This window comes from Curvibacter sp. CHRR-16 (assembly GCF_018474005.1).
Lineage (GTDB): Bacteria > Pseudomonadota > Gammaproteobacteria > Burkholderiales > Burkholderiaceae_C > Allorhodoferax.
In genome coordinates this window covers 627011-684681 of sequence record NZ_JAHCSH010000001.1, presented here as the reverse complement: position 1 = coordinate 684681, position 57671 = coordinate 627011, and the positions used below count along the sequence as shown (strand labels likewise).

The following is a 57671-nucleotide window of genomic DNA, read 5'->3' as shown; positions in this document are numbered from 1 at the left end:
TTGAGCGGCCTGTTTATGGGACACGCTGCAGGCATGGGCTTGCTGTGGCTAGCAGTCCTTGCTTTCATCCCGAAAGATGAGGCAACCACACAAGCCAGCCCCCAATTGGCTGATGTGTTCATGCTGCATATCCGGCTATACCGCCAGTGGGCTACAGCGCTGCCTAGTCTATGCTTTTTTTGCTACACCGTCACCGCTATTGCGTTGATGACTTTTGTGCCGCAACACGTAGGAACCCATCGAAACTGGGTGGCTTTTGTAATGCCACTGATGTCTATGCTCGGAACCTTCTCTGCTGGTTGGTTAGCTCAATCGCTGATTGCACCGACACGCTTAGTGCAATTGGCTTTTAGTGGTCTGGCTGTAGCCAGCTTGGGCTTAGGAATATGCTTAGCGCAAGGCACACTCGTTGCCCCGCTGGCCGTACTGCTGATGTATGTGGTGGGGTTGGCTGGCGGCTCATCGTTCGCATTAATTCCCTACCTGTGCAAACAGTCCGATATGCAAGCACGAGCCGCTGGCGCAGTGGCACAAATGGGGAATTTGGGTTCCACCATGGGGTCACCGCTGTTTGCCCTGACCATCTCAAGCCTAGGGGCTAGCTTCCTGGTTCTGCCTGCATTCTGTTTTGCACTTCTGGGCATTGCTCTGGTACGCATAGGCACACAAGCCAACAACTGATGCACTACGCCAGACTTACGCCTTGCTCAGCAACCGCTCCTTCACCATGCGCAAATAGTTGATGCGCAATTGGCGCAAGGCGTAGTCGCGGTGGTCGTTCTTGGCCAAGTCTTCCCACGCTTTCTTGCGCTTGGCCTCGCTGCTGAGCTTGGCCTGCGCCACCATCGCATCGGTAATATCCACTTTGCCTGTGGTCATGCGCTCGTAGCCATACTGCTGCATGGCATCAGCAGCCACGGTTTCGATGATGGCGATCTCTTCCATGCTCAAGGACTTTTTGAACTTGTCCACATTGGCCGGAATAGGCGCATGCGCGTTAGAGACCCACAGCGCCGACATAGTGGCTATTTGCTGCGCCTCTTGGTTGCGGGACACATCGAGCATGTCCACCGAAAACTCCATCTGGAAGAATTCGCAAATCTTGCGCAGCACTGCTTCTTGGTTGCTGATGAAGTCTTCATAGCGCACGGTTAGCACACGCTCCGGGTACAAGGTTGCCAATGCACTGCCTTGGGCATAGCTCTTGGCCCATGTCAGGGCGTTAAGCAGCGAGTCAAAGTCGTGGATGATGGCTTTGTTCATGCTGTTGATCTGCGCGCGCGGATCGCGCACCACATTCAAGAACAGCATGTCATCAAACAACTTGATCAACTCGGTGGCGTAGTGCACGTTGTCCAAAGACTTGTCCATCACCACCTTGGCTCCGTGCTGCATACCGCACTGAAACAACAGCTCCCATACGATGCGGTGCACGCTGCGCGGTTCATCTTTGATGGCATCAAAAATCACCACCGGGTCAAACACCACTCTCGGCCACTTGACCATGCTGACAGCCTGCAAGCCGACGATATCAACCACCATCTGGAAGTACGCCACATCGTCACTCAAGTCTCCGTACAACTCCACCAAGGGCATGAAATCGACAATGTGCAAGGGATACGGCGCATAAAAGTCAGGATTGGCATTGAGGCGCAAGCGCAGCGCATGGCTACCGCAGCGGCGCAATGGGATCATCAACACGGGACGTGGCCGCGCTGGACGGGCATCGGATTGCAGAGTTGGATTGGTCATAACACTCCCTGATGGTTAGGCATGTAAAAACTGTTCTTCAAAACACGTCACAAATGCATCCAGTTGCGCCACAGGCAATTGGTTAATGCCTGCCGCGCCCGTGCGACCACCACCGCTAGGGAAGCGCAGACACAAAACATCAGCACCATGGGGGCGACTGATAGGCGCACGCACACTCACGGTGTAGCATCCGCTGGAGTTGGGGGTTAGCACTGCATGGGCTCTTGCGGGCCGGGCTGTGGCCAAACGGTTGGCATACACACCACTGACGCGGCGACTCCACGCCGCATCGGGCAGCACAAAAACAGCGCCTGCATCGCTGGCATGCCAGGGCTTGGTGGTGTCAGTCAGTGCAATGTCATTGGCAAACCCTGTGGCCAAGCGCGCAAAAGCCTTGGACTCGTGGGCAAACACCAGTGGATTGGCATAGGGTTTGAGCTCCGTATACAGCGCTGCTGGATGAAAGTGCAAATCCTCCAAACTGTCGCCATAGCCGTTGTAGTTCAGGCATTCCCCCACATGCGCCAAGGTGGCAATCTGCGTTGCACTCAGCTTGGCACGGTCTGCCAAGGCACGTGCGCCGTCCTGCAAGTTGTCACCAAACGCCGCCGCAATGGCCCACAAGTGGTATGCACCGCCAAGGTATTGATCCACCAGCAAACTGGTACATACCGCAGCATCGGTATTGATATGGGCATGCAGCCCTGGGTGCTGCGGTATTTCACCAGCATGGTGGTGGTCAAAATACTCCAGCACAGCGCCTGCTTGCAGCAAGCGCAGCACATCAGCACGGTTGCTGTGCAGCGAAATATCGAGCACCGTGATGCGATCTCCTGCCGCTGCCAACACCCGGTCGAGCAACAGCACATCGCGCTTAACCCCCGTTACAAGCTCGGCTGCTTGTGGCTGGGCCAGACGCAACTGATGCAGTGCACAAATGCCGTCTGCATCGCCATTGAACACGTCGAACTGGCGCATCAAGGCAGCCTAGTGCTGGACAAAATACGGCTCTGTCACTTGCCACAAATAAGCCACACTCTCATCAATAGAGAGACGGTGCGTATCGAGTACCAAGTCGGGTTGCAAGGGTTCTTCAAACGGCGCCGAAACGCCTGTGAAGTTGGGAATTTCGCCAGCACGCGCCTTTTTGTACAAGCCTTTGGGGTCTCGCTCTTCGCACACATGGAGCGAGGTGGACACATAGACCTCAATGAACTGATCGGCCCCCACAATCTCGCGGGCCATCGCCCGGTCTGCTCTGTAAGGCGCCACGAAGGATGCGATGACCAGCATGCCCGCCTCGTTGAGTAGCTTGCACACCTCGGCAGCACGCCGGATGTTCTCTGAGCGATCACCGGGGGAAAACCCGAGGTTTTTGCACAAACCTTGGCGCAGGTTATCGCCATCAATCACAAACACCGCATGGCCTGCATGGATGAGCTGTCGCTCAAACTCCCTGGCTATGGTGGACTTGCCTGCCCCACTAAGACCAGTTAGCCATAAAGTTGCCGGTTTTTGGCTGAAAAACTCATTTCTTTCTTGCGAACTCACACTGGAGGCACACCAAGTGAGGTTCGTCGCGCAGTCACTCCCATTCATTGTTCACACCTTTCTTGTTGTTTGACACTGCGATATCAACGTCGGCAGAACCTAAGTACGAAAAAATCATAAACTTAGTAAGAAACGTTATAACAGGCAAATACGGCTTTGCCAAGAACATTTGTGCCAAATGCAAAAGCACCGCAATAGGCCGCATACTTTTGCCTATGCAGTACTGGCTCATGAAATCCGAACCCAGCGATGTGTCGATAGACGACGCGCTGGCAGCCCCCAACGTGACCGTCGCCTGGACGGGTGTGCGCAACTACCAAGCCCGCAACTTCATGCGCGATGCCATGCAGGTGGGCGATGGCGTTTTGTTCTACCACTCCAGCTGCGCGCAGCCCGGCATAGCGGGGCTGGCACGGGTGGTGTCGGGCGTTCGACCCGACCCCACGCAGTTCGACCCCGCTTCGCCCTACTACGACCCCAAAAGCCCACCCGACAAGCCACGCTGGCTGCTGCTGGACGTGCAAGTTGAACGCAAGACGCGCCTGCTAGCGCTGCCCGAACTGCGCGCCGACCCTGCGCTGGCTGACTTGCTGGTGCTGCAGCGCGGTAACCGCCTGTCCATCACGCCCGTAGAGCCACGGCACTGGCAGCACGTCTTGGCACTCTTGGCCTAAATGGTCAAATCGCTTGGCTATAGTGCTGGGCATGAGCACCTTCACCCTGGCGGCAGCGCAAAGCTGCTCCGTACCACTGGACATCGCCGCCAATGTGCAGCACCACCTGCAACTGATTCACGCCGCCGCCCAGCATGGGGTGCAGTGGTTGGTGTTTCCCGAGCTATCGCTCACTGGCTACGAGCTGCCCCACTTAGCCGCCTTGGCCAAGCCACCCCATGAATGGTTGGACGAGGACTTGTTGCCGCTGCAACAAGCGGCGCAGCAACTGGGCATGTCCATTACCGTGGGGCTGCCAGTGCAACTGGCGGGCCTTAACAAACCCTGCATTGCCGCCCTCACCCTGCACCCGCACGCTGCTCCATCGCTCTACTGCAAGCAATACCTGCATGGCAGCGAACGGGAGTTCGCCGCCTCCCCCACCCTAGATGGCACAGCACCCGCTGCACACGTGCAAAGACTGCTGGCATCTTCACAGAGCAGCAACCCAGCCACGGTGTCGCTGCCCATCGCCTCGGCCATCTGCTTTGACAGCAACCAAGCCGCCCATGCCCAGGCCGCCGCCCACGCGGGAGCGCAGGTCTACGCGGCGGGTGTGTTGGTGTCCCCCCAAAGCTACGCAGCCGACGCTGCGCTGTGGCAGCAGGCCGCCCAAGCCAACCGCCTGTGTGTGCTCATTGCCAACCATGGCGCGCCATCTGGCCCTTATGCCAGCGCCGGACGCAGTGCCTGCTGGGCCCCAGATGGCACACTCTTGGGTGAAGTAGCCGGGCTAGGCACTGCGCTGTTGGTGGTTCAAATAACACCCCCATTAGAGAACAAATCAGCCTCTATAGCGCATGGATACTGCTACACCAGCTATCAAATTGATAGCAAATTTAACCAACCCACCTTTTACAAGGACACACCATGAGCACCATCAATATCGAAGCCGACCTGCAACAACTGGCCGTACAAGACAAACTGCTGCAACTGAGCGCGTTTGACCAAACCACCGCCTGGAAGTTGGGCAACCGCATCAAAGAACTGGCCGAAGCCGACGGCGTAGCCTTGGCTATTTGCGTGCGTTTGGGCAAAGACACCGTGTTTTATTACGCCATGCCCGGCACCGGCCCGCTCAACGCCGACTGGATCCGCCGCAAGCACAACACGGCTGAATTGTTCCAAAGCAGCTCCTACGCTGTGGGCCTGCGCTTCCAGCGCGAAGGCACTACGCTGGAAGCCAAGCAAGGTCTGCCTGTGCGCGACTACACCCAAAACGGCGGCTGCGTGCCTATTCGCGTCAAGGGCGTGGGCATGGTGGGATCGGCCACGGTGTCGGGCATCTTCCACCGCGACGACCACGGCATGGTGGTGCGCGCCTTGGCCGAACTGGCAGGCCTGCCACTGGAACAAGTGGCACTGGCTCCGCTGTAAACAAGCCACATAGGGTCACATGGGGCCGCACCGGCCCCAGACACCTCACCCCCTCGCGTCCACCTCAGGCGCTGCGGTGCGGGTGCAGCACTTGGGTGTAGAGCGATGCGCCCTGCATGTCTTTGAGGGTGACCGTCATGGCATGCGTTTTGGCGTCAATGTCCACTTGCCCGAAGAACTGCATACCTTGCGCTGGCGAGGTGTTGGGCGCATCGGGCACTTTTTGGTACTTGACCTGAATGCCAAAGGTTTTGTCCAGCAAGTTGGGGCCGAAGGTTCCCGCATTGAGCGGCCCCGACACGAACTCCCAAAACGGCAAAAAGTCCTGAAACTGCGCTTGGTTGGGATCGTAGTAATGGGCGGCGGTGTAGTGCACATCGGCGGTCAACCACACCACGTTGCGGATATTGGCACGCTTGATCTCACGCAGCAGGCGTGCCATTTCTATCTCGCGGCCCAGTGGTTTGCCGTTGTCGCCATTGGCAATCGCCTCCCATTTGTCATTGCCCATGGCGTCTTTGCCATCGGGCACTTGCAGGCCTATGGGCATGTCCGCCGCAATCACCTTCCACACGGCTTTGGACTTTTTCAAACCTTCGATCAGCCACTGCACCTGTGGGTGACCCAAAAATGCGGAATCCTCGCTCTCTTCGTCTTGCAAGTTGGTACTGTTGGCACCGCGGTAGCTGCGCATATCGAGCACGAACAAATCCATCAACGGGCCTTGGGGCAGGTGGCGGTAGACACGCTCGGACTCGGCCACACCGTAGGTGCGCATGGGGGCGTATTCGTGAAATGCCTTGGTCGCCCGTGCCACCAAGAGCGGCACATTTTTTTCGGTGTAACGCTTGTCGGCGGACAGGTCTTTGGAGTCCGACCAGTTGTTGGTCACCTCGTGGTCATCCCACTGCCAGATTTGCGGAATCTCTGCGGCCATGCGGCGGATGTTGGCATCCATCAAGTTGTAGCGGTAGCGGCCCCGAAATTCGTTCAGCGACTCGGCCACCTTGCTGACCTCCTCCGTCACCACATTGCGCCACATGCTGCCATCGGGTAGCTTCACTTGCTCACTCATGGGGCCATCGGCATAGATGTTGTCCCCGCTGTGCAAGAAAAAGTCGCACCCCGTTTGGCGAATTTGCTCGTAAATGCGCATGCCGCCCAAGGACTCGTTGATACCCCAGCCTTGGCCTGCGGTATCGCCGCTCCAAGTAAAGCGCACATTGCGCACGGCCTTGGTATGGCTGGCTTGCGGCAGGCGCAAATGCCCGCTCATGCTTTCAGAAAACACGCGCTCGTTGTGCAAGTCTTGCAGCATGACACGGTAAAAAATCTCTTGCCCGGCGGGCAATCCGGTCAAATCCAGCTTGCCCGTGAAGTCCGTCATGTCCAGCAAATAGGGGCCGCGCACGCGCTGCATATTGCGCATGCTAGGCGTGGTGGACCACTCCACCCACATACGGGCTGGGCGGTCGCTGCGCGCCCACAGCATGGCGGACTGGGCTTGGGCATCGCCACTTTGAATGCCCGATGGAAACTGCGGGCGCATGGCCTCACGGGTAATGACAGCAGGCGCTTGCTGCGCCAGCGCCCAGTGGGATTGGCCTATAACCGGCCCCAGCAATGAGGCACCCAAGAAATGACGGCGTTGCATACAGGTTTCTCCTATTGGTCAAAACCATTTCATTGAAACAACGCAAAATGTCAGCTACATGACCAATACATCCCCCCCTGCCGCTTCGGCAAAAACCCCACGCGCACTCAGTGGCTTGTTGCCGTTTTTGCGGCCTTATCGCGGGCGCATCGCATGGGCGCTGATTGCGTTGGTGCTGGCCGCCATTGCCACCCTGTGCTTTCCGATGGCCATGCGCCAATTGATAGACCAAGGCCTAGCCCCAGCAGGCGCTGCCCCTGACCCGGTAGCCACGGGCGCCAAATTGGTGGCTCTGCGCGACTACTTTGGCTTGCTCTTTGTCGTGGCTGCTGCCTTGGGTATTTTTTCAGCCGTGCGCTTTTACCTCATGAGCTGGTTGGGCGAACGCGTCACAGCCGATGTGCGCAACGCCGTTTACAGCCATGTACTCGAGCAAAGCCCCGCTTTCTTTGAAACCACCCAAACCGGTGAAGTGCTCTCGCGCCTGACCACCGACACGACGCTGGTGCAAACCGTGGTGGGTTCGTCCTTTTCCATGGGGCTGCGCAGCGCCGTGATGGGCTTGGGTGCCTTGGCCATGTTGGTATGGACCAACCCACTCATCATGGCCCAAGTGTTGGGCGTGCTGGTGCTGGTGGTGCTACCCAGCGTGTGGTTTGGCCGCCGTGTGCAGCGCTTGTCACGCGCCAGCCAAGACCGCGTGGCCGACTCCAGCGCCATCGCTGCGGAGGTGCTCAACGCCATTCCCGTGGTGCAGGGTTACACCGCAGAGCAGCGCGAATCGCAGCGCTTCATCCAATCTACCAACAATGCTTTTGCCACCGCCCGCCGCCGTGTGGCAGCCCGCTCGGGCTTGATGGCGTTCATCATCATCGCCACTTCCGCTGCACTTTTGTGGGGCCTGTACGAAGGCACGCAAGCCGTGCTGGCCGGGCAAATCAGCGCCGGGCATATGGGCGAAACAGTGGTGTACGTCATCATGCTGGCCAGCTCCTTCGCTGTGCTCAGCGAGGTGTATGGCGACTTGCTGCGTGCTGCTGGTGCCAGCGAACGCCTGATGGAGCTGCTGCACACGCGCTCCTCTATCGAATCGCCCGCGCAGGCCCAACCGCTGCCTGCCAGCAACAGCGCCAGCCGGGTGGTGTTTGAGGGCATTACTTTTCACTACCCATCCCGCCCCAGCCAAGCATCGCTGAGCGATTTTTCTCTCACGCTGGAACCCGGCCAAACCGTGGCGCTGGTAGGCCCCAGCGGCGCGGGCAAAAGCACGGTGCTGCAACTGCTGCTGCGCTTTTACGATCCGCAGCAGGGCCAAGTGCTGCTGGACGGTGTGCCGCTGCCCCGTGCCAACCTGCACGCCCTGCGCGAACGCATGGCACTGGTGCCACAAGAGGCGGTCATCTTCTCCAGCAGCGCGCTGGAAAACATCCGCTACGGCCGCCCCAGCGCCAGCGATGAGGAGGTGTATAGCGCCGCCCGCGCCGCCTTTGCCGATGACTTCATCCGTGCACTGCCAGAGGGCTATGGCACCTTCTTGGGCGAACGTGGCGTGCGCCTGTCTGGCGGCCAGCGCCAGCGCATCGCCATTGCGCGGGCCATGCTCAAAAACGCGCCCCTGCTGCTGCTGGACGAAGCCACCAGCGCGCTGGACGCCGAAAGCGAACGCATGGTGCAAGCCGCGCTAGAAAGCGCCATGCGCGACCGCACCACGCTCGTCATCGCCCACCGCTTGGCCACCGTGCAAAAAGCCGACCGCATCGTCGTCATGGACGCTGGCCGCATCGTCGAAACCGGCACCCACGCCGAGTTGGTGGCTGCTGGCGGGCTGTATGCACGGCTGGCGGCGCTGCAGTTCAAACAGTGAGAGATCATCGCGCAGTCATTTATTTGAATTAACATCTACATTAATGTAGAGTTAGCTTCATGAATGAATGGCTAACCATCATCACCACCCTGCCGACTGAAAATGCCACCTTGCGCCAACGCGCTTGGCGTGCGCTCAAGGCCTCTGGTGCGGCTGTGCTGCGTGATGGGGTGTACCTCATGCCTGAGCGTCCCGATTGCCGCACCACGCTGGAGAATTTGGCGGCCGATGTGCGTGAAGGCGGTGGAGCAGCGCATGTCCTTCGGGTAGAAAGCCCCGACGCAACAAGCTTTGTTAGCCTGTTTGATCGCAGCCATGAGTTTGCCACGCTGCTTAACGAGACAGCCCTCATCCAGCAAACACTATCGGCTGACACCGCGCAAGACGCCTTGCGAAAAGCCAGGAAGCTGCGCAAGTCATTCAGTGCGCTGGCGGAGATTGACTTTTTTCCCGGTGAAGCGCAAAGACAGACCCACAGTGCGCTCAGTGCGTTGGAATTGGCCTGTGCACGCACTTTGTCGCCCGACGAGCCTGAAGTCACGCAGGGAACGCTGGTTCGCTATCGTCCCTCGGACTTTCAAGGGCGCATGTGGGCCACACGCCAGCGCCCTTGGGTGGATAGGCTCGCCAGTGCATGGCTGATCCGCCGCTTCATCGACCCGCAAGCACGCTTGCTCTGGCTGGCAAAGCCTGCGGACTGTCCATCCGAAGCACTCAGCTTTGACTTTGATGGCGCAAGGTTCACGCACGTTGGCAGCCGCGTCACCTTCGAGGTGTTGATGGCAAGTTTCGGCTTAGAACAAGCTGGGCTCAACCGCCTCGGTTTGTTGGTGCACTACCTCGATGTAGGGGGTGTCCAGCCCCCCGAAGCAGCGGGCATCGAAAGCGTGCTGGCCGGAATGCGCGAAAGCATCACCGATGACGACCAGTTGCTGGCGGCCGCTTCCAGCATCTTTGACGGCTTGTTAGCCAGCTTCGATAAAGGAACACAAACCCCATGACCCCATCCGTTGGTTTTTGGCAGGCATTCAGATTCTGGCTAAAGCTAGGCTTTATCAGCTTTGGCGGGCCAGCTGGGCAAATTTCAATCATGCATCAGGAGCTGGTTGAAAATCGGCGCTGGATCTCCGAAAAGCGTTTCCTGCATGCACTCAATTACTGCATGGTGCTTCCGGGCCCCGAGGCCCAGCAATTGGCTACCTACATTGGCTGGCTGATGCATAGAACTTGGGGGGGTATCGTGGCCGGCGCTCTATTCGTACTGCCATCGTTGCTGATTCTGATGGCCCTCTCTTGGGTCTACATTGCTTTTGGCGAGATGCCCCTGGTGGCTGGCCTGTTCTACGGCATCAAGCCTGCTGTAACCGCCATCGTGGTGCAAGCGGCCCATCGCATTGGCTCGCGCGCCCTCAAAAACAATTGGCTTTGGGGGATCGCTGCGGCTTCGTTCATGGCCATTTTTGCGGCCAACCTTCCCTTTCCCGTGATCGTCGCAGCCGCTGCGCTGATCGGCTATATCGGTGGGCGGATCGCGCCCCACAAGTTCAAGACGGGCGGTGGGCATGGACAAAGCGACAAGCACTACGGCCCGGCACTGATTGATGACGATACGCCAACACCTGCACACGCCCGGTTCCATGGGGGTCGTCTGCTTCAAGTGGCGGTGATTGGATCTTTGCTGTGGTTTGTGCCGATGGGCATGCTGACTCTCGTGTACGGGTGGAACCACACACTGACGCAGATGGGATGGTTCTTCACCAAGGCCGCGTTGCTGACTTTTGGTGGAGCCTATGCTGTGCTGCCCTATGTGTACCAAGGTGCAGTAGGCCAGTATGGCTGGTTGACAGCAACGCAAATGATTGATGGCTTGGCACTGGGTGAAACAACACCTGGGCCTTTGATCATGGTGGTGGCTTTCGTTGGCTTTGTCGGAGGCTACGTCAAAGCCTTTTTTGGCCCGGATGCATTGTTCCTTGCAGGTGCAATCGCGGCCAGCATCGTGACATGGTTCACCTTCCTGCCATCGTTTTTGTTCATTTTGGCGGGAGGCCCCTTGGTGGAAAGCACCCACAACGATCTCAAATTTACCGCTCCGTTAACGGCCATTACTGCCGCCGTCGTAGGCGTGATTCTGAATTTAGCCTTATTTTTTGCTTACCACGTTCTCTGGCCAACAGGGTTTGGTGGCCGGTTTGATGGTGTATCTGCCTTGATTGCACTGGGTGCGGCGATTGCGCTGTTGAAGTTCAAACGCAACGTGATTCACGTCATTGCCGTGTGTGCGGCAGTTGGACTACTGGTCAAATTTTTCAGCCAATAAGGAGGGGACGTTGAACACAATCACTGCTATCGACTTAAGCAAGCTATTGCTGTCAGCAAATCCACCCCGGTTACTGGATGTGCGGCGAAAAGTAGCGCGTAGCAACAGTGGTCTCGAAATTACGTCACCTTTGGGCACGATGTGGTGCGATCCAGAACACTGGCTGGATTGGAAAGACACGATTGAGCGCACTGACTCTTGGGTGCTTTACTGCGCTCATGGGCATGAGATAAGCCAAGCGCTCACAGCCGCTTTGTGCGCAATGGGGGTCAAGGCTGTCTATTTGGAGGGGGGCATAGCACAGTGGCAGCGCGATCAGCTGCCCACGCATGTCCTCACAGCTTCATCGCTGTGGATTACACGCGAACACCCGAAGATTGACCGTATTGCGTGTCCGTGGTTGGTAGCGCGTTTTATCGACCCCAAAGCGGAATTTCTCTATGTGCCACCGAGTGATGTAGTACGCATTGCAGAGGAGACAGGAGCGATTCCGTATGACATTGGCGGCGTAGAGCTATCACACGTCGGCGAGTTGTGCAGCTTCGATGCCTTCCTGAGCAAATACCAACTGGATGACCCCGCACTGCAACAAATGGCCGTGATCGTGCGCGGGGCAGACACTGCTCGCCTCGACCTCGCTCCCCAATCTGCAGGGCTTTATGCGCTGTCGCTGGGACTGTCACAAAATTTCGCTGACGATCATGAAATGCTGCGACATGGCATGGTCATGTACGACGCGCTCTATGCGTGGTGCCAACACTGCCAACAGGAAACACACAACTGGCCACCCATTTCGCCCCAGTGAAGCGGATGGACAAACGCAGGTCAGCGGTGTTCTGCGCAAAGAGCCCGGTTCAACCCCACAGCCAGCACCGCCGCCACGCCGAACTGGTAGCTGCTGGCGGGCTGTATGCACGGCTGGCAGCGCTGCAGTTCAAGCAGTAGCTTATGAGTAACGGCTATAGGAACGATTCACTTTTTTTTCATCAGATAAATCGCCAACCCTATGAGTCCAACAGCCAGCAAAGCCTCTGCTGCATTGCCTTTGTTCTCCACAGGCGAAACCGGAAAATAGCGCCCATGGGTTCGTTTTAAGTCTTCGATGGAGTTGGCTTCAAAAACCACCACCTCCATTTCAGGGCGCTGGGCATGAAAGTGCTCCTGCTCTTTTTGCAGGCAGGCATGCTGTGCCTCAACATAGTCATGAAACTCGGTACAGCTAGTTTTTTTGCTGGTGCGATCGTGTTCAATTAGAAAGTACATCGTTAATCGCTTTCTGTATTTGCTGCTGATACCCTTCAAAAGATACTTCATGAGCGTGCAGGTCAATTGCAGCAAAGCGCTCCGCCAAACTTTGCAATTGACTCATCTGTTCTTGCTCTTGATCGCTGCCACCATACTTAAGCGTATTTTTCTCATCGGACAAACCTTCAACCGTGTTGGCCCACACGTCCTGTGCATAAGTCCGTAGCTGTATCTCGTAAAACTTTTGGCCTGTTTTGGCGATGATGTGGGTAGCCCGATAACCATGGGCATGCCTCTCTTTGCGCTCAATCTTCCATTGATGCGGTTCAAATGCGCTAGTGAGCAAACCGCCGATACTATCTGCCATCTGACTGCCGCCCTCAATCACAATCCGACAGCCCGCAATATCCTGCATTTGCGGCAGACGTAACTGAGGCAGGCGGCAGAGCTTATCAACTATAGACTGCTGGGTTTTGCGCTTGCGTTTGGTGCTCGTCCAACCCATGGTGGATGCAAGCGTGCTTTGAATTAGCTGATAGGCCAGTTCATCAATTTCACTATAGGTTTGGCGAAACACGTCAAGCATAGCCAAGTCATCTTCGCTGAAATCACCGCTGCGAAGTCTATCGCCCAGTTGTGTAATCTGGCTATTGCTCAGTGTCATGCGATTGTCCCGCGCATCTAAACCAATGGTGTGATTATCACCCCACCCTTAGCACACACCACTTATTTGCTAGCTAGCTGAACACTAGCCAGCCTTGTGATGCCCCAGTAAGCGGTTCAACCCCACTGCCAGCACCGCCCCTACACACTGCGCCAGCACAAAACCGGGCACGCTGGCCGGGGCTATGCCGGCAAAGCTGTCGCTGAACATGCGCCCCCACGCCGCAGCGGGGTTGGCAAACGAGGTGGACGCTGTGAACCAATACGCAGCGCCAATATAGGCTGCCACCAAAGACGACGCCCTGCCTGCGGGCGCGCGCAAAATGACCAGCAACAGCCCGGCGGTGGCCACCACCTCGGCCAGCCATTGCGCTGGGCCGCTGCGCAGCTTGGCAGAGAGCTGCAGCAGGGGCAGATCAAACATGGCATGCGCCAGCCACGCCCCCAGTAGCGCGCCCACTAGCTGGGCAGCCACATATGCCAGTGCATCGCGCCAAGACAGTTCGGCACGCCAGGCCATGACGGCACTCACCACAGGGTTGAAGTGCGCGCCGCTGATGGGGCCCAGCACCTCGATGAGCACGTACAGCCCGCCCACCGTCGCGGCGGTGTTGGCCAGCAGCGCAATGGCTACGTTACCGCCCGCCAAATGCTCGGCCATGATGCCCGAGCCAATCACCACCGCCAGCAGCACGGCGGTGCCCAGCAGCTCGGCCAGCCAGCGTTGGGACAAGGTGGGATGCGCCGAGGTTCGCGTGGATGTCGTCATGGCGGCTTAGCTCCGGGCAATTTGTTGCAGTACCGCTTGCAGCTGTGCTTTGTCCATGCTGTGCAGGGGCAAGGCCAGCAGTTGCAGCATGCGGTAGCCGATGGCTTGGCGCGTCAGTTCAAAGGCGCGGCGCTTGCCTTCGTCCCCACCCTCGGCGTTGGACGGGTCGGGGTAGCCCCAGTGCACTTTCACGGGCTGGCCGTTGCCACCAAAGAACACCGGGCAGGCCTCTGCTGCCGCGCTGTCGCACACGGTGATGACTATGGACAGCGGTGGTGCCTCGGGCGTGGTGAATTCGTCCCAGCTTTTGGAGCGGTAGGCGCTGGTGTCCACTCCGGCGTTGGCAAGGGCTTCGAGTGCAAAGGGATTGAGCCGCCCGCTGGGTGCGCTGCCTGCGCTATGGGCTTTCACGTCCTGGCCCAGTTGCTGAGCTAGGTGGTTGAGCATGCCTTCGGCCAGCACACTGCGCGCGGAGTTGTGGGTGCAGAGAATAAGTACGTGGGTGGTCATAGCAATACATCGAGGCGTCTAGAGCAACTGGATTAGCAGCAGGCAGAATTGGCTGCATTCACCGCGATACCTATGGGTTTGCCACGTGGTGTGCAGCAAGCGGAAGTTGCTTGGGGTTTGGCTTGTGGACTGGCCTCACTGAACATGGGCACTGAGCCCAGCGTGTGGAAATGCTCCCAGGCTACGCCCTGCGGGTCGGTCACCCAGTGCTTTTCGCTGCGGGCGTAGCAGCAGGTGGTTTCGCCTTCGTCGGTCAAGGCCAACTCGGCTTGCTCCGCACGGGCTTTGAGTTCTGCCAGTTCGCTGGCGTCATCTACCTGAATACCCAAGTGATCCAAACCCGGCGCACCACCCCGGGTGGAGATCGCGAAATTGACCGGAGGGTCTTGCAACATCCATTTGGCATAGTCGCCCTCCACGCGGGCAGGCTGTGCAGCAAACAACTTGGAATAAAAGGCGATGCTGGCATCGAGGTTTTCGACGCGCATGTGGATATGGAAACGCTTCATAGTTGCTCCTAGCAGTGACAAGGATTGGGGGCTGCCGCGCCACAGGACTGGCCTTGGCAGCAGTTTTCTGTCAGGTATGCCAGCAATTCATTCATGGCGGTGAATTCAGCGCGGTAGCGCAAATTGCGTCCTTGGCGCTCTTGGGCAATGAGGCCTGCATTCATCAGCTCTTTTAGGTGAAAAGACAAGCCTGTGGCTGGCACGCCCAGAGACTCGGCCATGTCGCCGGGGGTCAAGCCCTGCTCGCCCGCCACGACCAAAGCCCGAAACACGTCCAGCCGAACGTCTTGGGCCAAAGCGGCCAGTGCGCGAATGGTGGTTTTCTTATCCATAATTCAATTATAGTTGAATTATTTGATAATTTTATGGCACAGACCTCCTACGCTGCAGTGGTGAGCATCCTTATGCTTTCCTAACAGGCCCAGTGCTACGCTGTGGGCATGCTTGAAATCAGCCCCTCTAAGCCCCACAGCGCAGACGTTTCCTCTACTGCACAGAACCGTCATTGGCGGCATGCCCTCTGGATTGGAGCCATGTTGGGGGCCGCCACCTTGCTGGGCTGGCTGTTGCACGACCACGTGTCACTCACCAGCCAAGCCATGCTCTATGTACTGGCGGTGGTGGTGCTGGCCTACCGACTGCCACGAGTGCCCTCTCTGTTCGCAGCGGTATTGGCGGTGTGCGCATTCAACTTCTTTTATGTGCCACCACGCTTCACACTGGAGGTGGGTAGCCAAGAGAATGTGTTGGCCCTGCTGGCCATGCTGGTATTGGCCTTGGTCATCAGCCACCTGAGCACACGGCTGCAAGCACGCACAGCACAAGCCCGTCTGCAAACCCGCCGGGCGTTGCAGCTACAAAGCTTGGCTGGCCAGTTGGTTGCGGCCGATTCGACCCAGACCGTACTCCAGCTGGGCCAAAGCGCACTGGCACAAGCGTTTGAGGCCCATGACACATGGCTGCTGGTTCACACGCCCAAAGGCTGGGAAAGCAGCAGCCCGATCACACCATCCCCCCAACACCCCGACTCCACCCTGCACGATGGCCTGCACCACTGCATGCGCGAGCGCGCTACGTTGGGGCCTGGAACCGGGCGCTGGCCGGGCCTAGAAGCTTGGTACATCCCACTGCTCAGCCACCCCAGTGCCCAAGCCCATGGTGCTGCGTGCATTCGCCCTGCCGCAGCCAGCGACGAAGACAGCCGTGAACACGCCCAAGCCCTGTGCGCCCTGCTGGCCCAAGCCCTGCAGCAACTGGCCGCGAGTCACGCGCTGCAAGAAACCCAGTTGCAGCACAGCCGCCAGCAACTGGAGAGTACTTTCTTGGCAGCCATTTCGCACGACATGCGCACACCGCTGACCAGTATTCTGGGCGCTGCCAGCGCACTGCAAGAGCAAGGCGAACGCTTGGGCGCGACCGAACAGCAACGCCTGCTCGATACCATTCACAGCGAAGCGATCTATTTGTCCCAGGTCACAGAAAACACACTGGAGTTGCTGCGCATACGCCGCCAGCCCGACGCGGTGGTCATGGACTGGCAGTCCGTGGAGGAAATAGTGGGCAGCGTGATGGCGCGTTTGCGACGCCAGCACCCCCAGCGTACGCTGCAAGCACGTGTTCCCGCTGGGCTGCCGCTGTTGCGCGCCAATGCGGTGCTGTTGGCACAGGCACTGACCAACCTGCTGGACAACGCTTTGCACTACAGCCAAGACCAAGTGGAGTTGGAGGCAAAACTAGACACACAGACCACGGCACCGTGCATTCACCTGTCTGTAAAAGACCGCGGGGCCACCATTGACCAAGCACTGCGCCCGCAGTTGTTTGAGCCCTACAGCCGTGGCGACATGGCCAAGCAGCAGCAACCGCGGGGCGCAGGTCTGGGACTGGCACTGTGCCAAGCGATTGCCCAACTGCACGGCGGCACTATTGCTTGGTACGCCCGCCCCAATGGAGGCAACCGCTTTACGCTCTCGCTGCCAATGCCCCTTCAGCCACAGGAGCCAGTATGACGATTCGCATGCTAGTGGTGGAAGACGACCGGGAAATTCGCCATCTGCTGCAGTCAGCGCTGCAGGCCGAGGGCTTTGCAGTGCAAACCGCCGTATCGGTACAAGAAGCCAGTGCCATGCTGGCGCACAGCCTGCCCGATGTGCTACTGCTGGACTTGGGCCTGCCCGATGGGGATGGCAGCACTTTGGTGCGCAGCGTGCGCCAGCGCAGCAGCTTGCCCATCCTCGTGATATCAGCCCGCCACCAAGAGGAGCAAAAAATTGCCCTGCTCGATGCGGGTGCCGACGACTATGTGGTCAAACCCTTTGGCGTGCATGAATTGCTGGCACGCATACGGGTCAGCCTGCGGCACAGAGGAACCGCCATCAGCGCAGCCACCTTGGAGCATACGCTGGACGATTTGTACATTGATCTGCACCGCCACCAAGTGCTGCTGGCTGGGCAAGAAGTGCACCTAACACCCACCGAATACCAACTGCTGGCGCGCCTCGCACGCCAAGCAGGCCGTGTGGTGACCCATCGCCAACTGCTGGCCGATGTGTGGGGCCCCGAGCACACAGAACACACGCATTACCTGCGCCTCTACATGGGGCAATTGCGCGCCAAGCTGGAACACAACCCCGCCGAACCGCGCCACATCCTGACCGAAACAGGCATTGGCTATCGCCTTGCCGTGGAGTAACCATGAGTCAACACAAAGCAAGCACCGCCGCCCTGACGCTGGGCGCACTGGGCGTGGTCTATGGCGACATAGGCACCAGCCCGCTCTACACCGTGAAAACGATTTTTGACCCTGCACTGGGTGTCCCCTTGGATGCTCCACACCTGATTGGGGCTATCTCGGTCATCTTCTGGGGGCTGATGCTGGTGGTCACGCTCAAATACGTGTGGCTGATATTGCGCGCCGACAACCGGGGCGAAGGCGGCATCATGGCGCTCACCGCCTTGGCAGCCAAAGCCGTTGGGGATGCGCCTCGTGGGCGCATCGTGCTGCTGCTCATGGGCGTAGCAGGTGCAGCGCTGTTTTATGGTGACAGCGTGATCACCCCGGCCATGTCCATACTCAGTGCCGTCGAAGGGTTGGAAGTGGTGACCCCGGCTTTCAAGCCCTATGTACTGCCCCTGTGCGCGGCGATTTTGGTGGGGCTGTTTGCCATGCAACGCTTTGGCACCGGCATGGTGGGGCAGTTGTTTGGCCCCATTATTGCCCTGTGGTTTGGGGTGCTGGCATTTGCGGGCGTGGCGCACATTGCCCAAGAGCCTAGGATTTTGCATGCCCTCAACCCACTGCATGCATGGGCCTTTTTGCAAGAACAAGGTTGGCAACTGTTTGCCGTGATGGGGGCCGTCGTGCTGGCCTTTACAGGCGCTGAGGCTTTGTACGCCGACATGGGGCACTTTGGCCGCCAACCGATTCGCTTGGCATGGACAGGTTTGGTGCTGCCCGCTTTGGCGCTGCACTACATGGGCCAAGGAGCGCTGCTCATGCACAGCCCCGAAGCACTGGATAACCCCTTCTTTCGCATGTTCCCCGATGGGTGGTTGCTGCCCATGGTCGCCTTGGCTACAGCCGCTACGGTGATTGCCTCCCAAGCGGTGATTTCGGGTGCCTACTCACTCACCAAACAGGCCATGCAGTTGGGCTTATTGCCCCGCATGCAGGTGGTCTACACCTCCGTCAAAGAAGTGGGACAAATCTACATTCCCCAGGTCAACTGGTTGCTGCTGGTAGCTGTGCTGCTGGCGGTGGCAGGTTTTGGCAGTTCATCGGCTATGGCAACGGCCTATGGTATTGCGGTGACCATGACCATGCTCATTACCACCGTGTTGACATTTTTCGTGGTGCGCCATGGCTGGGGTTATCCACTGCCGATAGCCGTGGGGGCGACCGCATTCTTTGTCTTGCTCGATGCAGTGCTGGTGGCGTCCTGCTCTATCAAGGTCATGGAAGGCGGATGGTTCCCGCTGCTGCTGGGGCTGGCGGTGTTTGCCGTGATGGCCACTTGGCGCCGTGGCCGGGAACTGCTGATGCACAGCATCCGCCAGAATGATCCTGAGCTAGAGCCTTTTATCGAAGCCCTGCAGGTCAGTCCTCCGCACATGGTGGCCCGCACTGCGGTGTATGCCGTGGCTAATCCGCACACCGTGCCCCAAGCGCTGCTGCACAACCTCAAGCACAACCAAGTGCTGCATGCGCAAAACATCATCCTGACGGTGGTGTTTGAAGATGTGCCATGGATAGCGTTTGAAGACCGCGTGCAGGTTGAGGCGCTGGCCCCGCATTTCTGGCGTGTACAGGTACGCTACGGCTTTAAGAACGTGCCCGATATTCCCAAAGCACTGGAGTTGTGCAAAGCCCAAGGCCTGCCAGTGAACTTGTTTGAAACCTCTTATTTCCTGAGTCGTGAGATTGTGGTGCCCACAGCTGCCTCCCGCAAGGGCGATGGCATGGCACTCTGGCGCGAAAAGCTGTTTAGCCTGATGGCGCGCAACGCCACCACCGCTGCGCAATTTTTTCAGCTACCCCACAACTGCGTGATCGAACTAGGCACACGGGTGCAGATCTAGGCCACAGGGCTAGACCTTCGCTCAGTCCACCCGCCACAGCGGCAAGCGCCAGTTGGCCCACAAAGCCCACAGGCGCATGCCAGCGGTGACCAGCACACAGCCGACCAGGGCCAACCAAGCAGGCATGGGCATGGTTTGCAGCCCCCAAAACACCCAGCCTCCCAAAAAAGCACACAGCGCATAAGGGCGGTGGTCACTGAAGGCAGAAGGAATTTCGCTGCGCACAATGTCGCGCAGCACCCCGCCAAACACCCCGGTCACCACGCCCAACAACACCGCCACCAAGGCTGGCATCTGGTAATCCAGTGACACATCCACGCCCACCGCAGTAAATAAACCCAAGCCCAAGGCATCGGGTAGCTGCATGGCTTTTTCGGTAGGGGCAAAGTGGCGCTGGCGCATAAACAGCATGGCAGCAGTGGTCAGGGCCATCACACCCCAGAGGTATTCCACATGGGCCACCCAAAAGAAGGGGCGTCTATCCAACAGCAGATCGCGCAAGGTGCCACCACCGAAGGCGGCCAAAAACGCCACGGCATACACCCCTACGGCATCCAAACGGCTGCGCGCAGCAGCCATGACTCCCGAGAGCGTAAAGGCCATGGTGGCGGCCACCTCCAGCACATGGCGCAACCAAAAAGTCCAAGTATTGATCTCAAGCATGGCCCCATTGTGCCGATAAGCCAAGCACGAATGGCTGATTTGAGCGGTCAAACGCACGCTTTTCGGTTATACACTCGCCGAGCCTTTTTCTTACAGTGCTACTCGTTAGCGGAGAACTTTGCATGAAAGCCACCACACTCACCCATTCCCTGCGCCAAGCACTGTTGCTGGGCGCTATGACGACTGCACTGGTATCCACATCGTGGGCATCAAGCACAGCGTCTTCCGCTATTTCCCAATCATGGGACAGCTTTTTATCCAGCACCAACAGCGTTTCCGACTCCATCACCAGCAGCTCCACCACCGGCAAGCAAGTCGCCACTGCACGGGCAGACTACGCCGTGGTAGAAGTGGTTGCTGTGGCAGGTAAGCCCGACTGGGTGCAAGTGCATTTGCAAGCCACCACCGAAGAGCAAAAGCACCTGAACTTTGCGTTGCTGCTGCCCAAGAAAGCCCTGCCCAGCCAAGGCATCAAGCAAGGCGATGTGATCCACGCTGAGCCCTACGACTACGGTGTGGAGTTCTCTACTGCCGCCGATCAAAAAGCCTTCTACTTGGCTGTTTTTGACGACAAAATGGATTCCCTGATCAGCGTACCCGTTACGCTGTAATTGCACCCCAGCCCGAGGTTCGGATATGTCTTGGATCAAAGGGCTGGTTTTTTTATGCCTGTTCGCTGGCCTGCACTGTGCAACACAGGCTGGTGTATTGAACTATTGCGACCAAGGACGAGAGCCCAGCGCTGGTGAAAGAAGCATCACGCTGCAGTTCAGCGAATTGGTGCGCAAACAGCTAGAGCAATCAGGCAGCCCTGTGGCTTTGATCTCGTTTGCGGGGCTGGATTTGCAATTTTTCGACATCCGCTACTCGCACATGGGCATTGCCTTGCGCAACAGCCCCCAGAGCCCATGGAGTGTGCGCCAGCTCTACTTTGACTGCGATGAGAAAAAAGGCCGCTTGTTCGACCAAGGGCTAGCAGGTTTTCTGACTGGCAAGAGCACTGGTGACACACTGTTTGTATCGGTGGTTTTTTTGCCTTCGACGGCAGCTACCGTGCTGGAAAAAGCAGCGTTGGACAATAAACTGGCCTTGTCGCTGCTCAATCCCCACTACAGCGCCAACGCCTATCCCTATTCAACCCTGTACCAAAACTGCAATCAATGGGTTGCCGAAATGTTGGCGGCGGCGTGGTCTGGCATGAGCGCCAGCGATGACGCACGCGCCCAAGCGCAACGCTGGTTGCAAAGCCGTGCCTACAGCCCCAGCATGGTGCCTGTGCACACGGTGCCTTTGATGTGGATATCGGGCCATCTGCCATGGCTGCACCGCAACGACCACCCTGAAGCCGACCAACGTCGTTTGCTCTACCAAATCAGCATGCCCGCTTCCGTGGAAACTTTTGTGCACGCCATGATCCCCAGCAGCGAGCGACTGGAAATTTGCATCAAGGGCAAACAAGTCGTTCTGCACAAGGGCTGGAAGCCCTTGGAAGGCCGCTGCCAAGCTGGCGAAGGCGACCAAACCCTCTCTCTAGCGCCTGCGGGCTGATTTCACACCAGCCAGCTCCCCCACCAGCTTGAGCACGCGCTGCAAACGGCTGGCATTGTTCACTTCCACCGTAAAAGTCATCCAAGCGATGCCTTTGACCGACTGGGTTTGCACACCAATCACGTTCATCTTCTCTTTGGTAAAGACCTCCGAGATATCGCGCAACAACCCTTGCCGGTCTATGGCCTCTACGGCCACATCCACGGGATAGTGGGCCGCCCCCAGCTCGCTGCCCCAGGCCACGTCGATGACCCGATCCGGGCTGCGGGCCACCATATTGCGCAAGTTGGAGCAATCCGCCCGGTGCACGCTCACCCCCTTGCCACGGGTCACAAAGCCACTGATCACATCGGGCGGTGCTGGCTTGCAGCACTTGGCCAACTGGGTCATGAGGGAATCGACCCCCACCACCAACACCCCCCCTTTGGGCGCTGGATTAGAAGACTTGCGCCACACCGGCGTTTCAGTGGCCGCGGTGGGCTCTGGCTCTGGCGGGCGTAACAGGTTTTCAATGGTGCGCAGCGAAAACTCGTCCTTGCCCACCACCTCGAACAAAGCATCGGCAGAGTTAAAGCCCAAGCGCTCAGCCAAGTCGTCCAGCTTGAGGGCGGTTTTGCCTTCGCGCTGCAGCAGTTTTTCCACCGCTTCACGGCCTTTGGCGATGGTTTCATCCAGCGCTTGGGCGTTGAACCACGCCCGTACTTTGGCCTTGGCACGGTGGCTGACCAAGTAGCCCAGCTCAGGATTGAGCCAATCGCGCGAGGGGCCCCCGTCTTTGGCCGTGATGACTTCCACCGTTTGGCCATTGCGCAGCGGGGTGTGCAAGGGCACCATCACGCCATCGACCTTGGCACCACGGCAGCGGTTGCCCACACTGGTGTGCACACTGTAGGCAAAGTCCACCGGGGTAGCGCCCTGAGGCAGTTCCAGCACCGCCGCGTCAGGCGTCAGCACATAAATGCGGTCATCCAGCAAGCCATTGGCACCGTTTTGTGCTGCGCCTGACAGATCACGCTCCCACGCCAAGAGCTGGCGCAACACGGCGATTTTGGCGTCATAGCTGCTGTTGGCGGTGACCTGTCCACCATAGCCTTTGCTACCAGCCTCTTTGTACGCCCAGTGGGCCGCCACGCCGTGCTCGGCGTGCTCGTGCATGGCACGGGTGCGGATTTGCACCTCAATGGCCCGCTCGTTGGAATCGCGCACCACCGTGTGCAAAGACTGATAACCATTGGGTTTGGGGCGGGCAATGTAGTCGTCAAACTCGTCCACCACAGGCTTAAAGAGGTTGTGTACCAAACTCAAAGCCGCATAGCAATCGGAAATGCTGGGCACCACTACCCGCAGTGCCCGTATGTCATACAACTGATCAAAGCCCAGCGACTTGCCACGCATCTTTTTGACGATGCTGTAGATGTGCTTGGGACGCCCATACACCGCGGCCTCTATGCCTTGCTGGCGCAAGTCCCCGGCGAGTTGGTTGCGCAGGGTTTCCATACCCACTTCGCGTTCCACGCGCTTTTCGTCCAGCAAACGGGCAATGTCTTTGTAGGTCTGCGGCTCCAAAAAGCGGAAGGCCAAGTCCTCCATCTCCCACTTGATCTCCCAAATGCCCAAGCGATTGGCCAAAGGGGCAAACACATGCAAAGACTCGGCGGCCAGCGCAGCAGGCACCGTTTGTTTGGTGGCGGCGAAGTAGCGCAGCGTTTGCAGGCGCGAGGCCAAGCGCAGCATGACCACGCGCAAATCGCGCGAGAACGCGAGCAGCATCTTGCGCACGCTCTCGGTTTGGGCGGCAGCGGTCTGGGCTTGCGGCAAATGGCTGGTGTCGTCTTGCTCTCCTTGGCTAATACGGGCCATACGCTGCACACGTACCAGCTTGGTGGTTTCCATGGCCAAGTCGGCATAACCAGGGCCGAACGACTTACTCAACACCTCATGCGGTTTGTGCAAATGGTCACAGGTATAGACCAAATAGACAGCCGCTTGCATGGCGTCAGAGCCACGGATGTGGCGCAAGATGGCCGCCGCACCATCGGCATGGGCCAAGGTGTTTTCTCCAGTACCCAAAGTCTCGCTGCTCAGCAGCGGTTCGGCAAAAGCTCGGGCACGGGCCAGCGCATCCGATTCTTGTGGCATAGCAGGTGCAGATGCGTTGATGACATCCACCACATCGCCGGCATCCGGTACCGCAACGGCATCGGTGTACAAACTCTTCATATTCAAGTCGCTAATAAATGGTCTATGACCACTTGGTATTGATCGGGTACCACCAGCGTAGGCGCATGGCCGACTCCCGCAAACTCGACTAAACGGGCTCGGGGGCCACGCGCTTGCATGGCCTGCGCTGTTGCAGCACTGAGCAAATCGGACTCCTGTCCACGCAACAACAAGGTGTCTGCGCGGATTGCGTCATACGCGGCCCACAAGAAGGCCTCACCCTGCTTTACAGACTCCTCGGACGTACTGGCAAACGGTTGGGCCAAGGCGGGGTCGTAGCGCAGTGTCCAAGTGCCTTGCCCTAAGGGTTTAAGAGCGTGGATACTGAAGTCCAGCCACTGCTGTTCGGTATGCGGGCCAAAACCCAAAGAAACCGCCCGCAAAATAGCCAAGGCTTGGGCTAAATTGGGAAACACGGGTACTTGACCCACATACTGACCAATGCGCTGCATGGCTTGCCACTCCAACACAGGGCCCACGTCATTCAAAACCAACTTAGGGACCTGCACCCCCAACTGCACCAGCGCAGGCACACAAGCCATGCCCAGCAAGCCCCCCATACTGGTGCCCACCCAACTCACAGACTGTAGCTGCAGCGCTTGCACCAGTTGCACCAAGTCTGCGCCATATACAGGCAATTGGTAGTCCTGCGGATTAGCCAGCCAATCACTTTGTCCGCGCCCAGCCACGTCAGGGCAAAGAACGCGCACTGCACCCTGGGTTTGCGCCACCAGCGCACGGGCCAGTACATCAAAGTCCCGCCCTTGGCGGGTCAGACCATGCACGCAAACAATGGCATGCAACGCCTCTGGATTACCCCACTCCCAGTAGGCCATGCGATGGGTATTAGCAGAGTCGCGGCAGACAATCGAATTGAGTCGTGGATCAGCCATAGCACCCCCCTATTGGCATTGGTTACAACTGGGTTTGACAACGCTACCATCGTACTGGAATACTGCCCTGCAACTGAGGCAATACAGCGATTTATAGGAGTCATATGCTGAAAGGAAAAACCGCCATCGTCACAGGCTCCACCAGCGGCATTGGTCTTGGCATCGCCAAGGCCTTGGCCGCGCAAGGAGCCAACATCGTGCTCAACGGGTTTGGTGACTACGAGAGCCCCAAAGGGGCCATCACAGCCTTGGGCGCACGGGTAAGCTACCACCCTGCTGACATGAGCAAACCCGACGACATTGCCGCGCTGGTAGCGCATGCGCAAGAGGCCTTTGGCACAGTGGATATATTGGTAAACAACGCAGGCATTCAGCATGTAAGCCGCATTGAAAACTTTCCTACTGAGCGCTGGGACAGCATCTTGGCCATCAACCTGACCAGCGCATTCCACACCACCCGCTTAGTGTTGCCCGGCATGCTGCAGCGCAATTGGGGGCGGATCATCAACATTGCATCGGTACATGGCTTGGTGGCATCGGCTGAAAAATCGGCCTACGTGGCCGCCAAACACGGTTTGGTGGGTTTGACCAAAGTCACTGCATTGGAAAACGCCACCAGCGGCGTGACCTGCAATGCCATCTGCCCCGGCTGGGTGCTCACGCCCTTGGTACAAAAGCAGGTGGATGCCAAAGCCCAGCAAATGGGGCTGACCAACACCGAAGCCACCAAACTGCTACTGGGTGAAAAAGAACCGTCCCAGCAATTCACCACCCCTGAAGAGCTTGGGGCATTGGCCGTATTTCTGTGCTCCAGCGCCGCTGACAATGTACGCGGAGTGGCGTGGAATATGGATGGAGGCTGGACAGCACAATAAGCCGTCGCTTCAGCTTTGGTGTTGCTGGCAATAGTTCAGCAAATCATCCAACAGCATAGGCTGGGCAAACAAATAGCCTTGGTACTGCAAGCATCCCAACGCTTGCAGCGCATCCCGCTGGGCAGCGATTTCCACCCCTTCAGCCACGACCGAAAAACCCATGCTGCTGGCCAATTGCACAATGGAAGCAACAATGGCTTGGTCGTGCGGGTCTGTCACGATATCGCGCACAAAACTTCGATCGACCTTGACCTGATCCACCGGCATGCGTTTGAGATACGCCAGCGACGAATAACCGGTTCCGAAGTCATCCAAAGCGATGCCCACGCCTACTTCACGCAACGCTGTTAAACGTTCTACAACCAGAGAAAAATCTTCTGCAAAAACGCTCTCGGTAACTTCCAGCTTCAAACGGGCTGGCTCAATAGCGTAGAGCTGCAACAATTCCTTTACTCCACTGACATAGCTTGGTCGCAACAATTCGGTCACACTGACATTGACCGACAAACTCACCCCCCGCATCGTGGGGTTTTGACTCCAGTGTTGCAACTGCTGCGCAGCCTGCTCCATCACCCAGCGCCCTAAAAGCAAGATGGCACCACTTTTTTCTGCAGCTTGGATGAAATAAGCGGGGCCTAACAAGCCCTGCTGGGGGTGCAGCCACCGCACCAAGGCCTCCACGGCCACCACCTTTTGTTGGTGATTGAGTTGTGGCTGGTAATAGAGGACAAACTCATGGTTTTCAATGCCTCTGCGCAGCTCTTGCCCCAAGCGGAAGGCGGCTTGGTTACCCGATAGCAATACAAACATGATGCAGTACGCGGCCAACACAGCAAAAGCTGTATTGACCCATGCCCCCCATATGCGCAAGTCATCGGGTAAGGTAAAACCGCTGGCAATCCCCCAATTGGTCGAGGCAAAGCCGACAAACGTGATCATCGGAACAGCCACCATCACGTTGCGCAACCAAGGCCGCTCTTGGCGCAGGATGAACATGCAGCACATGGACAAAACCAGTAAGTAGTTGTGCGCTACGCGCGGTGCGTGGGCACTGGGTATATCCATGAAGATGGACATAAGCACGATCACGGCATAGCAAACACCTAACAAAATAAAAAAAGCCGCACGCTGCTTAGAGGCCCACGTGAGCAATACGACTCCCACGCCGCACATGAGCATGAGCAAATCGAGCAACACGCCCAAGTAATTGTCTTGTGATGCAAACACCGGTGCCCAGCCAGCCCCACTGATGCACATGATGGCTGCGCCGATGTAGAGAATACGGCGTACGAGACGTTGATCGCTATTCATGGTGTTATAAGCAAGCTTGTACAGTTGCCTACAAAGAAATCAAGCTGAAAACCAGCGCAAGCGCTACAAAATGTAATTAATGCTACGGCCAACAGATTTAAACGATATAAAAACGTTAGAACAAAAACTCTTTATTTGTGCCCACACCAGTCGAGAACATAGTAATCTGTACACTAGTTTCCGTGTCAAGTGCAGCACTGTTGCGTACAACAATAGAAACAGTTTTGTGCTTTGTCACGTACAACAGCACAATCGTTTATCAATAATAGAGAAAACGTGCGATTTCGAATCCAAACTCGCTCACAGTTATGACCATGCAGAATCCAGCTCGCGTAAACAAAATTTTGGTAGTTGATGACGATGCCCGCATTCGTGACTTACTTCGGCGCTATCTGAGCCAAGAAGGATTCGAAGTCTTGCTGGCCGAAGACGGCAAAGCCTTAACCCGGCTGCTGCAGCGTGATTCGGCAGACATCATCATTTTGGATTTGATGATGCCCGGTGAAGACGGATTATCTATCTGTCGCCGCCTGCGTGCTGCCAGTAACCACACCCCCATCATCATGCTCACAGCGCGCAACGAAGATGTTGATCGCATCGTGGGCTTGGAGGTCGGTGCTGACGACTACTTGGGCAAACCCTTCAACCCCCGCGAGTTGTTGGCGCGCATCCATGCTGTGCTGCGCCGCCGCCCTACACAAGAGGCGCCCGGTGCCCCATCGACCGATCAAGAAACCATCCGTTTTGGTCGTTTTGTGTTCGACTTGGGTGCACGCACCCTGAAAAAAGACGGTCAACTCGTGCCCATGACCACAGGCGAATTTGCCATGCTCAAAGCACTGGTTCGCCATCCACGCACACCGTTGACACGTGAAAAGTTGGCCCAACTCTCACGTGGCCGCGAATTTGAACCCTTTGATCGCAGCTTGGACGTTCAAATTTCACGCCTGCGCAAGATGATCGAAGAAGACCCCAGCTCACCGCGCATGATCCAAACCGTGTGGGGATTGGGCTACGTATTCGTTCCTGATGATCCAGTAGAAGCTATCTAGGCATGCGCACCTCGCCAGTGCCATACCCCTTAAGCTTATGAAGCGCTATGACTTGGCCAATGCGCGCAAAATGCCCCAACAACCCAGAGCCCGCCAACTGTGGCGGATTTCTCTGTTTTGGCGCACCTTTTTGCAAATCGTGTTGCTCATGCTCATCAGCTTGGCCGTTTGGTTGGAGACATTCCAAACCCTAGAACTGGAGCCACTGGCTGAGCAAACGGCCCAACACATCAGTGTGCAGGTGGGGCTGAGCCAATCTTCTGTCGTATTTGCCCAAGAACCCACACGCTTGGCACTCATCGAGATGCTGCAAGATTTGCACAACGTGCGCGTGATTGCAGGCAGCCCGCAAGAGCAAGTCGACCTTGGCATACACAGTCTGTTCATGCTGCGCGTGGAAAAAATCCTGCAAACCAAATTTGGATCTGGCACGCATTTGGCACGCGCTGTCAATGGCGAAGAAGGCTTGTGGGTACGCTTTGAGGTGAAAGGCCACACAACCCACTACTGGATGCTGGTCGAACAGTCCGAATTCACAGGGATTTCCTACGAAGCTTTGGCTATTTGGATTGGCTTGACCACCTTGATTTCGGTAGCTGGTGCAACGGTCATCACCCGCTTGGTCAACCGCCCCTTGCGCGACTTTGGCAAAGCCGCCGCTTTGGTGCAAGAAGGCAAGCTCAGCCAAGCCCACTTGCGCGAACGGGTTTCGACCAAAGAAATCAGTGAACTGAACCACAGCTTCAACAGCATGCTGGACAAACTCACCGAGGTAGAGGCCGAGCGTGCTCTGATGCTTGCTGGCATCTCGCACGACTTGCGTACGCCTTTGGCACGACTGCGTTTGGAAATAGAACTGAGTGTGCCCGATGACCACGTGCGCATGATGATGAGTGAAGACATCAGCCAAGTTGACGCCATACTGAACAAATTCATGGACTACGCCCGCTTGGGCAAGCAGAACATTCGATCTTTGGAGCTATCCAAGCTGGTGCAACACTGCTGCGACCCGTTTGCCATGAACAATGACATCGATATCCGTTTGGACATATCCCCCGATATCCGCGTCTTGGCCGATGAGGTGGATCTGGGCCGTGTCATCAACAACCTGATCGAAAACGCCCAGCGCTATGGGCGCAGCAAAGACACGGGCCGCTGCGAAATCGAAATCAGCGCATCGGTTACCACCGACTGGGTCACTCTGCGCCTGCAAGACCACGGCTTGGGTGTGCCCGAAGCGCAGCTAGCGCAATTGGTGCAGCCTTTCTTTCGTGGCGAGGCCGCCCGCACCGAAGCTACGGGAGCGGGCTTGGGCTTATCCATCGTGGACAAAACCGTGCGCCGCATGGGGGGCTCGCTCAAGCTGTTCAATGCCCACCCCAGCGGCTTGATGGCTTACATCCAACTGCCTTTAGCCCAACCAGGCAGCACAATGACAAGCTGAGTCTGCACCGAACGCTGCAGCCTAGGCTTTCACCAACAACACCACTGCACGCGCTTCCATGGCCTCACCCGCTCCCACGGGGCCCAGTTTTTCGTAGGTTTTGGCTTTCACATTCACTTGCGCCACATCAGCGCCCAACAGGGCAGCCACGCTGGCACGGATAGCGTCCATATGCGGCGCCAGCTTGGGCACTTGGGCGATGATGGTGCAGTCCACATTGAGCAAGCGGTAACCCTGAGCCTGCACACGGCGCCACGCTTCGCGCAGCAGCACGCCAGAGTCAGCGCCTTTGAACTGCGCATCGGTATCGGGAAAGTGGCGGCCAATATCGCCCAAGCCCGCAGCGCCCAGCACCGCATCGGTGATGGCATGCAGCAGCACATCGGCATCCGAATGGCCCAACAGCCCTTTGTCAAAAGCAATCTCGACACCGCCCAAAATGAGCTTGCGCCCTTCTACCAAGCGGTGCACATCCCAGCCCTCGCCTATGCGCAGAGCAGGGAGAACATCGGAGGCCGCGGTCGAAGTCGTATCAGAATCAGTCATAAAGGAAACCTGTGAAGCAGCGTGCGCCAAACCGGCTGGTTGCGCAGACATGGGGGATGCCGGGAAAGCTTGGCGCGCGCGCAGCACAGCATCAGCCAAGGCAAAGTCTTGGGGGTAAGTCACTTTGAAATTTTGCGCACTGCCTTCGACCAGCAGCGGCGCGTAACCCGCTATTTCTAAAGCACTGGCCTCGTCGGTGACGGCTGCTGGCTGTTCACGCAGTGCCGTTTGCAGAGCGTCCTGCAAAGCTTGCAAGCGGAACATTTGCGGTGTTTGGGCCAGCCATTTGTCGCTGCGCGCTACGGTGGTCGCTACACGCTTGGCTGAACCCACTTGGCTCGATTGGGATTGCTTGAGAGTGTCCGGCAAAGGCAAGGCCAGCAGACCGCCCACCGCATCGCTCCAGCAGGCATCGAGCAGGGCATTGATTTGCTCGGGCTGCACCAAGCAGCGGGCAGCATCGTGCACCAGCACCCAGTCGTGTGTAGCGGCACCCTGCCCTTGCAACCATGCCAAGCCATTGAGGACACTCTCAGCGCGTGTTGCACCACCGCAGTTTGCTACAAAAAAAGTAGCACCCCCAGCTTGCTGCATAAGCTCTAGAGCCTGATTTTCCACCCAAAAACCGTCGCCAGGTGCCGTCACCACCACCACCCCATGCACCCTGGGCACTGCAGCAAAGGCCTGCAGGGTGTGCAAGACCAAAGGCTGGCCCGCAACGCTTTGGTATTGCTTGGGGCCCGCGGCACCGGCGCGGCTACCACTGCCAGCACAGGGAATCAACACCCAGACACGGGGCGACGCTGCGGGCGTAGGGGGAGACTCAAGGCTGGCACGGTGATCCGAAGGGCTTTGCATAGTGGCGGCGATTGTAGTGATCTGCCCCCACGCCACCGCTGTGCCGCACCTACAATTTAGCCCGTCATGGATCTGCCCAAACTCAGCGCTGGCAAGCGCTTTACCTTGCCCCGTCCTGTCGGCTCGGCCGACGCTGTTTTACTGGCCCGCCTGAGCGAGCGCCAAGTCAGCACGCACAACGCGATTACCGCCATCATCACCGCCAGCGCTGCCGACGCGCAACGCCTGATGGATGAACTGCACTTTTTCGCCCCGCACCTGCGCTGCGCCCTCTTTCCCGACTGGGAAACGCTGCCCTACGACACCTTCTCGCCGCACCAAGACTTGATCAGTGAACGCTTGGCCACACTCTGGCGCATCCACAGCCATGGCGACAAAGACGAAGGCGTGGACGTGGTGCTCATCCCCGCCACCACCGCGCTGTACCGCCTGCCGCCACCGGCCTTTTTGGCGGGTTACACCTTCCGCTTCAAGACCGGGCAGCAGTTGGACGAAACACAGCTCAAGGCGCAGCTCACCTTGGCGGGGTACAACCACGTCACGCAGGTGGTCAGCCCCGGCGAATACGCGGTGCGCGGCTCGCTCATCGACCTCTTCCCCATGGGCAGCTTGGTGCCTTACCGGGTGGATTTGTTTGACGACGAGATCGACACCATCCGCACCTTTGACCCGGACAGCCAGCGCAGCCTCTACCCGGTGCCCGAAATCCGCCTGCTGCCTGGGCGCGAATTCCCCATGGACGAAGATGCCCGGGGCCGCTTTCGCGCCCGCTGGCGCGAGCTGCTGGAAGGCGACCCGACCAAAAGCCGCATCTACAAAGACATGGGCGCTGGCGTAGCCACCGCAGGCATTGAGTACTACCTGCCGCTGTTTTTTGAAGAAACCGCCACGGTGTTTGACTACATCGCAGGCGCCACCGTGGTGCTGCATGGTGATGTGGAAGCGTCCTTCCAGCGCTTTTGGCAGGACACACGCGACCGCTACCGGCTGGTGCAGGGCGACCCCGAGCGCCCGGTGCTGCCGCCCGAGAGCCTATTCCTGAGCCAAGAGCAGTTCTACACCCTGGCCAACGGCCATGCCCAGCTATCGCTGCGCCCCTCCGCCCAGGCGCAAGCGCAGGCCGACGCCATCCCCGACAACGGCTTTGCCGCCCCGTTGCCCGAGCTGACCGTGCTGCGCGGCAGCGAAGACCCGCTCGCCCGCCTGCAAGCCCACGCGCGCAACACCCAGCACCGCCTGCTGGTGCTGGCCGAGAGCGATGGCCGCCGCGAAAGCCTGCTGGACTTTTTGCGCGCCTCGCACTTCAGCCCGCCCGCGTTTGACTCGCTGGCCGAGTTTGTGGCAAGCAGCGAGCGCATCGGCATTGCCACCGCCGCCCTGACGCAAGGTTTTGCTTGGTTGGAGCAAGGCATAGACCTGATCACCGAGACCGAGCTGTTTGCCACCGCGCCTACGGCGCGCAAGCGCAAAAAGCAGGAGCAAGTCAGCGATGTGGAAGCGCTGATCAAAGACCTGAGCGAGCTCAACGTGGGCGACCCGGTGGTGCACAGCCAGCACGGCATTGGGCGCTACCACGGACTCATCAACATGGACGTGGGCAACAAAAACCCCGACGGCAGTCCCGCACTGCAGGAGTTTTTGCACCTGGAATACGCCGACAAAGCCGTGCTCTACGTGCCCGTGAGCCAGTTGCAGCTCATCAGCCGCTACACCGGTGTGAGCGCCGACGAAGCCCCGCTGCACAAACTGGGCAGCGGCCAGTGGGACAAGGCCAAGCGCAAAGCCGCCGAGCAGGTGCGCGACAGCGCCGCCGAGTTGCTCAACATCTACGCCCGCCGTGCTGCACGCGAAGGGCATGCGTTCCGCTATTCGCCAGCCGACTACGAGCAGTTTGCCAACGACTTCGGTTTTGAAGAAACCGCCGACCAGAAGGCCGCCATCCACGCCGTCATTCAGGACATGATTTCGCCTCGCCCCATGGATCGCTTGGTCTGCGGCGACGTGGGCTTTGGCAAGACCGAGGTGGCGCTGCGCGCCGCTTTTGTAGCCGTCACAGGTGGCAAGCAAGTGGCATTCTTGGCCCCCACCACCCTGCTGGCCGAGCAGCACTACCAGACGCTGGTAGACCGCTTTGCCAAGTGGCCGGTGAAGATTGCCGAGATGAGCCGCTTTCGCAGTGGCAAAGAGATCACCACGGCGCTCAAGGGCGTGCTTGACGGCACGGTGGACATTGTGGTGGGCACGCACAAACTGCTGGCCGAGGGCACGCAGTTCAAGAACCTGGGGCTACTCATCATCGACGAGGAACACCGCTTTGGCGTGCGCCACAAGGAGCAAATGAAAGCCCTGCGCGCTGAGGTGGACGTGCTCACGCTCACCGCTACCCCCATCCCACGCACCATGAGCATGGCGCTGGAAGGCCTGCGTGACCTGTCGGTGATTGCCACCGCCCCGCAACGGCGTCTGGCCATCAAAACCTTTGTGCGCAGCGAAAACCAGGGCGTCATCCGCGAAGCCGTGCTGCGTGAATTGAAGCGCGGCGGGCAGGTTTACTTCCTGCACAACGAGGTGGAGACCATCGAGAACCGCCGCGCCAAACTGGAAGAACTGCTGCCCGAGGCGCGCATCGCCGTGGCCCACGGCCAGATGCCCGAGCGGCAATTGGAAGCCGTGATGCGCGACTTCACCGCCCAGCGCACCAATTTGCTGCTGTGCTCGACCATCATCGAAACCGGTATCGACGTGCCCACGGCCAACACCATCGTCATCAGCCGAGCCGACAAGTTCGGCTTGGCGCAGTTGCACCAACTGCGCGGGCGTGTGGGCCGCAGCCACCACCAAGCCTACGCCTACCTGATGGTGCCCGACATAGACGGACTGACCAAGCAGGCTGCCCAGCGTCTGGACGCCATCCAGCAAATGGAAGAACTGGGCAGCGGCTTTTACTTGGCCATGCACGACCTCGAAATTCGCGGCGCGGGTGAGGTGCTGGGCGAAAACCAGAGCGGCAACATGCTGGAAGTGGGCTTCCAGATGTACAACGAGATGCTCGCCGAGGCGGTGCGCTGCCTCAAAGAAGGCAAAGAGCCCGACCTGCTGGCCCCCCTGCACGCCACCACCGAGATCAACCTGCATGCCCCCGCCCTGCTGCCCGACGAGTACTGCGGCGACGTGCACCTGCGCCTGTCGTTCTACAAAAAGCTGGCCACGGCCAAAAACACCGACCAGGTGGACACGCTGCTGGAAGAAATCGTGGACCGCTTTGGCAAACTGCCCGCGCAAGCGCAAACGCTGATCGACGTGCACCGCCTGCGCGTCATCAGCCAGCCCTATGGCGTGGTCAAGGTCGATGCTGCTCCGGGCGTGATCAACATCACCTTCAAGCCCCATGCGCCGATCGATCCGGTCAAGATCATCCACCTGATCCAAAAGAACAAGCACATCAAGCTGGCGGGCAACGAGAAACTGCGCATCGAACGCGAACTGCCCGAGGTGAAAGACCGCGTGCAGATGGTGCGCGATGTGCTGCGCAATTTGGGCGAACCGCTGAAGTAAGCCCCCCGCCCCAAAGCCAAGGGCCAAGGCAGGCATGCCAGCTTGCGCGTGCAGTGCCTTGGTCTCTGTCGGTGGGCTGCATTAGACTAGTGTGGTCACACACCAAGCAGCGGGAAGCGTCATGTCGCTAGACCCCACCACACTGATCATCATCAACGTCGCCAACGTATTGGTCATAGCGACGGCCTTGCCCCTCATCATGGGGCAAGGCCTGAGCACTGCCGCCGCCAGAGGGCGCCGATCCTTGATATTCAATGCTGGCGCGTGGATTTGCATGCTGCTTTCCTCACTGTGGAGTGGCCTCTCGCCCAACTTGATTTTGTCCACCATGGCCATGGGCTTGCTATCGGCCAGCCAGTGGTCGCTGTACCGGGCTTTGGAAAACTGGCTAGGCCCTCGCCCGCTGCGCAAATGGCTCATGCTGCTGGCTTGGATCATGCCCGCAGGCTACGCACTGAGTTTTACCAACTACCAAGTGCGCGTGGGTTGGTCTAATTTGCTGCTCGCCGGTCAAATACTGATCGTGTCCCGAGCCTGTCTGTACCCCCTGAACAAAGAGTTTGGCCACACATCGTGGCGCTACCCCATGTTCGGATGCTTGCTTGTCATGGCGGTATTCACCACCGCACGTGGGGTGTTGGGTGCGTGGTTTACCGAGCTGTACCCCTACTTTCTAGCGCCATCCCCGGTGAACTTAGGTGCTTTGGTCTGTGCCAATATGACCTTGGTTTTAGGTGCCATGAGTATTTTGGCAGCCTGGCGTGAAGAGGCTCACCAACAACTGCATTTGCTCACCATCACCGATCCGTTGACCGGTTTACTCAACCGCAACGGATGGACGCAACAAGCCCACAAAGCCATCCAACAAGCACAGCAGCGGCACACATCGGTCTCTGTATTGATGCTGGACTTGGATTATTTCAAGCTCATCAACGACCGCTACGGCCACGAAACGGGCGATGCGGCATTGCGCTTTTTTGGGCATGCCATGCAGCAATGCCAGCGCCCGGGCGACTTGCTGGCCCGTATCGGTGGGGAAGAGTTTTGTGTGCTGCTCATGGATGCAGATACCTCCACTGCCAGCAGCTTTGACAAAAGTCTGCGCGAGGCACTCAACAGCTTGGACACCGATCTGCTGCCGTCAGTCCTGAGCTTTAGCGCCGGCCACACGCTGTACCAAGGCCATCAAGACACTTTGGAAGCGGCCATGGCCCGTGCAGATAGCGCGCTGTACCGCGCCAAAGCGGCTGGCAGAGGACAACTTGCCTCGGATTACGCCAGTAACCCGAGGGTTCACGCTTTGGCTTCTTTATGATGCAGCCCCTGCAACAGCCTGGGCCTCAAGGGACGATGGCATGAAAACCGCAACCACCAACACCGCTGCATACACATGGAAAAACCTGCGCCTTGCCGCTGTAGGCCTGCTGCTCCTTGCCCATCTGGGCTTGGTGTTGCTGCAATCTTCGGGCTGGTTTCCTTTATGGCTGTCTGAGTTATCCCTGTTCGTGCCGTATTACTGGGTGCTGCCCTTGCTGCTACTGGCCCCCCTGTTGGCTGTGGGTCTGCACTGGTCGCTAGGCGTGTTGGCACTGGCCAGTCTGCTGTGGTTTGCCACCAGCACCATGGGCATGCAGTGGAACATGGCTACACCCACGGCCTCCGACGGAACCCGGCTGCGGGTGATGACCTACAACGTCAAAGCACGCGATGCCAAACACCGTGCCAATGGCTTTGAAGAAATTGAAAACGAAGTGCGCAGCCACCAGCCCGATGTGGTGGCGCTGCAAGACGCCAATGGCTGGCTACCCGAACGATCCAATGCCGCCCCGATAGAAGCCAGGCCTTTATTTGGATTGCCCAACGTGGTGGTGCAAGGCCAGTACGTGTTGGCCAGCCGCTATCCACTGCAGCAGTGTGAAACGGGCTTACTGACCAAGACAGACCCCAGCCACACCTACCTGCGCTGCAGCATGCAGGTGGGTCAGCAAAGCATCACGGTAGCCACGGCGCACTTTGTCTCCCCCCGCTGGGCACTGACTGCCACCAAAGAAACACTGGGAACGGGGTTGGAAGACTGGAAACAGAACGTGGCCACCCGCATGGCCCAAGCGGGAGGCTTGGTCAGTGACTTGATTCGGCAACCCCGCCCCTTGCTAGTGCTAGGAGATTTGAACTCCCCCCCCAACTCGGAAGCGCTGGCATTGGTGCAACGCTTGGGTTTGCGTGACGCCTTCAACGAAGCTGGCAAGGGCTGGGGATTTACGCACGGGCACTCCTTGAACAAAGGCTTGGACTTTTTGCGCATAGACCACATTCTGACCAGCGCTGAATTTGCCATTGCCAGCAGCACCGTGGGTGGAAGCGAAGCCTCTCAACACAATCCCGTTGTGGCCGAAATCGTGCTCAAACCCTTATAGAACAAGCTCAAGCAGCTATCAATTTGATAGCAATTCAACACTGTATTCATTACCCCATCGATCCATGTCCAGCTCTGAAATCTCCCCCGGCCTCGTCGTCCAAAACTTGCCCAAGGCTTTGCGCTTGCGCGACTACAAACTCATCGCGTTTGACATGGACTCCACACTGATCAACATCGAGTGCATCGACGAGATTGCCGATGCAGTAGGCCGCAAGGCCCAAGTGGCGGCCATTACCGAAGCGGCTATGCGCGGTGAAATCACCGATTTCAAAGACAGCCTGCGCCGCCGTTTGGCCCTGCTGCAAGGCGTGACCGTGGCCGATTTGGAGGCGGTAAAAACCGAGCGGCTGCGCCTGAACCCCGGCGCAGCCGCCTTGGTGGCTGCGTGCAAGCAGGCAGGACTGAAGGTATTGCTGGTCAGCGGTGGTTTTACCTACTTTGCGTCGCACGTGTGCGAATTGCTGGGCATTGACTTCATGCGATCCAATGCGCTGCAGATAGAAAACGGCGCGCTCACAGGGGGGCTAGAACAGCAGGCTTGGGGCGAAATTTGCGACGGAGCCGAAAAACGCCGTACGCTGCTGGAGGTGGCCTCGCTCTTGAACATCCGCCCTGAGCAGTGCATTGCCATGGGTGACGGTGCAAATGACCTGCCCATGATGGGCGCAGCGGGCCTGTCGGTGGCCTACCACGCCAAACCTGCCGTGCGTGAGAAAGCCCATGTGGCTATCAACGCAGGCGGTTTGGATCGTTTGCTGCAAGTGCTAAGCAGCGATTAAAGCGCTTGCTTGAGGCGGGCAATACCCTCCTCAATCTTGGCTTCGTCGGCCGTGGCAAAGCTCAGGCGCAACGTGGCTGTGTCGGGGTTGTGCGCGTAAAACGGCGTACCGGGAACGAATGCCACCAGTTTTTCAATCGCGCGCTTGGCCAAAGCAGCCGCATCGGCATCGGTGCCGTTAGCCCCCGTCAAGCGCGCCCAGAAAAACATGCCTCCCAAGGGTTGGTTAAAGCTAATCGCTTCGCCCAACTCAGCGCGCAAGCACTGCCCCATGCGCGCGGCGCGTTTGGCATAGGTCTGGCGTACGGCATCCAGCGCGGCTGGCATGCGTTGCAATTTCAAATACTCGGCCACGATGGCTTGTGACAAATTGCTGGTATGCGCATCGCTGAATTGCTTGCACATGGTGGCTTTGGCCAATAACTCGGGTTGGGCAATGAGCCAGCCCACGCGCAAACCGGGGCTGAGCACTTTGCTAAAGCTACCGCAGTAGGCAATCCATTCGCGGCTACCGGGCACTTGGGCGCTCAAGGCCAGCAAGCTGGGCGGCGCTGGTTGATCAAAGTGCAGTTCGCCATAGGGATCGTCTTCCACCACCAGGGTTTGGGTGCGGGCAGCCAATTCCAAGATGCGTACACGGCGCTCTTGGCTCAGCATGGCACCGCTGGGGTTGGCAAATGAAGGAATCAAGTACACCAGCTTGGGCTTGTGCTCGGCAATCAAACGTTCCAGCGCATCAACATCCACGCCATGGGCGTCAATCGGCGCACCAACAACCTTGGCACCATACAAGCGGAAGCACTGGATGGTGGCCAAAAAGGTGGGGGCTTCGACGATCACGACATCACCAGGGGAAATCATGGTTTTGCCAATCAGATCCAAGGCCTGCTGGCTACCTGTCGTCGCAATGAGTCCATCAGAGGCCACCTGCACCCCTTTGGCAGCCATATAGGCGGGCAATGCCTCACGCAATGTGGGAAAGCCTTCGGTGGCACCGTATTGCAGAACAGCTCCAGGCTGCTCGCGCAGCACCGTGTCAGTGGCTTGGCGAATGCCCTCCACATCAAACAAAGTGGGATCAGGGAAACCGCCAGCAAAGCTGATGATGCCGGGCTTACCCAGCAGTTTGAATAGCTCGCGGATAGCGGAGGTTTCGACGTTTTGAAGGCGGTCAGCAAATTGCATAGTGAAAGCGGTTTCTCGTGTTTTCAATTGGTAACCGAAAAGTGCGTTAACCCCTAGCAACGAAGGGCAACCCAACATACGGCATGGGGTAAATTGTGACCCAAAGCAGCGATCAATCTGCCCAAATTACACACAGGAGGTATGCATGTCGTCATTGGATTCATTTTTTGCCAGCGTGAAGTTGCCCGCCATGTCTGAGGTGGCGCACGACCTGATTAGAACTTTGGACGATGACAGTGCCTCTGTAGGCGATGTCACTGACATCATCGCCCGTGACCCGTCGCTTACCGCCAAATTGCTGCGCCTTGCCAATTCAGCCCAGTTTGGCCTGCCACGGGGTGTGGCGACACTGGACGATGCCATCACCATGGTGGGCATGGCCAAGGTTCGCACCCTGTGCCTAGGGGCTTGCCTGAGCGAATCCTTTCCCGTGGTGCCGGGCTTGGATCGCAAAGAATTCTGGCAAACCAGCATGGCTTGCGCAGGCTATGCCCAGTGGTTAGCCAACGGTTTGGGCTCCGATCCCCAAGTAGCTTGGCTGACTGGCATGATGATGCGCTTGGGAGAGTTGTTGATCGCGCAAGCTGAACCCGCTGTATTGGCCGAGATCGAGCGACTACCCCACTTTCCAGGTGGACGCTGGGAGCGTGAGCAAAATTTGACTGGCTTTACCGAATGCCAAATCACCGCCGAATTGGCGCGCCGCTGGAATTTCCCCAAAACCATGGTGGAAGCCTTGCAATGCGCCTACGATCCGATGGCAACGCCCCATTTTTCCCGCTTAGGAGCCATCTTGCACCTGTCAGAATTGCTGGCCGAAACGGAATCTGCCTCACCCGATAGCTTGGATAGCCTGCCGCAAGATGTAATCAAGGCATTGCTGCTGCAACCCGAGTGGATGCGCAATAAATTCCCGAGCCGCGATACTTTTATTGACATTACTGCCTCGTGAAACGATCTGACGTAGAAACGCTGTTTGCCACTTTTGCACAAGCCAACCCGCATCCACAAACGGAACTGGAATACACCACACCGTTTGAATTGCTGGTGGCTGTGCTCCTGAGCGCCCAAGCCACCGATGTGGGGGTAAACAAAGCCACGCGCAAGCTGTTTCCCGTCGCCAACACTCCGGCCCAAATATTGGCATTGGGCCAAGAAGGGCTTGAATCTTTCATACAAACCATTGGTCTGTACCGCAGCAAAGCCAAGCACCTGCTCCAAACCTGCCAAATGCTGCTGGACTTGCACCACGGTGAAGTACCTGCAAGCCGTGAAGCCTTGGAAGCGCTACCCGGCGTAGGACGAAAAACAGCCAATGTGGTTCTGAATGTAGCCTTTGGTCACCCCACCATGGCGGTGGATACGCATATATTCAGAGTCAGCAACCGCTTAGGACTCGCTAAAGGCAAAACCCCTCTGGCTGTCGAACTCGGACTGCTCAAAGCCATTCCCGAGCCCTACAAAGTCCATGCACACCATTGGCTGATTTTGCATGGCCGCTATGTCTGCAAAGCACGCAAACCGCAATGTCCCGAATGCGCGGTATCCACGGTCTGCGCCTACAAGCCCAAGACTGAAAACTGAACTTTTCCCATCGCTTGCGACCGCACTTAGCGCGGCTTGCTATACAGCAAACAAAACAACCAAAAGAAATATAAAATCGATTTTTATGGTTTGCTTTGAAATAAGGCAACCTTTAGAATCCGTCCTGCTCTGATTGAGCAAGCAACTTTCGCCGCTGCCCACCGGCATTCATCTCAGGCCATTACCCTGCACCCACAGTCGGTGCCGTGCCTGTAGATAGCGTACCAACCCAAACGAAACATACATAGGCTTTGCGATTAGCAAGCATGTGCGTGTTGCGCCCAAGAAGGAAAAGCTATGACAGCGACTCACAACATGAAGAGCATGCGTTTCAAAGGTCTGACCTTGCTGCGCCAATTGCTCGCCGTAACCCACAACGGATTTGCTTTGCTAGGCCTGTCGGTCTTGCTCAGTGGCTCTGTAGTGCTTTTTCAACCCGAAGTTCGTGCTCAAGTCATGAACGTGGCATCCCAACTGATGGGAGCCTCCACTGACAACTCAAGCGCTGTGGTTGCAGACTTGCAAGCAGCAGACCGTGCTACAGCCACCAGCCCTCGCAGTTTGCCCAAGCAACAAGCGGCCCTAGCCCAATGGCTGAGCAAACGCTACAACGTAGCCCCTGAACCCATCAGTGCACTGGTGAGCGAGGCTTATGCCGTAGGCAACCGACAAAACATGAATCCCACGCTGATTCTGGCCGTGATGGCTATCGAATCAGGCTTCAACCCCTTTGCCCAAAGCCATGTGGGGGCACAAGGTCTGATGCAAGTCATGACCAAAGTGCACAGCGACAAGTACGACCAGTACGGAGGCAAGTTGGCTGCCTTTGACCCCTTGGCCAACGTACGCGTGGGAGCCCAAGTCCTCAATGAGTGCATTCGCCGTGAAGGCTCTATTGAAGGTGGTTTGAAGTGCTATGTGGGCGCCAGCAGCATGGACAACGATGGCGGCTATTCGGCCAAAGTGCTCTCTATGCAAGCCAAATTGGATTCGGTTGCTACAGGGCGTCCTGTGCCGACCAGTGAAACCGCTGCCGCAACCAGCAAAGCAAACGAGACCCTACTCACCATGGCTGATGAGGGCCATTTGCTCCGTTAGAATCGCAGACGCACACAACTGGCGATAGGCATCAATTGACGATGTGAGGTGGGGTACCACCAGGGAGTGTGCCGCACACCAACATATGTGCGTTATGCCGTGCGCCTGGGTAGCCCTGCTGAAAACGCCAGGGTCTCCATCAGTTAAGGATTGCCATGTACAACCGCAACATTCTTGTCGAACAGACAGACCCCGAACTGTGGGCTGCCATCCAGGCAGAAAACGCCCGCCAAGAAGACCATATTGAACTGATTGCCAGCGAAAACTACACATCGCCAGCCGTGATGGCCGCCCAAGGCTCTCAGTTAACCAACAAATACGCTGAAGGTTACCCCGGCAAACGCTACTACGGCGGTTGCGAATACGTCGATGTGGTCGAACAACTGGCGATTGATCGCCTCAAGACCTTGTATGGAGCCTCTTTCGCCAACGTGCAGCCCAACTCTGGCTCCCAAGCCAACCAAGGCGTGTTTTTCGCCTTGCTGCAACCGGGCGACACCATCATGGGCATGAGCTTGGCCGAAGGCGGTCACTTGACCCACGGCATGTCACTGAATATGAGTGGCAAATGGTTCAATGTCATTTCCTACGGTCTGAACGCCAAGGAAGAGATCGATTACGATGCCATGGAAGCCTTGGCTCGCGAGAAAAAACCCAAGCTCATCATCGCTGGCGCATCGGCCTATTCGCTGCGCATCGACTTTGAGCGCTTTGGAAAAATCGCCAAAGAAATCGGCGCTTACTTCATGGTCGACATGGCCCACTACGCAGGCCTGATCGCCGCAGGTGTCTATCCCAACCCCCTGCCCTATGCCGATGTGGTGACATCGACCACCCACAAGAGCCTGCGCGGCCCACGTGGTGGCATTATTCTGACCAACAATGAAGAGATCGCGAAAAAGATCAATTCGGCAATTTTCCCTGGTATCCAAGGTGGCCCGTTGATGCATGTCATCGCTGGTAAGGCGGTGGCATTCAAAGAGGCACTCAGCCCTGAGTTCAAGGCGTACCAAGAGCAAGTCGTCAAAAATGCCAAGGTGTTGGCTGACACCCTCATCGAGCGCGGCCTGCGCATCGTTTCTGGAGGAACAGAAAGCCACGTCATGCTGGTGGATCTGCGCCCCAAAAACCTGACCGGCAAGGAAGCTGAGGCCATTTTGGGTGCTGCCCATATGACCTGCAACAAGAACGGCATCCCGAACGATCCACAAAAACCCATGATTACCAGCGGTATCCGTTTGGGAACACCAGCCATGACCACCCGTGGTTTCAAAGAGGAGCAAGTTCGCCAGACTGCCAATCTGATTGCTGATGTGCTGGACAACCCACACGACGAAAGCAACTTGGCTGCTGTGCGTGAGAAGGTAGCAGCACTCACTGCAGCCTTCCCTGTTTATCGGTAAACCACTATGAAATGCCCCTTCTGCAGCCACCCGGATACCCAAGTTGTGGAAACCCGTGTGTCTGAAGATGGGGCTTTCATCAGGCGTCGCAGGCAATGCCATGCTTGCGACAAGCGCTTTACCACCTACGAACGCCCTGACGTCACATTCCCCACCATCGTCAAGAAAGATGGACAACGGGTCGAATACAAACGCGAGAAATTACTCGCATCCATGCAACTGGCCCTGCGCAAACGGCCAGTGAGCACCGAGCAGATAGACAGCGCGATTGAGCGCATCGAAGAAAAACTGCTCAATCTAGCGCAACGCGAAGTTGCATCCAACCGCCTTGGCGAACTCGTGATGCGTGAACTCAAGAAACTAGACCAAGTGGGCTACGTCCGCTTTGCCAGCGTGTACCGCAGTTTTGAAGACATTGATGAATTCAAGACACTGGTGGATGAAGTGCGCAAATAAACACCAAGACAACGCGAACAGCCCGTTTATCTGCTGATTCTGCCGCTCATCCTTCCCACGCTTCACAAAGAATACCCAATCAATCCATGATGCATTCATGGATTTACATATCAAAAAAGCCACAACACAACGCACGCAAGGCTTTAGCGCCATTGAGTTGCTGATTGTGATTGGAATCGTAGTCATATTGGCTGCATTGGCAGCACCATCATTCTCAACAGCAATCGACAGATACCGCATCAACAGCGCGAAAGACGAATTGATTGCGGCCATCCAATTTGCCCGCATGGAGTCTGTACGGCGCGGTGTACAGGTTTCACTGATTCGCACAACAGGTTGCGGGGCAACTTTGACTGATAGCGACGACTGGAGCTGTGGTTACCAAGTATTCGTTGACAGCAATGCCAATGGCTCCTTAAACACAGGGGAGTTAACCCTGCAAACATTCAACTATCCGAAGAACTATAACTTGATGCATACGGGCCTAGGAGCATCCCTTCGAATGAATATTTGGGGTTTGCCTGTAACCACAGGGCAGAAGTTTGTTTTCACCCCCACCGCAGCAGGAGTTGCATCAGGAGCAACAACAACTGTTTGCATTAGTTCAGGAGGCAGACTCCGAACACTTGCCGGAGAAGCCACATGTCAATAAATACATACAACGGCCATATAGCTCTTAGCAAGCAAAGAAAACAAAGTGGCATGACCCTCATTGAGTCATTAATCGCCTTATTGGTATTAGCGGTTGGGCTACTGGGTTTAGCAGGCGTTCAAGCACGCATGCTGGTTGAAAACAGAACATCCAATCAACGAGCAGTCGCCATCAGCTTGATTGACGACATGTTCAACCGCATGCGCAACAACAGAGACGCGGCAACTGCAGGAGGCTATACATCAGACTGGAGTGCAACAGTAGCCGTACAAAATTGCACATCTACTAGCTGCACCGCTACCCAGCTAGCCCAATCCGACCTCAACCAATGGCGCAGCAATATCAGCGCCTTATTGCCAGGGGGTGATGCGAAGATATTCACGTCATCGACCGATGCTCGCCAAATTGGGATTGCCATAGCTTGGCCCGCCAACGAATCCAGTGCTGCCAGCAGCAGCGCATACACATCACCCTTTGCCATCACTACCGCAAGCCAAGGCGTTGCCTGCCCTGATAACTTGATTTGCCACTTGGTCTATGTACAACCATAAGCACCCCACTCCACGGCGCATACCCATGCGCAACCCCACACGTTCTTGGGGCATTTCGCTCTTGGAGCTGATGATTGGAATTGCCATAGGGATGCTGGTCGTTATTGCCGCCCTAGGCACCATGAGCTTTACCCAAGCAACGTCCTCTACGCTGACGGATAGCACACGCTTGCAACAAAGTGCAGACTTCGTTTTTCGTTCCATGGGATTTCAAGCCACCCAAGCTGGTGCTATTGCGTTAGTTGCAGCAAGCGAGCCATCCCAAGTGGTATTTAGCAATAGCTTTTCTGGGGCTGATCCCAACACGACTGGCAGCAATTTCTTGGCTGCTTATGGAAGCGATGGGGCTGCAATTGGGACATCAGGCATCACTCAACCAGATCGGTTGTTGCTGAGCTATGAGAACGATGGCAATTCACGCGACTGTTTGGGCACTAGCAATGCAACAATCAACCATGTTGACAGCACCTTTTATGTCAGCAATGGTTCTCTGATGTGCCAAAGCATAAACAGCACGACCCTCCCGCAGTCCATCGCCGATGGGGTGGATGACTTCCAAGTTTGGTATGGCATTCAACCTAGTTCAGGCGCCTACCAGTTTGTTACAGCCAGCAATATAGGAACGCTGTGGGGACAGGTGCAAGCGGTGCGCGTTTGCTTAGTGATCAGGGGCGAAAGAGCAGGCAATCCACAACCTGGCCTTTCCCAAACTGGCTGTCAAGGACAGTCTCTAACAGCCGACGGCTACATTCGCCGCGTGTTCTGGCGAACCTTCACGATGCGCAACAAAATACTATGAGAACAATAAAAACCCACTCTTGGCGCAAACAACAAGGTATTTCCTTGTTGATAGTTCTTATATTGTTGCTGCTAACCATTGCAGCAGTTACTGGAGCTTTTAGGGTAGCCAATATCAGTGAGGCCTTTACTGGCAGCAACAGTGACTACCAGCGCACCTATGCGGCGGCCGAGGCACTTATGCAAGATGCCGAAATAGACGTACGCGGCCGACTGCCCCCCTATACAACAGTACAGGCAGATGGATTAGTCGGTACACCATGCAAACCTTCAACAGCAGACCCGTTGTTAACACAAAGCGGCTTTTTTGGTTGCCGCCGTGCGGACAGCACAGTACCGTGGTTTCCGCGTAGCAGTGAAGATTTCGATGTCATAGCCGACATAGTCAATGGCACGGGTAGCGCACGCAGCTGCTTGCAGGGTATTTGCATTCCGACATCACCCACGTTTTACTCACCAGCCATAGAAAATGATTTAAGCACCATGCTCGCCGTCGGTGCTTATTACGGGCAATACACAGGGACATCCCCCGGTAGCGTGACATCCAACCCCGTACTCACCAGCAATACCAGTGCGCCATACGCAAGGTACTGGGTAGAAGTGCTGCCTTACACAACAGCTCCGGCTAACTCAACAACCAGCATGAATCCGCTGGCGGAGGATCTTCGCCCAGACAAGACTTTGCCTTACGTCTATCGCATCACAGTTGTTGCCCAAGGCTTAAAAGCTGGCTCACGCGTAGTACTGAAATCAGTGTTTGTGCCCAGCCCCCTTTCACAAAACAAGTAGCGCCTGAAAACAGGAGATTTGCTATGACCTCTTCTCAATTTCGTATTAAACCCATTCCCACAGCATGCGCTGTGCTGCTCGGCTGGATTGCACAAGCCAGTATGGCCGCACCTTTGGCATTGTCGCAAGTTCCTGCTGGCAACGGGGGCAGAGAACCTGCACCCAATGTGATCGTTACAGTGGATGACTCAGGGTCTATGAGTGAATCCATATCTGATACCGATACCACAGACAAACTTGTTTTGCTAAAAAATTCGCTGCGCGCGGTCTTCGGCAACGGTACATCCAACTCTGGAATTATCGCTGATGGTCGTATCCGATTGGCTTGGCAAGCCATGCACAACAACGGAAACGCACCTGACGCAGGGAGTTTGCAAGCAGGGAAAAAAAATTCAATCGCCTCATTCCAAGGGCAGCACAGACAAGACTTTGAAACCTTTGTTGCAAGTCTAAGCGCTAGAAGTGGTACGCCAAGTTTGAAAATGATGCGCAACGTGTTCAACTATGCAAGTACCACTGGCATCAACAGCATCTGGGCCAACAACCCAGGCGATAGCAACACACAATACCTGTCATGCCGCCGCACGTACCATGTATTTATGAGTGACGGTGGATGGAAAGACCAAGTTATTGCCGATGACAAAGTTATCAGCAATGGTGATAGTGCAACGACTACTCTGCCTGACGAAAAAAGCTACAACATAACTGACAACACCACCCGGGTGTACAGAGATAGCTACGGCGATGCCCAAAACAATTCGGCTGGCACATTCTCCGACTGGGCATTCAGGAGCTGGGCTACCGATTTACAGACCACCCTTACGAACAATGTCCGTACCTTGATTCGTAAACAGGGGACTGAGACCTACAGCACTAGCACATGCTCAGCTGCGAACAACTGTTTTGTGACACCTGAATACTGGAATCCACGCAACAACCCCGCTACTTGGCAACACGTATCAACTTACACCATCGGTTTTGGTGCAGACGCCGTAAGCTGGACTTACCGTAAGGCAGACGGCAATTTTTCCAACTCCACCGCGTCTGCCGATATCAATGGCCGCACCACACCGGCCAACTGGAGTTACAACAACACAACGGGCGACAACTATGGCGGCGACCTGCCCCGCCTAATACAAGGCGAGCTCACGTGGCCAAATGTGGAGGCCAACAAAACAGATTGGACCGATGCTTTATTAAGCAAACGCACCGTGGAGCTTTGGCATGCGGCCATTAACAGCAGAGGCAAGTACTATCCAGTCACCACTGCTGCCGGTTTAACCAACGCATTCACCGACATCATGACCACGGTGATCGCTGACACACAACGCTCCCTAGTATCTATTGCTACCAGCTCCAGCTATCTGCGTTCGGGCCTGAGTGCGTACATAGCTGGCTATGACCCGACCAAATATTCTGGTGCATTAGCTGCCAGACCCATTGATGCCGACTCAGGAGCCATCCAATCGACAGAAACGTGGAACGCAGCTACCTTACTAGACGCACTAACGTCTACTCAACTGTCCAACCGATTCATTGCCACTTACAACGGAAGCAATGGCATCAGTTGGGGCAGTTACAGCACACTGCCCACAGCAATACAAACCAAGCTCAATCAAAACAGCAGCGGTACAGCAGATAGCCTAGGCAGCCAACGCTTTGACTTCATTCGAGGCGTACGTAGCAACGAACAAGCCAATGGCGGCACTCTGCGTGACAGAGGCTCCCGACTGGGAGACATTGTTAATTCCAACATTTGGTACACCGGCAAACCGGCCAGCGGGTATAACTTCAACAATTACAGCGTATTTCGCGGAACCAGCTCCAGCGGAAAAGGCAATCGCACAACCATGCTGTATGTGGGTGCCAATGACGGCATGCTGCACGGCTTTGACGCCAGCACTGGTGCTGAAAAGCTGGCCTACATTCCCTACGGAGTAGCCACAGGCAATCTGCGCGCACTCACCGACACGGGTTACTCGCACCAATACTATGTGGACGGCTCACCATTCACCGGGGATGCTTACCTATCTGATGGCACCAACAGCAACTGGAAAACCATACTGGTGGGCTCGCTAGGTGCAGGTGGCAAAGGTTATTTTGTTTTGGATGTCACTGACCCTGCCAACTTCACCACGAGCAACGTGGGTAGCCTTGTCATCACCGACACCACCGCCACCAGCGACGCCGATATCGGCTATATCACATCCCCCCCTGTCACCGACAGCGTCAATGCCAATTTGACCCAGCAAATCGTACGCCTCAACAATGGCCGCTGGGCCGTCATACTGGGTAACGGGGTTAACAGCAGCAACGAAGCGCCTGTGCTGTTGATCCAATATTTGGACGGTGACAAAAGCGTTAAAAAACTATCTCCCTGCACCCAGCCTATTGCAACAAACACCTGCTCTTTCAAAAGTAGCAATGGCCTGTCTTCACCATTGCCTGTTGATCTGAACGGTGACGGCGTGGTCGATGCCGTTTATGCAGGCGACATCCAAGGCAATATGTGGAAGTTCAACCTCGGCTCCATCGATGCAGCCAACTGGTCCACAGCCTTCTCTAACCAACCACTATTCGTGGCCAAACGCAGCAATGTGGCACAACCCATCACCACGGCACCATTTTGGGCACCGCACCCCAACGGAGGTGTGATGCTGGCTTTTGGTACCGGACAAAACCTTACGGACAATGATCGCACCAATACTGCAGTGCAAAGCTACTTCGGCATTTGGGACAACAGTATCTTTGCCACTAACCCTAAGCGGACTGATGGCACCAATGGCGGCATCACCATTACCGATGCCAGCACCACTATCAACACCACCAGTAGCCCTGCCCTGACCAAGTTGCAGCAACAAACCATCAACTCCACCCCTGTAGCCGATACAGGTGGAACCAACTACTACAACTCTACCAGCAACATATTCACCTACGGCACTGGCACTGGGCAAAAAATGGGCTGGTACTTGGATTGGCCACTGAGCGGACAGCGGGTTTTGACCAATACACGCACCTTTGCTGGACAAAAAATTTTGATTCAAACGACCATTCCCAAAGCAGGAGATGTATCAACCACCGAAACCTGCAGCGGTTCACCTGTCGCAGAAAAAAGCTACCAAAGCGTACTTAACCTGTTCTACGGAACACGGCCTGACCAGCCCCCTTTCATCTACTTGAACAGCCAAGGAAACAACGTAGTTAGCGACTCCACCATGGTGGAAACAGGCGCTGGAGATACTGCACTGTTGCGCACTGACGGCAATCCCAAACTGCTGTCGTCCAACTGCCCTGCTGGATCCACCTGTACCTCAAAAACATTCATTTCGGGCAAATCCGTTGGCTTGCGTGCTAGCTGGCGCCAAATCTTGCAATAACAGAAAGCAGCACTATGCGTAATCGCGCACAAACTAAGCACCACGGCTTTACGCTCATAGAGCTGATGATTGCCGTGGCCATCGTCGGGATTTTGGTTGCTGTGGCTATGCCTAGCTATACCGAATACACACGCCGCGCCCAGCGCGCCAATGCCCGAACCACGCTGCTGCAAACCGCCCAGTGGATGGAGCGTGCGGCTACATCCACTGGCAGCTACCCCCTCACTGCCAACGTGCCAAGCACCATCCTCACCGTAGAAGGTGGTCGATACTCAGCCGCTGTAAGCAGCACCACTGGCACCACTTGGACCATCACAGCGACCCGTGTTGTGGGCTCCAGCCAAGCCTCGGACAAATGCGGAGACTTTCGCATTGATCAAGCTGGCAACAAAACCATACTCAACGCAAGCAGCAGCGTCACTGCGGCAGAATGCTGGAGTAGATAACCCCTGCGGAGCCTTTGTTTGCCAGCCCCACCAGCGCACGACTTACTTGCCCAAGCCCAACAACTCGCCGAGCAAGCCCTCTACCTCACCAACCCCAACCCCCGCGTGGGCTGCGTCATTGCCAACGCACAGGGGCGCATCCTCGGCCAAGGCCACACCCAGCGCGTGGGCGGGCCACATGCCGAGGTCATGGCACTGCGCGATGCCGCCGAACGCGGCAACGATGTGCGCGGAGCCACGGCCTACGTCACCCTAGAGCCCTGCGCCCACCAAGGCCGCACGGGCCCCTGCTGCGTGGCGCTGGCACAGGCCGGTATAGGCAAGGTAGTGGCCAGCTTGCAAGACCCCAACCCCAAAGTGGCAGGCCAAGGCTTTGCCAGCCTGCGTGCAGCAGGGGTGGAGGTAAGCTTGCTGCCGCCAGAACATGCCCTCGCTCGTGCTGCACATGAACTGAACATTGGCTTCATGCAGCGCATGCAATACCGCAAGCCATGGGTGCGCCTCAAAATGGCCACCTCGCTGGACGGCACCACGGCCCTGCACAACGGCCAAAGCCAATGGATTACCAGCCCAGAAGCGCGCCAAGATGGCCACCACTGGCGTGCCCGCGCTTGCGCCATCCTCACCGGCATAGGCACGGTGCTGGCTGACAAGCCCCAACTCAATGTGCGCGGCATAGACACGCCACGGCAACCGCATGTGGTGGTGCTTGATAGCCAGCTACGCACCCCTGCAGACGCTCCTCTTTTCATAGCAGGCAGAGCAGTCTATATAAGCGCTACAGGCCAATCTATTGCAAAAAATTCTGCTGCAGCCAGCACGCTACAAGCACGGGGTGCGCACCTGCTAGAAGTGCCTTCGAGCCCCCATGGCCAGCACCCCGACTTGGCCGCCCTGCTCCCGCGCTTGGCCCAGCAAGAAATCAACGAACTGCACGTCGAAGCCGGGCCCACACTCAGCGCTGCATTGCTGCAAGCAGGCTTGGTCGATGAACTGCTGCTGTATGTGGCCCCCACCCTACTCGGGCCGGGGCGTCCCCTGTTTGAACTGCCTGCGCTGCAAAGCCTGAGCGCCCTGCCCGACTGGGCCCGCTGGCAGTGGCATAGCGCCACGCCCATTGGCCCCGACCTGCGCTTGCTCTTGCGCCGCGCCTAGAATTCACGCCCTACCAAACCATACCAACACCGTACACCCCATGTTCACTGGCATCATCACAGCAGTAGGCCACATCCGCCAAGTACAGGCACTGGGCGAGAGCGCCGCGCACGGCAAACGCTTGAGCATCGAAACACCCCCTGGTTACCTAGACGATGTAGCCTTGGGCGACAGCATCGCGCTCAACGGTGCCTGCATGACCGCCACCACCATCGACACGGCGAGCAACACCTTCACCATCGACATTTCGGCCGAATCGCTGGACAAAACCTGCGGTTTGGACCAACCCGGTTTGGTTAATTTGGAAAAAGCCCTGCGTACCCACGACCGCTTGGGGGGGCACATCGTCAGCGGGCATGTGGATGGTGTGGGCCGTGTCACCCACTTTGCCAACGTGGGCGAGAGCCGCGAGCTGCGCGTGCTCACACCCGCCAGCTTGGCCAAGTACTTGGCCTACAAAGGCTCCATCACCATCAACGGCGTGAGCCTGACCGTCAACCGCGTGAGCGACGTGGCTGATGGCTGCGAGGTCAGCATCAACCTGATTCCCCATACGGTGGAGAACACCGCCCTGCACACGCTGCAAGTGGGCAGCCCGGTCAATCTGGAGATTGACCTGATCGCCCGCTACGTGGAGCGCATGCTGGGCAAGTAAGCCTGAAGCGAAGGCAGACGCTCAAAACTCCATGGTTTTGACGCCCTGCGCTGTGCCCAAAAGGCACACTTGGGCGCGTTGGTGGGCGAACACGCCCACGGTCACTACACCCGGCCATTGGCTCACTGCGGTTTCAAAGGCCAGCGGATCGGAAATCTGCAGGCCTTGCACATCCAGAATATGTTGGCCGTTGTCGGTTACCAGCGGAGCGCCGTCCTTCATGCGCAGCGTAGCGGTGCCACCCAGCTTGGCAAACTGCTCGGTGATGCGGCGCGCTGCCATGGGGATGATCTCCACCGGCAGCGGGAATTGGCCCAGCGTTTGCACCAGCTTGGACTCGTCGGCAATGCACACAAAGCGGTCAGCCAGCGCAGCCACTATTTTCTCGCGCGTCAACGCCGCGCCGCCCCCCTTGACCATGTAGCCACGGTGGTCGATTTCATCGGCCCCGTCGATGTACACGCCCAGACGCGACACATCGTTGCTGTCCAGCACGGGAATGCCCAGCGCTTTCAGGCGCTCGGTACTGGCCACGGAGCTGGATACGGCACCAGCGATCTGGTCTTTCATGCTGGCCAGCGCGTCGATGAATTTGTTGACCGTAGAGCCAGTGCCCACGCCAATGACCTCGCCCGCTTGCACATAGCGCAGCGCGGCCTGGCCGACCAGGGTTTTGAGTTCGTCTTGGGTCAAGGATGCGGTTTGGGGGGTGCTCATGCTCTGTCCTCGTCAATCAAAAAAAAATCGCTCAGGCCTGTAACAGCGCCCACGCCTTGTCCAAGCGCTTGACGCTCACGGGCTGGGGGGTGCGCAGTTCTTGGGCGAAAAAGCTCACGCGCAGCTCTTCGAGCAGCCAACGGAATTCCGCCATGCGCTCATCCTGCTGGCCCTTGCGCTCGGCCACCAAGCGCCAGTAGCGCTGCTCCTGCGGGCGCAGTTCGGCGGTGCGCGCCGCATCGCGCGCGGGGTCGGTACGGTATTTGTCCAGCCGCAGGGTGATGGCCTTGAGGTAGCGTGGCAGGTGCTGCATGCGCTCCCACGGCGTGTCCAGCACAAAGCGCTTGCCCAACAAGCGCTGTAGCTGTTGGGTCGCGTCTTGCACCGCATCAGGCGCGTTGCGGGTGTCTTTGATTTTGCGCGCCGCCGTGGCGTATTCCTGCAGCACCGTGGCGCACAGGCGGGCAATCTCGTTGGCCACCAGTGTGAGCCGCGTGCGCCCCTGCTCCAGCCGTTGGGCAAATGACTGTGCATCGGTGGGCAGCGGGTCCAGCAAAAACACCCGGTCTATGGCCAGGCCAATGATCTGCTCGCGCAGCTCGTCTTGTGTACCCAGCGGCATATAAGCCACCGCCATCTTTTGCAGGTCTGGGATGTTTTTCTCCAAGTACTTGAGCGCATCTTTGATCTGCAGCGCACACAGGCGGCGCAGGCCTACACGGTGCTTGGCTGCGGCCACTTCGGGCTCGTCAAACACCTCGATGCGCACCGCCTGCCCCAAGTCAATCAGCGCTGGAAAGCCCACCAAGGTCTGCCCGCCTTTGCGAATCTCCAGCAGCTCGGGCAGTTCGCCAAAAGTCCAGGCGGTGTAGGTTTGCTCCGCCTGCGCTGCCGGTGCACTAGAGCTGCCCGTGGCAGCGCCTTTGCCCCCGCCTGCAGTGGATGCGTTTTTTGCAGCAGCGTTCGCACCAGCAATTGCTATGCTTTTAATAGCAGCACCAGCTTGATCCACGGGCTGTACAGCCGTTTTTTCATCTGCAACCACAGTGCCCAACTTGAGCCCAGCCAAGGCTTGGAACGCGCCCCGCGCTTGCTGGCCCCATTGCCCTTTGAGCGCAGCCAAGCTGCGACCCTGCCCTAACTGGCGGCCATGCTCGTCCACCACACGGAAGTTCATCAGCAAATGCGGGCTGAGCATGTCGGGCTTGATGTCGGCGCGCGCCACGTCCAGCCCTGTGGCATCGCGCACCAGCTTGTGCACCGCATCGAGCAAGCTCCCATGGCCAAAACGCTCCTCGGGCAACAGGGCCTGCGCAAAGCGCTCTGCTGTCTCAGGCAGCGGCACAAGGCGCGAACGGGGGCGCTGGTGCAGGGTCTTGAGCAGCGCTTGAATTTTTTCCTTCAGCATGCCGGGCACCAGCCACTCGCAGCGCTCCTCGTTCACTTGGTTGAGCACAAACAGCGGCACCGTCACGGTCACGCCATCGCGCGCATCACCCGGCTCGTGCAGGTAGCTGGCTGCGCAGTCCACCCCACCCAAGCGCACGGTGTGCGGAAAAGCCCGTGTAGTGATGCCTGCCGCCTCGTGGCGCATCAGCTCCTCGCGCGATAGGTAGAGCAGCTTGCCTGCTTTGTCGCCCATCTCACGTTGCAGTCTGCGCTGCTCATCGCGGTACCAGCTCTCCAGCGTGTGGCGGCTGCACACCTCGGCGGGCAGTTGCTGGTCGTAGAAGGCATAAATCAGCGCATCGTCCACCAGCACGTCTTGGCGACGGGATTTGTGCTCCAGCTCCTCCACTTGGCGGATGAGTTTTTGGTTGGCCGCCAAGAACGGCAGATTGCTCTCCAACTCGCCCCCCACCAGCGCCTCGCGGATGAAGATTTCACGCGCTTGTACCGGGTCAAAGCGGCTAAAGCTCACGCGCCGCCCGTTGTAGACCACCAGTCCGTACAGCGTGGCGCGCTCCATGGCCACCACCTCGCCGGCTTTTTTCTCCCAGTGCGGGTCGAGCTGCTGCTTTTTGAGCAAATGGCCACCCACCTGCTCTATCCACTGCGGCTCTATATTGGCCAGCCCGCGCCCGAACAAGCGCGTGGTCTCCACCAACTCAGCCGCCACCAGCCAGCGACCGGGCTTTTTGCGCAAATGCGCGCCGGGGTGCGGGAAGAACTTGATGCCGCGTGCCCCCAGATAGTCGCCACCGGCGGCCTTGTCGCCATCGGCCTCGATGCGGCAGCCCACGTTGCCCAACAAACCGCACAGCATGGACAGGTGCAACTGCTCGTAGGTAGCGGGCAAGGTGTTCAGCCGCCACTGGTGCTCAGCCACCACGGTGTGCAACTGGGTGTGGATGTCGCGCCACTCGCGCAAGCGGCGCACGCTGATGAAGTTCTGCCGCAGCAGCGCCTCGTACTGGCGATTGCTGAGCTTGTGCGTGCCTTCACCCCCGCGCGACTCGTTGACCCAGTTCCACAGGCGCAGGTAGCCCATGAACTCACTTTTTTCATCATCAAACTTAGCATGCGCTTGGTCGGCTTGGGCTTGCGCCTCCATGGGGCGGTCGCGCACGTCTTGCACACTCAAGGCCGAGGCAATCACCAGCGCCTCGGTCAGGGCATGGCGTTCACGCGCTTCAATCAGCATGCGGCCCACACGCGGATCCAGCGGCAGGCGGGACAGTTCCGCACCTAGCTGGGTCAGCTCATTGGCATCGTCCACAGCACCCAGCTCTTGCAGTAGCTGGTAGCCGTCGGCAATGGCGCGCCCCGATGGCGCGTCGATGAACGGGAACTGCGCCACATCGCCCAAGTGCAGCGACTTCATGCGCAATATCACCCCTGCCAACGAGGAGCGCAGGATCTCGGGGTCGGTAAAGCGCGTGCGTCCGGCAAAGTCCTGCTCGTCGTACAGGCGGATGCAAATGCCCTCGGCCACCCGACCGCAGCGGCCCGAGCGCTGGTTGGCTGCCGCCTGGCTGACGGGCTCGACCAGCAGTTGCTCCACCTTGCTGCGAAAGCTGTAGCGCTTGACCCGTGCCGTGCCCGCATCGACCACGTAGCGGATGCCAGGCACGGTCAGCGAAGTTTCGGCCACGTTGGTCGCCAACACGATGCGGCGGCTGTTGTGGGCGTCAAAAATGCGGTCTTGCTCGGCCTGACTCAGGCGGGCAAACAGCGGCAGCACCTCGGCGCTGCGCAGCACCGGGCTGTGCGAGAGGTGGGCACGCAGATGGTCTGCTGCTTCACGTATTTCGCGCTCGCCCGGCAGGAATACCAGTATGTCGCCTTGGTGGCTGGGGTCACGCCAGAGCTCGTCCACGGCATCGGCGATAGCGCTGTTGAGGTCGTACTCACGGCTCTCTTCAAACGGGCGATAGCGCACCTCCACGGGATAAGTGCGACCCGACACCTGGATCACCGGCGCTGGCCCCTTGCTGGAGGCGAAATGCTGGGCAAAGCGGTCGGCGTCGATGGTGGCCGATGTGACGATGACCTTCAGGTCAGGCCTGCGCGGCAGCAGTTGGCGCAGGTAACCCAGCAGGAAGTCGATGTTCAGGCTGCGCTCGTGCGCCTCGTCGATGATGATGGTGTCATAGGCCTTGAGCAGCGGATCGGTCTGCGTCTCGGCCAGCAAAATACCGTCGGTCATCAACTTGACGGCAGTGTTCTTGCCCAGCTTGTCGTGAAAGCGTACCTTGTAACCCACCACCTCGCCCAGCGGGGTTTTCAGCTCTTCGGCCAAGCGCTTGGCCACGCTGCTGGCGGCGATGCGGCGCGGTTGCGTGTGACCTATGCGCTGCTGGCGCCCACGCCCCAATGCCAAGGCGATCTTGGGCAATTGGGTGGTTTTTCCGGAGCCCGTCTCGCCGCACACAATGATGACTTGGTGGGCTTGCAATGCTGCCTCTATCTCGCCACGACGGGCCGAGACAGGCAGGTTGTCAGGAAACTCGATGTGAAAAGACGGTGCGAGAGAAGGTGCTGAAGAAGAGGCCATGGAGGCGCGATTATCCAATGGCGATGGCCTTTGCAACGCGCTCACACCACATGGGGCGCAGCATCCCCTGCCCACATGGCGTGCAGATCTGGAAACTTCCACGTACTAGGATTTTCGCGAAATGCAATTTTGTCTTGGGCATCGGGATTGGCCAGATCGACTAATGCTGCTGGCACCCGCATATCGCTCTTGGTCGAAAAGAACTTTTTCACCTTGGGTGCGGTCAAGTTGTCTGGGTTTTGTTCCACTACGACTGCAATAGCACCCGACTGCAAACGCACCAAAGAGCCCACAGGATAAATGCCTAAACTCTTCACAAAGGCTTGGAATACCCGCTGATCGAAATGGCCTTTGGCCCAGCTCGCCATTTGTTTGAGCGATTCAGCAGGATCCCAGCCTTGTTTATAGGGGCGGTTGGACGTGATGGCGTCATACACATCACACACCGCCCCCATCTTGGCAAACAGGCTAATGCGCGAGTCATCCAAGCCCTTGGGGTAGCCTTTTCCATCTACTCGCTCGTGGTGGTGCAAACAAACGTCCAACACCACCGATTCCGTACACCCTGCAGAGTGCAAAATGTCATAGCCTTCTTGGGGATGCTTTTTGACCTCGTCGAACTCCGCAGGCGTCAATTTTCCGGGTTTATTCAGAATATCCAATGGAATATGGGCTTTGCCCAAGTCGTGCATCAACCCAGCCATACCAGCTTGGCGTGTTTGCTCGGGGTCTAGCCCAAGCTGCCTAGACAGAGCCACCATCAAAGCACACACGGCTACCGAGTGCATGTAGGTGTAGTCGTCGGCATTTTTGAGTCGAGCCAAGCTAATCAAGGCTTGGCTGTTGCGTGTGACCGAATCGGTAATGTCTTGCACCAACTGGCGCGCAACAGTGGCATCGACCGCCTTGCCCATGCGCGCTTCATGGAACATGCTCTCTACCGCCTGCTTGGACTGGCGGCAAATTTCTGCCGCCTGCAACAACTCTTGCTGCATGCTGCTGGGTTCTATGCGCTGAGCATCCTCCCCATGGGCCACTGTGTGCACTGCAGGCGCAGGGAACGACCATTCAGAAGCCAGCACATCCGCAGCGCCTTGCTCAGTTTGCACCGCTGCCGTAGCTGGTAGCGATGATTCCGGCA

The 57671-nt window shown here is 57.6% G+C and carries 52 protein-coding genes, 1 pseudogene and 1 riboswitch (2 of these 54 running past the window's edge); of the genes and pseudogenes, 34 read left to right on the top strand and 19 right to left on the bottom strand.

Features of this window, described 5'->3' with window-relative positions:
- On the top strand, window positions 1-681 hold the 3' portion of the coding sequence (locus KIK84_RS03240) for an MFS transporter (RefSeq protein WP_214121517.1). It extends 429 nt beyond the left edge of the window; only the last 681 of its 1110 coding nucleotides appear in the window; its start codon lies beyond the left edge, outside the window; its stop codon occupies window positions 679-681.
- 15 nt (window positions 682-696) lie between these two features.
- Here KIK84_RS03240 and KIK84_RS03235 read toward each other — a convergent pair whose 3' ends face one another.
- Genes KIK84_RS03235 through cysC form a run of 3 tightly spaced genes read right to left on the bottom strand, consistent with a single transcriptional unit; the run spans window position 697 to window position 3351 of the window.
- On the bottom strand, window positions 697-1752 hold the full coding sequence (locus tag KIK84_RS03235) for a sulfotransferase family protein (RefSeq protein ID WP_214121516.1): 1056 nt from the start codon (window positions 1750-1752) through the stop codon (window positions 697-699).
- Window positions 1753-1767: 15 nt separating this feature from the next.
- Window positions 1768-2730: an acetyltransferase gene (locus tag KIK84_RS03230; protein WP_214121515.1), complete on the bottom strand. Its 963-nt coding sequence runs from the start codon at window positions 2728-2730 to the stop codon at window positions 1768-1770.
- Window positions 2731-2739: 9 nt separating this feature from the next.
- On the bottom strand, window positions 2740-3351 hold the full coding sequence (gene cysC, locus KIK84_RS03225) for an adenylyl-sulfate kinase (RefSeq protein ID WP_214121514.1): 612 nt from the start codon (window positions 3349-3351) through the stop codon (window positions 2740-2742).
- 182 nt (window positions 3352-3533) lie between these two features.
- Between cysC and KIK84_RS03220 the strand changes: the two genes are divergently transcribed.
- The 3 genes from KIK84_RS03220 to KIK84_RS03210 are packed head-to-tail and all read left to right on the top strand — an operon-like array spanning window position 3534 to window position 5393.
- The gene (locus KIK84_RS03220; protein ID WP_214121513.1) at window positions 3534-3977 is read left to right on the top strand and encodes an EVE domain-containing protein; all 444 of its coding nucleotides are present in this window, start codon (window positions 3534-3536) and stop codon (window positions 3975-3977) included.
- A 31-nt stretch (window positions 3978-4008) separates the two neighbouring features.
- On the top strand, window positions 4009-4890 hold the full coding sequence (locus KIK84_RS03215; RefSeq protein ID WP_214121512.1) for a carbon-nitrogen hydrolase family protein: 882 nt from the start codon (window positions 4009-4011) through the stop codon (window positions 4888-4890).
- A complete protein-coding gene (locus KIK84_RS03210; RefSeq protein WP_214121511.1) occupies window positions 4887-5393 on the top strand; it encodes a heme-degrading domain-containing protein in 507 nt (168 codons plus the stop codon). The genes KIK84_RS03215 and KIK84_RS03210 overlap by 4 nt, the downstream gene beginning before the upstream one ends.
- 64 nt (window positions 5394-5457) lie before the next feature.
- Here KIK84_RS03210 and KIK84_RS03205 read toward each other — a convergent pair whose 3' ends face one another.
- Entirely contained in the window at window positions 5458-7047 is a 1590-nt protein-coding gene (locus KIK84_RS03205; protein WP_214121510.1) for an alkaline phosphatase D family protein, read from the bottom strand.
- A 58-nt stretch (window positions 7048-7105) separates the two neighbouring features.
- Here KIK84_RS03205 and KIK84_RS03200 point away from each other — a divergent pair, with 58 nt between their 5' ends.
- From KIK84_RS03200 to KIK84_RS03185, 5 genes and pseudogenes are all read left to right on the top strand, one after another.
- Entirely contained in the window at window positions 7106-8911 is a 1806-nt protein-coding gene (locus KIK84_RS03200; RefSeq protein WP_214121509.1) for an ABC transporter transmembrane domain-containing protein, read from the top strand.
- A 59-nt stretch (window positions 8912-8970) separates the two neighbouring features.
- On the top strand, window positions 8971-9912 hold the full coding sequence (locus KIK84_RS03195; RefSeq protein WP_214121508.1) for a chromate resistance protein ChrB domain-containing protein: 942 nt from the start codon (window positions 8971-8973) through the stop codon (window positions 9910-9912).
- The gene (gene chrA, locus KIK84_RS03190) at window positions 9909-11231 is read left to right on the top strand and encodes a chromate efflux transporter (RefSeq protein WP_214121507.1); all 1323 of its coding nucleotides are present in this window, start codon (window positions 9909-9911) and stop codon (window positions 11229-11231) included. Before KIK84_RS03195 ends, chrA begins: the two co-directional genes overlap by 4 nt.
- A gap of 139 nt (window positions 11232-11370) precedes the next feature.
- Window positions 11371-11532 (top strand): annotated as a pseudogene (locus KIK84_RS16885) (rhodanese-like domain-containing protein); the annotation flags it as partial.
- Between the two features lie 48 nt (window positions 11533-11580).
- Complete coding sequence (locus tag KIK84_RS03185; protein ID WP_250207741.1) at window positions 11581-12036, top strand: chromate resistance protein ChrB domain-containing protein; 456 nt, start codon at window positions 11581-11583, stop codon at window positions 12034-12036.
- A 167-nt stretch (window positions 12037-12203) separates the two neighbouring features.
- On the opposite strand, the gene KIK84_RS03180 is transcribed toward KIK84_RS03185, so the two are convergent.
- The 6 genes from KIK84_RS03180 to KIK84_RS03155 all read right to left on the bottom strand — a co-directional run bounded on the left by KIK84_RS03180 (window position 12204) and on the right by KIK84_RS03155 (window position 15259).
- Window positions 12204-12545: a hypothetical protein gene (locus KIK84_RS03180; RefSeq protein ID WP_214121506.1), complete on the bottom strand. Its 342-nt coding sequence runs from the start codon at window positions 12543-12545 to the stop codon at window positions 12204-12206.
- Window positions 12478-13140: a RelA/SpoT domain-containing protein gene (locus KIK84_RS03175; RefSeq protein ID WP_214121505.1), complete on the bottom strand. Its 663-nt coding sequence runs from the start codon at window positions 13138-13140 to the stop codon at window positions 12478-12480. Before KIK84_RS03175 ends, KIK84_RS03180 begins: the two co-directional genes overlap by 68 nt.
- An 84-nt stretch (window positions 13141-13224) precedes the next feature.
- Window positions 13225-13908 carry an aquaporin gene (locus tag KIK84_RS03170; RefSeq protein WP_214121504.1) on the bottom strand — a complete coding sequence of 228 codons (684 nt, stop codon included), beginning with the start codon at window positions 13906-13908 and terminating at the stop codon, window positions 13225-13227.
- A 6-nt stretch (window positions 13909-13914) separates the two neighbouring features.
- Window positions 13915-14418, bottom strand: a complete 504-nt coding sequence (locus KIK84_RS03165) for an arsenate reductase ArsC (RefSeq protein WP_214121503.1) — start codon at window positions 14416-14418, stop codon at window positions 13915-13917.
- Window positions 14419-14450: 32 nt separating this feature from the next.
- Window positions 14451-14927 carry an ArsI/CadI family heavy metal resistance metalloenzyme gene (locus tag KIK84_RS03160; RefSeq protein WP_214121502.1) on the bottom strand — a complete coding sequence of 159 codons (477 nt, stop codon included), beginning with the start codon at window positions 14925-14927 and terminating at the stop codon, window positions 14451-14453.
- An 8-nt stretch (window positions 14928-14935) separates the two neighbouring features.
- The gene (locus KIK84_RS03155; protein ID WP_214121501.1) at window positions 14936-15259 is read right to left on the bottom strand and encodes an ArsR/SmtB family transcription factor; all 324 of its coding nucleotides are present in this window, start codon (window positions 15257-15259) and stop codon (window positions 14936-14938) included.
- 108 nt (window positions 15260-15367) lie between these two features.
- Between KIK84_RS03155 and KIK84_RS03150 the strand changes: the two genes are divergently transcribed.
- Genes KIK84_RS03150 through KIK84_RS03140 form a run of 3 tightly spaced genes read left to right on the top strand, consistent with a single transcriptional unit; the run spans window position 15368 to window position 19505 of the window.
- Complete coding sequence (locus KIK84_RS03150) at window positions 15368-16936, top strand: DUF4118 domain-containing protein (RefSeq protein WP_214121500.1); 1569 nt, start codon at window positions 15368-15370, stop codon at window positions 16934-16936.
- The gene (locus tag KIK84_RS03145; RefSeq protein WP_214121499.1) at window positions 16933-17619 is read left to right on the top strand and encodes a response regulator; all 687 of its coding nucleotides are present in this window, start codon (window positions 16933-16935) and stop codon (window positions 17617-17619) included. Before KIK84_RS03150 ends, KIK84_RS03145 begins: the two co-directional genes overlap by 4 nt.
- Before the next feature lie 2 nt (window positions 17620-17621).
- Window positions 17622-19505 (top strand): potassium transporter Kup, encoded by a 1884-nt coding sequence (locus KIK84_RS03140; RefSeq protein ID WP_214121498.1) that lies wholly within the window; start codon window positions 17622-17624, stop codon window positions 19503-19505.
- Window positions 19506-19526: 21 nt separating this feature from the next.
- Here the strand turns inward: KIK84_RS03140 and KIK84_RS03135 are convergent, their stop codons facing one another.
- Complete coding sequence (locus tag KIK84_RS03135; protein WP_214121497.1) at window positions 19527-20168, bottom strand: trimeric intracellular cation channel family protein; 642 nt, start codon at window positions 20166-20168, stop codon at window positions 19527-19529.
- Between the two features lie 122 nt (window positions 20169-20290).
- Here KIK84_RS03135 and KIK84_RS03130 point away from each other — a divergent pair, with 122 nt between their 5' ends.
- Window positions 20291-20779, top strand: coding sequence for a hypothetical protein (locus tag KIK84_RS03130; protein WP_214121496.1), 489 nt, complete (start codon window positions 20291-20293; stop codon window positions 20777-20779).
- A gap of 25 nt (window positions 20780-20804) precedes the next feature.
- Window positions 20805-21716, top strand: a complete 912-nt coding sequence (locus tag KIK84_RS03125) for a DUF2145 domain-containing protein (RefSeq protein WP_214121495.1) — start codon at window positions 20805-20807, stop codon at window positions 21714-21716.
- Here the strand turns inward: KIK84_RS03125 and KIK84_RS03120 are convergent.
- Both KIK84_RS03120 and KIK84_RS03115 read right to left on the bottom strand, forming a co-directional pair.
- On the bottom strand, window positions 21699-23936 hold the full coding sequence (locus KIK84_RS03120) for a RelA/SpoT family protein (protein WP_214121494.1): 2238 nt from the start codon (window positions 23934-23936) through the stop codon (window positions 21699-21701). The two genes, KIK84_RS03125 and KIK84_RS03120, sit on opposite strands and share 18 nt — an antisense overlap.
- 2 nt (window positions 23937-23938) lie before the next feature.
- Complete coding sequence (locus KIK84_RS03115) at window positions 23939-24829, bottom strand: alpha/beta fold hydrolase (RefSeq protein WP_214121493.1); 891 nt, start codon at window positions 24827-24829, stop codon at window positions 23939-23941.
- A gap of 104 nt (window positions 24830-24933) precedes the next feature.
- On the opposite strand from KIK84_RS03115, the gene KIK84_RS03110 reads away from it, so the two are divergent.
- Window positions 24934-25704 carry a 3-hydroxybutyrate dehydrogenase gene (locus KIK84_RS03110; RefSeq protein ID WP_214121492.1) on the top strand — a complete coding sequence of 257 codons (771 nt, stop codon included), beginning with the start codon at window positions 24934-24936 and terminating at the stop codon, window positions 25702-25704.
- 9 nt (window positions 25705-25713) lie between these two features.
- Here KIK84_RS03110 and KIK84_RS03105 read toward each other — a convergent pair whose 3' ends face one another.
- On the bottom strand, window positions 25714-27015 hold the full coding sequence (locus KIK84_RS03105) for a putative bifunctional diguanylate cyclase/phosphodiesterase (RefSeq protein WP_214121491.1): 1302 nt from the start codon (window positions 27013-27015) through the stop codon (window positions 25714-25716).
- Between the two features lie 314 nt (window positions 27016-27329).
- Here KIK84_RS03105 and ompR point away from each other — a divergent pair, with 314 nt between their 5' ends.
- A complete protein-coding gene (gene ompR / locus KIK84_RS03100; protein ID WP_214121490.1) occupies window positions 27330-28067 on the top strand; it encodes an osmolarity response regulator transcription factor OmpR in 738 nt (245 codons plus the stop codon).
- A gap of 37 nt (window positions 28068-28104) precedes the next feature.
- Window positions 28105-29511 (top strand): ATP-binding protein, encoded by a 1407-nt coding sequence (locus KIK84_RS03095; RefSeq protein ID WP_214121489.1) that lies wholly within the window; start codon window positions 28105-28107, stop codon window positions 29509-29511.
- Window positions 29512-29532: 21 nt separating this feature from the next.
- Here KIK84_RS03095 and ispD read toward each other — a convergent pair whose 3' ends face one another.
- Window positions 29533-30915 carry a 2-C-methyl-D-erythritol 4-phosphate cytidylyltransferase gene (ispD, locus tag KIK84_RS16770; protein ID WP_214121488.1) on the bottom strand — a complete coding sequence of 461 codons (1383 nt, stop codon included), beginning with the start codon at window positions 30913-30915 and terminating at the stop codon, window positions 29533-29535.
- 66 nt (window positions 30916-30981) lie between these two features.
- Here ispD and mfd point away from each other — a divergent pair, with 66 nt between their 5' ends.
- The 4 genes from mfd to serB all read left to right on the top strand — a co-directional run bounded on the left by mfd (window position 30982) and on the right by serB (window position 37668).
- A complete protein-coding gene (mfd, locus tag KIK84_RS03085) occupies window positions 30982-34470 on the top strand; it encodes a transcription-repair coupling factor (protein ID WP_214121487.1) in 3489 nt (1162 codons plus the stop codon).
- A gap of 121 nt (window positions 34471-34591) precedes the next feature.
- Entirely contained in the window at window positions 34592-35785 is a 1194-nt protein-coding gene (locus KIK84_RS03080; RefSeq protein ID WP_214121486.1) for a GGDEF domain-containing protein, read from the top strand.
- 40 nt (window positions 35786-35825) lie between these two features.
- Window positions 35826-36887: an endonuclease/exonuclease/phosphatase family protein gene (locus KIK84_RS03075; protein ID WP_214121485.1), complete on the top strand. Its 1062-nt coding sequence runs from the start codon at window positions 35826-35828 to the stop codon at window positions 36885-36887.
- A 64-nt stretch (window positions 36888-36951) separates the two neighbouring features.
- Window positions 36952-37668 carry a phosphoserine phosphatase SerB gene (gene serB / locus KIK84_RS03070; RefSeq protein WP_214121484.1) on the top strand — a complete coding sequence of 239 codons (717 nt, stop codon included), beginning with the start codon at window positions 36952-36954 and terminating at the stop codon, window positions 37666-37668.
- Here the strand turns inward: serB and KIK84_RS03065 are convergent.
- Window positions 37665-38852 (bottom strand): aminotransferase-like domain-containing protein, encoded by a 1188-nt coding sequence (locus tag KIK84_RS03065; RefSeq protein ID WP_214121483.1) that lies wholly within the window; start codon window positions 38850-38852, stop codon window positions 37665-37667. The two genes, serB and KIK84_RS03065, sit on opposite strands and share 4 nt — an antisense overlap.
- A 145-nt stretch (window positions 38853-38997) precedes the next feature.
- On the opposite strand from KIK84_RS03065, the gene KIK84_RS03060 reads away from it, so the two are divergent.
- From KIK84_RS03060 to KIK84_RS03000, 13 genes are all read left to right on the top strand, one after another.
- Window positions 38998-39804 carry an HDOD domain-containing protein gene (locus KIK84_RS03060; RefSeq protein WP_214121482.1) on the top strand — a complete coding sequence of 269 codons (807 nt, stop codon included), beginning with the start codon at window positions 38998-39000 and terminating at the stop codon, window positions 39802-39804.
- Entirely contained in the window at window positions 39801-40436 is a 636-nt protein-coding gene (gene nth / locus KIK84_RS03055; RefSeq protein WP_214121481.1) for an endonuclease III, read from the top strand. The genes KIK84_RS03060 and nth overlap by 4 nt, the downstream gene beginning before the upstream one ends.
- Before the next feature lie 297 nt (window positions 40437-40733).
- A complete protein-coding gene (locus KIK84_RS03050) occupies window positions 40734-41534 on the top strand; it encodes a lytic transglycosylase domain-containing protein (RefSeq protein ID WP_250207693.1) in 801 nt (266 codons plus the stop codon).
- 4 nt (window positions 41535-41538) lie between these two features.
- Window positions 41539-41652: riboswitch (ZMP/ZTP riboswitch) on the top strand.
- A 37-nt stretch (window positions 41653-41689) separates the two neighbouring features.
- Window positions 41690-42937: a serine hydroxymethyltransferase gene (gene glyA, locus KIK84_RS03045; RefSeq protein WP_214121480.1), complete on the top strand. Its 1248-nt coding sequence runs from the start codon at window positions 41690-41692 to the stop codon at window positions 42935-42937.
- A 6-nt stretch (window positions 42938-42943) separates the two neighbouring features.
- A complete protein-coding gene (gene nrdR / locus KIK84_RS03040) occupies window positions 42944-43393 on the top strand; it encodes a transcriptional regulator NrdR (RefSeq protein WP_214121479.1) in 450 nt (149 codons plus the stop codon).
- 97 nt (window positions 43394-43490) lie between these two features.
- Complete coding sequence (locus KIK84_RS03035) at window positions 43491-44045, top strand: GspH/FimT family pseudopilin (protein WP_214121598.1); 555 nt, start codon at window positions 43491-43493, stop codon at window positions 44043-44045.
- The gene (pilV, locus tag KIK84_RS03030; RefSeq protein ID WP_349815889.1) at window positions 44036-44596 is read left to right on the top strand and encodes a type IV pilus modification protein PilV; all 561 of its coding nucleotides are present in this window, start codon (window positions 44036-44038) and stop codon (window positions 44594-44596) included. Before KIK84_RS03035 ends, pilV begins: the two co-directional genes overlap by 10 nt.
- Window positions 44597-44621: 25 nt before the next feature.
- Complete coding sequence (locus tag KIK84_RS03025) at window positions 44622-45395, top strand: PilW family protein (RefSeq protein ID WP_214121477.1); 774 nt, start codon at window positions 44622-44624, stop codon at window positions 45393-45395.
- The gene (locus tag KIK84_RS03020) at window positions 45392-46183 is read left to right on the top strand and encodes a pilus assembly protein (protein WP_214121476.1); all 792 of its coding nucleotides are present in this window, start codon (window positions 45392-45394) and stop codon (window positions 46181-46183) included. Before KIK84_RS03025 ends, KIK84_RS03020 begins: the two co-directional genes overlap by 4 nt.
- 905 nt (window positions 46184-47088) lie before the next feature.
- Window positions 47089-49560 (top strand): pilus assembly protein, encoded by a 2472-nt coding sequence (locus KIK84_RS03015; RefSeq protein WP_214121475.1) that lies wholly within the window; start codon window positions 47089-47091, stop codon window positions 49558-49560.
- A gap of 14 nt (window positions 49561-49574) precedes the next feature.
- Complete coding sequence (locus KIK84_RS03010) at window positions 49575-50006, top strand: type IV pilin protein (RefSeq protein WP_214121474.1); 432 nt, start codon at window positions 49575-49577, stop codon at window positions 50004-50006.
- 18 nt (window positions 50007-50024) lie between these two features.
- Window positions 50025-51161, top strand: coding sequence for a bifunctional diaminohydroxyphosphoribosylaminopyrimidine deaminase/5-amino-6-(5-phosphoribosylamino)uracil reductase RibD (gene ribD / locus KIK84_RS03005; protein WP_214121473.1), 1137 nt, complete (start codon window positions 50025-50027; stop codon window positions 51159-51161).
- Between the two features lie 40 nt (window positions 51162-51201).
- Window positions 51202-51816 carry a riboflavin synthase gene (locus KIK84_RS03000; RefSeq protein WP_214121472.1) on the top strand — a complete coding sequence of 205 codons (615 nt, stop codon included), beginning with the start codon at window positions 51202-51204 and terminating at the stop codon, window positions 51814-51816.
- Window positions 51817-51837: 21 nt separating this feature from the next.
- Here the strand turns inward: KIK84_RS03000 and rpiA are convergent, their stop codons facing one another.
- The 3 genes in view from rpiA to KIK84_RS02985 are tightly spaced (at most 41 nt apart) and all read right to left on the bottom strand, a layout consistent with a single transcriptional unit that may run on beyond the window.
- Window positions 51838-52533: a ribose-5-phosphate isomerase RpiA gene (gene rpiA / locus KIK84_RS02995; protein ID WP_214121471.1), complete on the bottom strand. Its 696-nt coding sequence runs from the start codon at window positions 52531-52533 to the stop codon at window positions 51838-51840.
- A 31-nt stretch (window positions 52534-52564) separates the two neighbouring features.
- Window positions 52565-56530 carry an ATP-dependent RNA helicase HrpA gene (hrpA, locus tag KIK84_RS02990; RefSeq protein ID WP_214121470.1) on the bottom strand — a complete coding sequence of 1322 codons (3966 nt, stop codon included), beginning with the start codon at window positions 56528-56530 and terminating at the stop codon, window positions 52565-52567.
- Window positions 56531-56571: 41 nt separating this feature from the next.
- A protein-coding gene (locus tag KIK84_RS02985) for an HD-GYP domain-containing protein (RefSeq protein ID WP_214121469.1) crosses the window boundary here: on the bottom strand, window positions 56572-57671 show its 3' portion. Its footprint extends 196 nt past the window's final position; 1100 of the gene's 1296 nt are visible here — the last part of the coding sequence; its start codon lies beyond the right edge, outside the window; it ends in the stop codon at window positions 56572-56574.

Coding starts and splice junctions, on each gene's coding strand:
- KIK84_RS03205 (WP_214121510.1), bottom strand. CDS start 7,047: ATGCAACGCCGTCATTTCTTGGGTGCCTCATTGCTGGGGCCGGTTATA.
- KIK84_RS03145 (WP_214121499.1), top strand. CDS start 16,933: ATGACGATTCGCATGCTAGTGGTGGAAGACGACCGGGAAATTCGCCAT.
- KIK84_RS03050 (WP_250207693.1), top strand. CDS start 40,734: ATGACAGCGACTCACAACATGAAGAGCATGCGTTTCAAAGGTCTGACC.
- KIK84_RS03195 (WP_214121508.1), top strand. CDS start 8,971: ATGAATGAATGGCTAACCATCATCACCACCCTGCCGACTGAAAATGCC.
- nrdR (WP_214121479.1), top strand. CDS start 42,944: ATGAAATGCCCCTTCTGCAGCCACCCGGATACCCAAGTTGTGGAAACC.
- KIK84_RS03230 (WP_214121515.1), bottom strand. CDS start 2,730: ATGCGCCAGTTCGACGTGTTCAATGGCGATGCAGACGGCATTTGTGCA.
- KIK84_RS03125 (WP_214121495.1), top strand. CDS start 20,805: ATGTCTTGGATCAAAGGGCTGGTTTTTTTATGCCTGTTCGCTGGCCTG.
- KIK84_RS03200 (WP_214121509.1), top strand. CDS start 7,106: ATGACCAATACATCCCCCCCTGCCGCTTCGGCAAAAACCCCACGCGCA.
- KIK84_RS03060 (WP_214121482.1), top strand. CDS start 38,998: ATGTCGTCATTGGATTCATTTTTTGCCAGCGTGAAGTTGCCCGCCATG.
- KIK84_RS03220 (WP_214121513.1), top strand. CDS start 3,534: ATGAAATCCGAACCCAGCGATGTGTCGATAGACGACGCGCTGGCAGCC.
- KIK84_RS03020 (WP_214121476.1), top strand. CDS start 45,392: ATGAGAACAATAAAAACCCACTCTTGGCGCAAACAACAAGGTATTTCC.
- KIK84_RS03110 (WP_214121492.1), top strand. CDS start 24,934: ATGCTGAAAGGAAAAACCGCCATCGTCACAGGCTCCACCAGCGGCATT.
- KIK84_RS03000 (WP_214121472.1), top strand. CDS start 51,202: ATGTTCACTGGCATCATCACAGCAGTAGGCCACATCCGCCAAGTACAG.
- serB (WP_214121484.1), top strand. CDS start 36,952: ATGTCCAGCTCTGAAATCTCCCCCGGCCTCGTCGTCCAAAACTTGCCC.
- KIK84_RS03165 (WP_214121503.1), bottom strand. CDS start 14,418: ATGACCACCCACGTACTTATTCTCTGCACCCACAACTCCGCGCGCAGT.
- KIK84_RS03115 (WP_214121493.1), bottom strand. CDS start 24,829: ATGGCTGATCCACGACTCAATTCGATTGTCTGCCGCGACTCTGCTAAT.
- rpiA (WP_214121471.1), bottom strand. CDS start 52,533: ATGAGCACCCCCCAAACCGCATCCTTGACCCAAGACGAACTCAAAACC.
- cysC (WP_214121514.1), bottom strand. CDS start 3,351: ATGAATGGGAGTGACTGCGCGACGAACCTCACTTGGTGTGCCTCCAGT.
- KIK84_RS03075 (WP_214121485.1), top strand. CDS start 35,826: ATGAAAACCGCAACCACCAACACCGCTGCATACACATGGAAAAACCTG.
- KIK84_RS03235 (WP_214121516.1), bottom strand. CDS start 1,752: ATGACCAATCCAACTCTGCAATCCGATGCCCGTCCAGCGCGGCCACGT.
- KIK84_RS03155 (WP_214121501.1), bottom strand. CDS start 15,259: ATGGATAAGAAAACCACCATTCGCGCACTGGCCGCTTTGGCCCAAGAC.
- KIK84_RS03135 (WP_214121497.1), bottom strand. CDS start 20,168: ATGCTTGAGATCAATACTTGGACTTTTTGGTTGCGCCATGTGCTGGAG.
- KIK84_RS03025 (WP_214121477.1), top strand. CDS start 44,622: ATGCGCAACCCCACACGTTCTTGGGGCATTTCGCTCTTGGAGCTGATG.
- glyA (WP_214121480.1), top strand. CDS start 41,690: ATGTACAACCGCAACATTCTTGTCGAACAGACAGACCCCGAACTGTGG.
- KIK84_RS03160 (WP_214121502.1), bottom strand. CDS start 14,927: ATGAAGCGTTTCCATATCCACATGCGCGTCGAAAACCTCGATGCCAGC.
- ompR (WP_214121490.1), top strand. CDS start 27,330: ATGCAGAATCCAGCTCGCGTAAACAAAATTTTGGTAGTTGATGACGAT.
- KIK84_RS03080 (WP_214121486.1), top strand. CDS start 34,592: ATGTCGCTAGACCCCACCACACTGATCATCATCAACGTCGCCAACGTA.
- KIK84_RS03130 (WP_214121496.1), top strand. CDS start 20,291: ATGAAAGCCACCACACTCACCCATTCCCTGCGCCAAGCACTGTTGCTG.
- KIK84_RS03095 (WP_214121489.1), top strand. CDS start 28,105: ATGAAGCGCTATGACTTGGCCAATGCGCGCAAAATGCCCCAACAACCC.
- KIK84_RS03065 (WP_214121483.1), bottom strand. CDS start 38,852: ATGCAATTTGCTGACCGCCTTCAAAACGTCGAAACCTCCGCTATCCGC.
- KIK84_RS03105 (WP_214121491.1), bottom strand. CDS start 27,015: ATGAATAGCGATCAACGTCTCGTACGCCGTATTCTCTACATCGGCGCA.
- KIK84_RS03180 (WP_214121506.1), bottom strand. CDS start 12,545: ATGAAGTATCTTTTGAAGGGTATCAGCAGCAAATACAGAAAGCGATTA.
- KIK84_RS03140 (WP_214121498.1), top strand. CDS start 17,622: ATGAGTCAACACAAAGCAAGCACCGCCGCCCTGACGCTGGGCGCACTG.
- KIK84_RS03215 (WP_214121512.1), top strand. CDS start 4,009: ATGAGCACCTTCACCCTGGCGGCAGCGCAAAGCTGCTCCGTACCACTG.
- mfd (WP_214121487.1), top strand. CDS start 30,982: ATGGATCTGCCCAAACTCAGCGCTGGCAAGCGCTTTACCTTGCCCCGT.
- KIK84_RS03010 (WP_214121474.1), top strand. CDS start 49,575: ATGCGTAATCGCGCACAAACTAAGCACCACGGCTTTACGCTCATAGAG.
- KIK84_RS03150 (WP_214121500.1), top strand. CDS start 15,368: ATGCTTGAAATCAGCCCCTCTAAGCCCCACAGCGCAGACGTTTCCTCT.
- KIK84_RS03210 (WP_214121511.1), top strand. CDS start 4,887: ATGAGCACCATCAATATCGAAGCCGACCTGCAACAACTGGCCGTACAA.
- KIK84_RS03120 (WP_214121494.1), bottom strand. CDS start 23,936: ATGAAGAGTTTGTACACCGATGCCGTTGCGGTACCGGATGCCGGCGAT.
- KIK84_RS03175 (WP_214121505.1), bottom strand. CDS start 13,140: ATGACACTGAGCAATAGCCAGATTACACAACTGGGCGATAGACTTCGC.
- ispD (WP_214121488.1), bottom strand. CDS start 30,915: ATGCAAAGCCCTTCGGATCACCGTGCCAGCCTTGAGTCTCCCCCTACG.
- pilV (WP_349815889.1), top strand. CDS start 44,036: ATGTCAATAAATACATACAACGGCCATATAGCTCTTAGCAAGCAAAGA.
- chrA (WP_214121507.1), top strand. CDS start 9,909: ATGACCCCATCCGTTGGTTTTTGGCAGGCATTCAGATTCTGGCTAAAG.
- KIK84_RS03035 (WP_214121598.1), top strand. CDS start 43,491: ATGGATTTACATATCAAAAAAGCCACAACACAACGCACGCAAGGCTTT.
- hrpA (WP_214121470.1), bottom strand. CDS start 56,530: ATGGCCTCTTCTTCAGCACCTTCTCTCGCACCGTCTTTTCACATCGAG.
- KIK84_RS03170 (WP_214121504.1), bottom strand. CDS start 13,908: ATGACGACATCCACGCGAACCTCGGCGCATCCCACCTTGTCCCAACGC.